Raw genomic sequence first — 41,476 nt, 5'->3', positions numbered from 1 at the left:
GTGGCCGCGGTGCGACCGACGAGCGGGGCCCGACAGGGCCCCCGAGGAGGGACGCGGCGGAGCGGCCCGGCCCCAGCCGGGGACGGCACGTGGCCGCGGTGCGGTCCGGAGGACCGCCGTGTCAGAGCCCCAGGACCTCGCGGGTCCGGACGACGTCGTCGTCCATGGCGGCGACGAGCTCCTCGACCCCGGAGAAGGCGAGCATCGGGCGCAGCCGTTCGACGAACTCGACCCCGACGTGCTCGCCGTAGAGGTCGCCGTCGAAGTCGAGCAGGTGCGCCTCGACGGTGCGCCGGCTGCCCTGGAAGGTCGGGTTGGTGCCCACCGAGACCGCCGCCGGCGTGGTGCTGACCGTCGCCCCGGTCCGCGGGTCGCGCAGCACCAGCGAGCCGGCGTAGACCCCGTCGGCCGGGACGGCGGTGTAGGGCGGCGACTCCACGTTCGCGGTCGGGTACCCCAGTTCCCGGCCGCGCCGGTCACCGCGCACCACCACGCCCTCCACCCGGTGCGGGCGGCCGAGCGCGCGGGCGGCCGAGGCCATGTCGCCGGCGGCCACGCAGGCCCGGATGTAGGTCGAGGAGATGGTGATCTCGCCGTCCTCGGAGGTCTCCCCGGCCAGTGCCACGCCCTCCACGGCGAAGCCGAACCGGCGGCCCTCGACGGCCAGCGACTCCACCGTGCCGGCCGCCCGGTGCCCGTAGGTGAAGTTCTGCCCGACGACGACCGCCGCGGCGTGCAGGTGCTCGACGAGGACGGTGTGGGTGAAGGTCTCGGGCGAGAGCCGCATGAACTCCGGGGTGAACGGGAGCACGCACATCGCGTCGACCCCGAGCTCGGCGACCAGCTCGGCCTTGCGGTCCAGCGAGGTCAGGATCGCCGGGTGCGAGCCGGGCCGGATGACCTCCGAGGGGTGCGGGTCGAAGGTGAGCAGCAGGCAGGGCCGCCCCATCCCCCGGGCCCGCCGGACGGCGGCGCCGATGAGCTCCTGGTGGCCGCGGTGCACCCCGTCGTACATGCCGACGGTGACCACCGTGCGGCCGAGGTCCCCCGGGGTGGCCTCGAGCCCCCGCCAGCGCAGCACCCTGCCGATCCCCGCCCGCCCTCAGCCGACCCGGTGCAACCAGCCGTGGGTGTCGGGCACCCGGCCGTGCTGGATGTCGAGCAGGTGCTCCCGCAGCCGCATGGTGAGCGGGCCCGGCTCGCCGGTGCCGACGGTGAAGTCGCCGGTCCGCGCCTTGACCTCGCCGACCGGGGTGATCACCGCGGCGGTGCCGCAGGCGAAGGTCTCGGTCACGGTGCCGTCGGCGGCGCCGGCGCGCCACTCGTCGACGGTGAACCGCCGCTCGGTCACCCGGTGCCCCATCTCGCGGGCCACCGTGATGAGCGATTCGCGGGTGATGCCCGGCAGCAGGGTGCCGGTGAGCTCGGGGGTGACCAGCTCGGCGTCGTCCCCGGAGCCGAGGACGAAGAACAGGTTCATCCCGCCCATCTCCTCGACGTAGCGCTTCTCCACCGCGTCGAGCCACACGACCTGGTCGCAGCCGGCGTCGATCGCCTGCTCCTGGGCCAGCAGGCTGGCCGCGTAGTTGCCGGCGCACTTGACGTCGCCGGTGCCGCCCGGTGCCGCACGGATGTAGTCCTCGGAGAGGTAGACCGACACCGGGTGGACGCCGCGCGGGAAGTACGCCCCGGCCGGGCTGGCGATGACCAGGAACAGGTACTCGTGGGCCGGCCGCACGCCCAGGAACGGCTCGGTGGCCAGCTGGTAGGGCCGGATGTAGAGCGTCTGGTCCGGGCCGGTGGGCACCCACTCGCGGTCGGCGTCGACCAGGGCGTCGACCGCGGAGAGGAAGGCCTCCTCCGGCACCGGCGGCATGGCCAGCCGCCGCGCGCTGCGGGCGAAGCGGGCGGCGTTGGACCCCGGCCGGAAGGTGGCCACGCTGCCGTCGGGTTGGGCGTAGGCCTTGAGCCCCTCGAAGATCGACTGCGCGTAGTGCAGGGCCGCGGTCGCGGGGTCCACCTGCAGCGGGGCGTAGGCGGTCAGCCGGGCGTCGTACCAGCCCTCCCCGGCCCGCCAGCGCGCGACGAACATGCTGTCGGTGAAGTACCGGCCGAAGCCCGGGTCCTCCAGCAGGGCCTGCCGCTCCGTCACCGGCCGCCGCCGCACGTCCTCCACGACCACCGGCACGCCGTCGGTGAAGAACCGGGAGGACGTGCGGCTGTCGGCGAGCGTGTCGGTCATGGCTCCCACCTCGAGGCGTGCGGGGATCGGCGCGGGCCGGTGGCCCGTCCGCCCACCCTAGCCCGGGCGTCCCGGGGGCCGGACGACGCCCGCGCCGCCCGGCGGCGTCCTCAGACCTGGCCCTCCTGGTTCACCCGCGGGCCGGCGTACTCGATGACCTCGTAGCTCCACAGGTGGCTGGAGTCGGCCGCCGCGGGGGCCAGGGTGTCACCGCCGCCTGCGTGCGCGCGGTCGAAGTCCTGGCTGGACTGCCACGCCTCGTAGGCCTCCTCGCTGCTCCAGCGGGTGTAGACGAGGTACTGGTCGGTGCCCTCCTGCGGGCGCAGCAGCTCGAACCACTCGAACCCCGGTGTGCTCTCGACGGCCCCGGCGCGGCCGCGGAAGCGCTCCTCGAAGCGCTCCTGCCGGTCCTTGGGCACGGTGATGGCGTTGATCTTCACGACGCTCATGGGCTCCCCCGTTCCCGGCCGGGCGCGCGGTCAATCCCGCCGCCCGTCCTGCGCCGGGGCCGCCGGCGGGCGACGATGACCCGATGACCCCGTCGGCGCGGCCCGGCGTCCTCTTCGACGTCGACGGCACCCTCCTGGACACCAACTACCTGCACGTCCTGGCCTGGTGGCAGGCGTTCCGGGACACCGGGCACACCGACGTGTCCATGGCCGACTGCCACCGCTCGATCGGCATCGCCAGCGCCGAGCTGGTGGGCCACCTCCTGGGGGACGACGCGCCCGGCACCGACGAGGTGGTCGAGGCGCACAGCCGGCGCTACGAGGCCCTGCGCGACCAGGTCGTGGCCTTCCCGCGGGTGGCCGAGCTGCTCACCGCGTGCGAGGAGCGGGGCCTGGCCGTGGTGCTTGCGACCAGCGGTGCGGAGTCCGACCTCGAGTGGATGCAGCCGGCCATCGGCGCCGGCGACGCGGTCGTCGGCGCGACCACGTCGGCCGACGTCGCCTCCGCCAAGCCGGCTCCGGACCTGCTGCAGACGGCCGCGGCCGACCACGGCCTGGACCCCGCCCGCACCGTGGCGGTCGGCGACACAGTCTGGGACGTCCGGGCCGCCCGGGACGCGGGCCTGCCCTGCATCGCGCTGACCTGCGGCGGCATCGCGCGCGCCGAGCTGGTGGAGGCCGGCGCGGACGAGGTCTACGCCGACCCGGCCGACCTCCTCGCCCACCTCGACGACTCCCTGCTCGGGCGGGTGGCCCGGGGCTGACGCGCACCGGGCGGTACGGCGGGCCGAGACTGGCGGCATGGACGCGCCCCGCACCGCCGACCTCGGGTTCGCCCGCCTCGACCTCGACCGCGGCGCCCGGACCGGCACCCCCGAGGTGGTGTACGCGGCCGGCAAGACCCCGGAGCAGACGGTGGCCTGCCTGGCCGCGCTGCTGGACGGCACCGGTTTCGCCTGGGCCACCCGCGTGGACGGGCCGACCGCGGCCGCCGTCCGCTCCCGGTGGCCCGGGGCGGTGGTCGACGAGGAGGCGCGCTGCGCGCTCGTCGGCACGCCCGCGGACCCGGTGGGCGAGGTCCTGGTGCTGACGGCCGGCACCTCGGACGGACCGGTCGCGGCCGAGGTCGCGGCCACCCTGCGGGCCTGCGGGGTCGGCGCGCGCCGGGTGGACGACGTGGGCGTCGCCGGGGTGCACCGGGTGCTGGCGGTGGCCCCCGACATCGCGGCGGCCGATGCCGTCGTCGTCGTGGCCGGGATGGACGGCGCGCTGCCCAGCGTGGTCGCGGGGCTGACCGACCGCCTGGTCGTCGCCGTCCCCACGTCGGTGGGCTACGGCGCCGCCTTCGAGGGGCTGGCCGCGCTGCTCACCATGCTCACCGCCTGCGCCCCGGGGGTGCTGGTGGTCAACATCGACAACGGCTTCGGGGCCGGGGTCGCCGCGGCCCGGATCGTGCGCACGGTCACCCCCGCGGGAGAGGGCGCCGTTCCCCCGTCACGGGTCCGCTGACGCGGGCACGGCTTCCCCTGCGGCGAGGTCGGGGTCAGGGGGCGGGGAAGCCCACGGTGACCCGGGCGGTCCGGCCGGCGTCCTCGACGAGGGCGACGAGGCGGCCGTCGGGGGCCAGCGCGGCGTGCAGGCCGGGCGCCCCCGTCGCGGCGACCCGCTGCCCGTGACCGAGGGCGACCGTCTCCTCGGCGGTGAGCGCCCGCGCGGGGAAGACCGTGCGGGCGGCGTCGGCCAGCGGCAGCACGCCGGCGCCCCCGCCGGCCGCCAGGGCGGCCGCGGCGTCCTCGACCGGGGCCGCCCGGTCGACGGGGAAGGGCCCGGAGGCGGTGCGGCGCAGCGCGGTGAGATGGCCGCCCACGCCGAGCGCGGCACCGGCGTCCCGGGCGATCGCGCGGACGTAGGTTCCGGCCGAGCAGGTCACGGTGAGATCGACGTCCACCAGGTCGGCGGCCGGCCGGGTGACCCGGTGCACCTCCAGCGCGTGCACGGTGACCGCCCGGGGCTCGAGGACCACCTCCTCGCCGGCGCGGACCCGGTCGTAGGAGCGCCGCCCGGCGACCTTGACCGCGCTCACCGACGAGGGGACCTGCAGCAGCGGACCGGTCTGGCCGGCCAGCGCGGCGCGCACCGCGGCCTCGTCCAGGCCGGCGGCCGAGGTGGTGGTCAGCACCTCGCCCTCGCGGTCGTCGGTGACCGTCGTCTGCCCGAACCGGACGGTGGCCGCGTAGGTCTTGTCGTGGCCGCCGACGTGGCCGAGCAGCCGCGTGGCGGCGCCGACACCGAGCACGAGCAGGCCGGTGGCCATCGGGTCGAGAGTGCCGGCGTGTCCGACCCGGCGGACCGACAGCACCCGGCGGGCACGCGCCACGACGTCGTGGGAGGTCATCCCGCCGGCCTTGTCGACCAGCAGGAGGGCGGGCGGGACGTCGGCGTCGGGTCTGCGGGGGCTCACGCAGTCACGGTGCCAGGCGCCTGCAGCCAGCGGTCGCCGGCCACCCGGACCAGCACGGCGACCAGGCGCAGCACGACGAACACGGTGAGGCCGGTCCACACGCCGGCCAGCCCCCAGTCGAGGGGGACGGCGAGCAGCGACAGCGGCAGGAAGCCACCGAGGGCCGCGCCGACCGTGACGGTCCGGAGCCACGCGACGTCCCCGGCGCCCATGAGCACGCCGTCGAGGGCGAACACGACCCCGGCGACCGGCTGGATCGCCGCGAGGAACCACCAGGCGACCTCGGCCTGGGCGACCACCGCCGGGTCGTCGGTGAACAGCGGCGGCAGGACGGGACGGAGCGCGAGCAGGGCCAGCGCCACGGCGACGCCGGTGGCCAGGCCCCACAACGTCACCCGCCGGGCGGTGGCGCGGGCGTCCCCCGGCCGGCCGGCTCCGAGGGCCTGCCCGACCAGCGTCTGCGCGGCGATGGCGTAGGCGTCGAGCACCAGGGCGAGGAAGAAGAACAGCTGGACGGCGATCTGGTGGGCGCCGAGCGCCGCGGCGCCGACCCGGGCGGCGACACCGGTGGCGACCAGGAAGGCCACCTGCAGGACGGCGGCGCGCAGCAGCAGGTCCCGGCCGATGACCATCTGGGCGCGCAGGGCACCCGCCCGGGGCCGCCAGAAAACCCGCTCGCGGGCCAGCGCGCGCACGAACAGCGCCGCGGTGACCGCCTGGCCGGCGACGTTGGCGACCGCCGACCCGACCAGCCCGAGGCCGGCGGGGTGCACCAGCAGCGGGCAGAGCACGAGGCTGACCGCGCTCCCGGCGAGCACGAAGCGCACCGGTCGGTCGAGCTCCTGCACCCCGCGCAGCCAGCCGTTGCCGGCCAGCGCGACCAGCAGCAGCGGCGCGCCGAGGGAGGCGATGCGCAGCCAGTCCTCCCCGGCCTCGGCGACCGGGCCCGGTCCCCCGGCCAGCAGCCGGGTGAGCGGGCCGGCGGCGAGCTGGAACAGCGCGAGCACCAGTGCCCCCAGGGCCAGCGCCAGCCAGGTGGCCTGCACGCCCTCGGCGACCGCACCGGCCCGGTCGCCGGCGCCGGCGCGGCGGGCGGCCCGCGCGGTGGTGCCGTAGGCGAGGAAGTTCAGCAGGGCCGCGGCCCAGGCCAGGAGGCCGCCCCCGACCGCCAGCCCGCCGAGGGCCACGGTGCCGAGGTTCCCGACGACGGCGGTGTCGACCAGCAGGTACAGCGGCTCGGCGGCCAGCACGACCAGCGCCGGGGCGGCCAGCGCGAGGACGCCGGGTGCCCGCCTCCCGCCCTCGACGATCACGGCGCCGAGGCCACCCGCGCCCCCCGCGGGTGGTCCCGGTGCCATGATCGCGGGCTCACCGCAGCAGGTCGCGGACGGCGCCGACGACCGCCTCCCGGGGACCCGGGGCGGAGAACCCCGCCGCGGCGCTGTGGCCGCCACCGCCCAGGGCCACGGCGACCCGGGCGACGTCCGTGGCGCCCCGCGAGCGCAGGGACACCGACCACGACCCGTCGTCCTGGCCCTTGAGCACGCAGGCGACGTCGGCCTCCTGGGTGGCGCGGATGACGTCGACGAGCGCCTCGAGCTGCTCGCCGGGCAGCCCGTGCTCGGCGGCCTCCGCGGTGCTCGACCAGGTCCACACCAGGCCGGCGCCGACGTCGGGCTCGAGGGCGGCCCGACCGGCGACCACCGACAGCAGGCCGAGCCAGCTGAACGGCGCGGTGTCGAACAGCCGCCGGCTGATCGCCGCGTGGTCGATCCCGGTGGCCAGCAGCCGGGCGGCCAGCTCGTGGGTGTCCGGCCGGGTGCTGCCGAACCGGAAGGAGCCGGTGTCGGCGGCCAGGCCCGCGTAGAGGCAGGTGGCCAGCCGCCGGTCGAGCGCCATCCCGAGGCCGTCGAGCAGGTCGGCCACCAGCGTCACCGTGGCGGGGGCGGCGGGGTCGACCACCTGCACGCACCCGAACCCGGGGTTGCTGGCGTGGTGGTCGACGACGACGGAGGTGCCGGCCCGCTGCAGGAGCGGGGCGAGCTCCCCCAGCCGGGCCGGGGAGGCCGCGTCGAGGCTGACGAAGACGTCCGGCGACGACGGCACCTCGGAGGAGGGCACCAGCGCGTCCGCCCCGGGGAGCCAGGCCAGGGACGCGGGCAGCGTGAACGGGTCCGGGAACGTGGGCAGCACGCGGGCCCCGCGGCGGCGCAGTCCCTCGGCCAGGGCCAGGGTGCTGCCCAGGGCGTCGGCGTCGGGCTGCACGTGCCCGGACAGGACGACGGTCGCCCGGTCCGCGGCGGCCGCGGCGAGGACCGCGGCCGCGTCCGCCGTGAGGTCGGTGCCCCGGGGCGGTGAGAGGGTCACTCGGCGGGCCCCGGGTCGGCCACCGGGGGCGCGTCCTCCTCCTCGGTCACCCGGCCGCCGCCGACCGGGTACTGCGACCCGTCGCCCGGGGAGTCGGCGGCGATGCCGGCGGTCTCCCCCACCTCGCCACGGCGGCCACCCCGGGTGGGGTCGCCGGCGTCCGGCTCCGGCCGGCCGCCGAGCACCGAGCGCTCCAGCCCCTCGTCGGGCAGGTGCGGATCCGGGTCGTTCTCGCTCACGAGTGGCTCCTGATCTCGGTGGCGCTGCGGTCCGTGCCGATCGGGTCGGTGCCGATCGTGGCGGTGCCGGTGTCGGCACCGTCATCGGCAGTCCCGGAGCGGTCGGGATCGTCGTCGTCCTCCACCGCGGGGTGCCGGTAGGGGTCGGCCTCGCCGGCGTAGCGGGCGCCCTGGCGCATGCGGGCGAGCTCGGCGTCGGCGTGCCGGACCCGCTCGAGCGCGGCGTCGAGCTCCCGCGCGGTGTCGGGCACGTGGTCGGCGACGAAGGTGAGGGTCGGGACGAACTTGATGCCCGTCTGCCGCCCCACCGTCGAGCGCAGCACCCCCGTGGCGGAGGCCAGCGCCTTGGCGGAGTCCTCGACCTGGGTGGCGTCGCCGTAGACGGTGTAGAAGACGGTCGCCTCGCGGAGGTCACCGGTCACGCGGGCGTCGGTGACGGTCACCATCCCCAGGCGGGGGTCCTTGATCTGCGTCTCGATCGCCGACGAGACGATCTGACGGATGCGCACGGCGAGCTTGCGCGCGCGAGCCGGGTCGGCCATCGGACCTCCTGGTGCCGGGCGCCCCGGGTGGGGGCACGGGATACGGGTGCGGCCGCCGCTCTGGACCGCGGGGCCCCCGGGCCTCAGTCGGACCCGGAGAACAGCTGCCGGTGCGTCGACAGCAGCGTCACCTCGGGCCGCTCGGCCAGCAACCGCTCGCAGGCGTCGAGCACGTCGGTGACGTGGGCGGCGTCGGCGGCCACCGTGGCGACCCCGACCTGCACGCGGCGGTGCAGGTCGAGGTCCCCGACCTCGGCGGCGGCCACCGCGAAGCGACGCCGCAGCTCGGCCACGAGGGGGTGGACGACGGCGCGCTTGCCCTTGAGCGACTGGACGTCACCCAGCAGCAGGTCCGCGGTCAGCGACCCGGTGAACATGGTGGCTCCCTCGGACCTGCTGCCGGTGACGACGTGGACCGCTTCGCCCCTCCCGCTCGCTTCCCGAGCCGGCCCCTTCACAGGGGCCCGCCGCGAGCCTGCGAGCGGTGGGGGGCGAAGGGGTCCTTCTAGTCGCGGGGCTTCTCGCGGACCTCGAAGGTCTCGATGACGTCCTCGACCTTGATGTCGTTGAACGAGCCCAGACCGATACCGCACTCGTAGCCCTCGCGGACCTCGGTGACGTCGTCCTTGAACCGGCGCAGCGACTCGACGGTGAGGTTGTCGGCGACCACGACACCGTCGCGCAGCAGGCGGGCCTTGGAGTTCCGGTTGATCGTCCCGCTGCGGACGATCGAGCCGGCGACGTTGCCGATGCGCGGCACGCGGAAGACCTCGCGGACCTCCGCCGTCCCGAGACCGACCTCCTCGAACTCCGGCTTGAGCATGCCCTTGAGGGCCGCCTCGATCTCCTCGATCGCCTGGTAGATGACCGAGTAGTACCGGACGTCGATGCCCTCGCGGTTGGCCAGCTCGGTGGCCTGCCCCTCGGCCCGGACGTTGAAGCCCAGGACGATGACGTCGTCGGCCAGCGCCAGGTCGATGTCGCTCTTGGTGATCGCGCCGACGCCGCGGTGGATGACCCGCAGCGAGACGTCGTCGCTCACCTCGATCTTCATCAGCGCCTCCTCGAGCGCCTCCACGGTGCCCGAGTTGTCGCCCTTGATGATCAGGTTGAGCTGGCGGTTCTCCCGGAGCGCGGCGTCGAGGTCCTCGAGGCTGATCCGCTTGCGCATCGAGGCGTTCTGCGCGTTGCGGATGCGGGCCTGGCGGCGGTCGGCGATCTGCCGGGCCACCCGGTCCTCCTCGACGACGAGGAAGGTGTCACCGGCACGCGGCACCGAGGTGAGACCCACGACCTGCACCGGGCGGGCCGGCAGGGCCTCCTTCAGCTTGTTGCCGTGCTCGTCGAGCAGCGAGCGGACGCGGCCGTAGGCGTCGCCGGCGACGATCGAGTCGCCCTGGCGCAGCGTGCCGCGCTGGACCAGGACGGTCGCGACCGGGCCGCGGCCCTTGTCGAGCTTGCCCTCGATCACCACGCCCTGCGGGTCCTGCTCGGTGTTGGCGCGCAGGTCCAGCGAGGCGTCGGTGGTCAGCAGGATCGCCGCGAGCAGGTCGTCGATGCCCTGGCGGGTGATCGCGGAGACGTCGACGAACATCGTCTCGCCGCCGTACTCCTCGGCCACCAGCCCGTACTCGGTGAGCTGCTGGCGGATCTTGGCGGGGTTGGCCCCCTCCTTGTCCACCTTGTTCACCGCGACCACGATCGGCACGTCGGCGGCCTGGGCGTGGTTGAGCGCCTCGACCGTCTGCGGCATGACGCCGTCGTCGGCGGCGACCACGAGCACGACGATGTCGGTCACCTTGGCGCCTCGGGCACGCATCGCGGTGAACGACTCGTGACCCGGGGTGTCGATGAAGGTGATCGGCCGCTCCTGGCCCTCCAGCTCGGAGGTGACCTGGTAGGCACCGATGTGCTGGGTGATGCCACCGGCCTCCCGCGCCACCACGTTGGCGTCGCGGATGGCGTCCAGCAGCTTGGTCTTCCCGTGGTCGACGTGACCCATCACGGTCACGACCGGCGGGCGGGCCTCCCAGTCCTCCTCGTCACCCTCGTCGCCGAAGGTGAGGTCGAAGCTCTCGAGCAGCTCGCGGTCCTCGTCCTCGGGGCTGACCACCTGGATGTCCCAGTCGATCTCGGCCCCGAGCAGCTGCAGCGTCTCGTCGTTGACCGACTGGGTCGCGGTGACCATCTCGCCCAGGTGGAACAGGGCGGTGACCAGCGCGGCCGGCTGGGCGCCGATCTTCTCGGCGAGGTCGGTCAGCGAGGCACCGCGCGGCAACCGGACGGTCTGCCCGTTGCCCCGCGGCAGGCTGACGCCGCCCATGCTGGGCGCCGCCATGGAGTCGAACTCCTGACGACGCTGCTTCTTGCTCTTGCGCCCGCGGACCGGACCGCGGCCACCGGGACGGCCGAAGGCACCCGCGGTGCCCGCACCGGAACCACCGCGGCCGCGACCGCGACCGCCGCCACCGCCGCCGCCGCGGAAACCACCGCCGGCCGGGGCTCCGCCGCCTCCGCCGCCGGGACGGAAGCCACCGCCACCACCGGGACCACCGGGGCGGCCACGGCCACCGGCCCCACCGGGACCACCGCCGGGCCGCCCGGCACCGGCCGGACGCGGCGGCATCATGCCGGGCGAGGGACGCGGCGGCATCATACCCGGGTTCGGGCGCGGACCGCCGGGACCGGCCGCCGGGCGCGGACCGCCTGCGCCGGGGCCCGGACGCGGGCCACCCGCACCGGCACCCGGCCGGGGCCCGGGCCGCGGACCACCGGCGCCGGGGCCCGGACGCGGGCCACCCGCACCCGGGGCGGGGCGGGGGCCGCCGCCACCGGGGCCGGGCCGCGGGCCGCCGGAGGGCGCGGGGCGCGGGGCGCTGCTGAAGGGGTTGTTGCCCGGCCGCGGGGCCGGACGCGGGCCCGGGCGCGGACCGGCACCGGGGGCACCCGGACGCGGGCCGGCGCCGGGCTGCCCGGGACGCGGACCGGCAGGACCCGGGCGGGGGCCGCCGGGGGCCGCCGGGGGCTGCTGGGCGGGGGCGCCGGCCGCCGGGGCCTGCGGAGCACCCGCCGCCGGGGCCTGCGGAGCACCCGCCGCCGGGGCCTGCGGAGCACCCGCCGCCGGGGCCTGGGGCGCGGGGGCCTGCGGAGCACCCGCCGCCGGGGCCTGCGGAGCACCCGCCGCCGGGGCCTGCGGAGCACCCGCCGCCGGGGCCTGCGGAGCACCCGCCGCCGGGGCCTGCGGAGCACCCGTCGCCGGGGCCTGCGGAGCCGGCCGCGGGCCGGGCGTCGGGGCACCGGGACGCGGCATGCCCGGGCGCGGCGCGCCGGGACGCGGCCCCTGCGTCTGCGCGGGCTGCGGGGCCGGGGCCACCGGGCCCGCCGGAGCAGGCGCCGACGCGGCCGGACCCTGCGGGGCCGGGCGGGCCTGGGGTCGGGGGGTGGCCTGCGGACCACCGTCGGCGGAGCCACCGGCCCCACCGAGCGCCTCCCGGAGCCGACGGGCCACGGGGGCCTCGACGGTCGAGGAAGCGGACTTCACGAACTCGCCCTGCTCCTTGAGCTTGGCGAGCACGGTCTTGCTGTCGACGCCGAACTCCTTGGCGAGTTCGTGTACGCGGGCTTTGCCTGGCACGGGTCTCCTCTGGTGAGGCCGGCGGCTGGCCCGCTCGACCTCGTCGTCAGTACTGCATGGTCATCGTGGGGACTTCACGGCTTGCTCATCCGACGACGTCCTGCTCTCGACTGCGGACCGGCCCGGTGCCGGTCCGTCTGCTCTGGTGCGGTTGTCGTTCGTCCGTCGCCCGCCTCGGTGCCGCGTCCGGGAGGCGCCGCGAACGGCGCACCGAGGACGTGGACCCGGAGCGGACCGGCCTCCACCGGGCCGCTGCAGCGCAGTGCCCGGACGAAGGCCCGGCGTCGCTCTGCCGCGCGCAGGCACTCCGGGGTGGGGTGCAGGGAGGCACCCCGGCCGGGGAGCCTCCGCCGCGGGTCGGGGACCAGGGCCCCGTCCCGCGCGACGACGCGCAGCAGGTCGGTGACCGGAGCGCGTTCCCGGCAGCCCACGCAGGTGCGCACCGGGATCGGCGATTCGGCCACCCCTGATGTTAGCGCGCCGCGGAGCCGGGGTGTTCCGCGCTCCTCGGACCGCCCACCCGCCCGGGTCGCCCGGGGCGCCCACCGGCGGCCGCGGGGCGCAGCGGCGGGCCCGAGCGCAGCGGTGGCCGGCCGACGCCCGGGGACGGCGCGGCGTCGTCGGGCTGGGCGTCGCTGCGGATGTCGATGCGGCACCCCGTCAGCCGCGCGGCCAGGCGGGCGTTCTGCCCCTCCTTGCCGATCGCCAGCGACAGCTGGTAGTCGGGGACGACCACCCGCACGGCCTTGGCCTGGGGGTCGACCAGCCTCGCGCTGCCCACCCGGGCGGGGCTCAGCGCCGAGGCGACGAAGGTGGCGGGGTCGTCGGACCAGTCGACGATGTCGATCTTCTCGCCGTGCAGCTCGCTCATGACGTTGCGGACCCGCTGCCCCATGGGCCCGATGCACGCGCCCTTGGCGTTGAGCCCGGGCACCGACGTCCGGACGGCGATCTTCGACCGGTGCCCCGCCTCGCGGGCGACCGCCACGATCTCCACGCTGCCGTCGGCGATCTCGGGCACCTCGAGGGCGAACAGCTTGCGCACCAGGTTCGGGTGGGTCCGGGAGACGGTGACCTGGGGGCCGCGGAACCCGCGGGACACCGACACCACGTAGGCCTTGACGCGGGACCCGTGCGGGTAGCTCTCGCCGGGCACCTGCTCGCCGGGGGGCAGCACCGCCTCGACCTTGCCGATGTCGACCAGGACCGTGCCGCTGGCGTTGCGCCGCTGGTCGGCCTGGACGACGCCGCTGACGATGTCGCCCTCCTTGCCGGCGTACTCGCCGAAGGTCTGCTCGTGCTCGGCGTCGCGCAGCCGCTGCACGATGACCTGCTTGGCCGTGCTCGCCGCGATCCGGCCGAAGTCCGAGGGGGTGTCGTCCCACTCCCGGACCACCTCGCCGTCGGGGCCCAGCTCCTGGGCCAGCACGGCGACCTCGCCGCTCTTGCGGTCGACGTGCACCCGCACGTGCTTGGCCGCCCCGTCGGCGTGCCGGTAGGCGGTCACCAGCGCGGTCTCGATGGCCTGGATGACCGTGTCGGCGGGGATGCCCTTCTCCCGCTCGACCGCCTTGAGGGCGGTCACGTCGATGTTCACTGCTCGTCTCCGTCGTCGTCGTCCGCGTCGTCCGCGGGGCCGGCCGGTCCGGCCCGCCCCGCCGTGGTGTCCCCGGAGGCCGGCCGGCCGAACTCCACCTGCACGCGACCGCTGCCGAGCTCCTGCCAGGACACGTGCCGCCGTGTCGGCGGCCGCCGCTTGGCCCCGGGCTTGCCCGGGGTCTCCACCGCGAGCGTCACCCCGTCGTCGCCGACCTCCTCGACCCGACCGGTCACCTGCTCGGTCCCGCGGTCGGTCCCGACGGCCACGCTGACCAGCCGGCCGGTGTTGCGCCGCCAGTGCCGGGGCTCGGTCAGCGGCCGGTCCACGCCGGGGCTGGTCACCTCGAGCACGTACGGCGCACGGCCCAGGTCGCCGTCGTTCTCGTCGAGCGCGGCCGAGACCACCCGGCTGACCTCCGCGACGTCGTCGAGGGTCACGCCCTGGTCGCGGTCGACGACCACCCGGACGACGCTGCGCCGGCCGGCCGGGGTGACCACGAGCTCCTCGAGGTCGTAGCCGGCGGCCGTCACGACGGGTTCGATCCAGCCGGCGAGCCGGGTCGCGACGGGGTCGGTGCGGGATGCGGCGGGCACGGGCTCCTCCCTCTCCTGGATCGGCGACCGGCACACCGGTGGGTTCCCGGGTCGCCCTGCGGGCAGGCGCGTGGTGGGCCCGGCCGGGGACCGGGCGAACAGCCAGGCTACCGCCCGCGGCCCGGCCCCGAGAGGTCGCGCCGGGAGGTCCCCCGGTGGCCGGTCGGCAGCGGCCCGGGGCCGGGACCCGCCGCGGCGGGGTGCCCGGCGGGCCCGCCGCGCCCTGAGAGGATGGGGCCGATGTCCGCACCGCCCGCACCCGCTCCCCCGGTGCTGTCCCGGCGAGCGTTCCTCGCGGGCACCGCCGGGCTCGCCCTGCTGGCCGCCGGGTGCACCGGTTCGAGCGGCGGGGGCGCCGACGAGGTCACCGGCGAGCAGGCCGGCCGGCTCGACGCGCAGGTCGCCGTCCAGGAGGAGCTGGTCGCCGCCTACGCGGCCGCCGCCGCGGCCGACCCCGCGCTCGCCGCGGACCTGACGGAGCTCACCGCCCAGGCCTCGACGCAGCTGGAGCGGCTGCGCGCGGCGGCCCCGTCGGCGACGCGGTCGGGCACGGCGGGTTCGACGGCGGGGTCGACGGCGGCCGCGCCGCCGGCCGGGAGCGACGTGCGGGTCTGGCTGCGCGAGCGGGTGGCGGCCGCGGCCGCGTCGCACGCCGAGGCCTGCGTGGACCAGTCGGGTGCGCGTGCGGCGCTGCTGGGGTCGGTCGCCGCGGGGTTGCACGGGCACGGGACGGTGCTGGCGTGACCGCCGGCGGCACCGCGGGCGCGGAGACCGCGGCGCTGCGGGAGGCGCTGGCCGCCGAGCACGCCGCCGTGTGGGGCTACGGGACGGTGGGAGCGGCCCTGCCGCCGGAGGCCCGGGCCGGCGCGGTCGCCGCCGAGCTGGCCCACCGCGGGCTGCGGGACGTCCTGGTGGCCCTGCTCGAGGACCGGGACGCCGAGCCGGTGCCGACCGAGGCCGGGTACCGGCTGCCGTTCCCGGTTCTCTCCCCCGTGGACGCCGCCGCCCTGGCGGTCGTCCTCGAGGAGGGCGTCGCCGAGGCCTGGGCCGTGGTGCTGGACCGGGCCGCGCAGGGCACGGTGCGCCGGCTGGCCGTCGACGCCCTCGGCGGCACCGAGACCCGCGCCGTGGCGTGGCGGGCCGCCGCCGGGCAGACCCCGCTCACCCGCGCCCTCCCCGGGCTCCCCTGAGGACCACCCCCGGCCAGGGGCCGGCGGCTCAGCCGAGGGCGCCGAGGAAGGCGTCGGTGACGGCCACCGCGGCGCTGCTCGAGCCGCCGCCCTCGACCAGCACCGCGAACGCGAGGTCCCCGGCACCGCCGTCGTCCGCCGGGCCGCCGAGCCGGTAGCCCGTGAACCAGCCGTGCGCGTCCGGGGGCGTGCTGCTGCCGTACTCCGCCGTCCCCGTCTTGCCGTGCACCTCCCCGCGGTCGGCCAGCGCGGTCGCCGTCCCCGAGAGCACGACCTCCCGCATCATCGACCGCAGGGCCTCGAGCACCGCGGCGTCGGGCGCGGCCGGCGCGGGGCCGGCGGGCTCGCCGCCGACGACCTCCACCGGTGCGGCCGGCCGCCCCGATGCGATGCCCGCCGCGACGAGGGCCATCTGGGCGGGGCTCATGAGCACCTCGCCCTGGCCGATCGCGTCGGCGGCGGCGCCGGTGCCGGTGCTGTCGGCCGGGACGCTGCCGCCGAAGACGTCGACGGGCAGCTGCCAGTCGGTGCCCACCCCGTAGGAGGCCGCGGCCGCAGCGAGGGCGTCGGCCGGCAGCTGCTGCGCCTGCTGCATGAAGGTGGTGTTGCAGGACCGCGCGAAGGCCTCGGTGAACGGCACCGTGCCCAGGTCGAAGCGGTCCTCGTTCTCGAACTCGCGGCCGTCGACGACGAGCGTGCCGGGACAGGCGACCGGGGTCTGCGGGGTCAGCACGCCGGCGGAGAGCAGGGCCGTCGCGGTGATCGCCTTCATGCTCGAGCCGGGCGGGAACTGCCCGGTCAGCGCGTTGACGGGCACGGCGGCCCCGTTCGAGGAGACGGCGAGGAGCTCACCCGTGCCCGGGCGGACGGCGACCAGGTGCGTGGGCTGCGCCGAGCCGGCGACCGCCGCGTCGGCGGCCTCCTGCACCGCGCGCACCAGGGGCGTCCGCAGCGGCTCCCCCGGTACCGGCGCCACGGCGTCGACCTGCCGCCCGGCGTCCCCGGTCGAGGCGTCGGTGCTGACGACGGTGACGGTGAACCCGGGCGTGCCGGTGAGCTGCTCCTGGTAGGCCCGCTGCAGGCCCGACAGGCCGAGCTGGTCGCCGGCGGCGTAGGCGGGGTCGCCGTCCTCGGTGGTCTCCTCGAGCACCTCGGCGGTGGCCGACCCGACCCGGCCGAGCAGGGCCTGCGCGAACCGGGCGCTCGGGGCCAGCAGGCGGGTCGAGGTCGGGAAGACCGCGCCCGGCAGGTCGTAGACCTGGGCCCGGATGGCCTCGAAGTCCGGCCGGCGCAGCGAGATGACGGGGACGAACTGGCCCGCGGGTGCGGCCTGGACGTCGGCGGTGATCTCCTCCGCGGGGATGCCGGTGGCCGCCGACAGCCCCGCGGCGAGGGCCGGCAGGTCGGTGACGCCGGCCGGGTCGACGCCGACCTCGACGACCTCGGTCAGGGTGAACAGCGGCTGCCCCGCGGCGTCGGTGACCGCCGCCCGCTCGGGCAGCTGCCGCTCGAGGACCAGGTGCTGCCCCTCCCCCAGCTCGGGGTGGACCACGGTCGGGTCGGTGACGACGTCCCAGCCCTCCTCGACCTCCTGCAGCCGCAGGGTCGCGTCGTAGCGCCAGTCGGGCGCCGCGGCGAGGTCCCAGGTGGCGGTCCAGTCGACGGTGGCGGTGCCGTCCTCGACGGTGACGCCGCCCACCTCGGGGGTGAGCGTGGCGCCGGGGAGGTCCGCGGCGGCCTGCTCGAGCAGGGCGGTCGTCGCGTCGGGGTCGGTGGTGGCGCCCGCGGCGGCCGCGGTGTCCCCGGCGGCCCAGTCGGACAGGAAGGCCTCGGCGGCGGCGCGGACGTCCTCGCGCGGGTCGGCCGAGCAGGCGGCCAGCGCCGGGAGGGCGAGCAGGGTCAGCGTGGTCCCGAGAACGGTCCCCCGACGTGTGCGCACGGTGGCACAGCGTCCCAGATCCTCAGAAGAGGACGCTGGCGAACCGCCCCACCTCGCGGAACCCGACCCGGGCGTAGGCGGCCCGGGCCGGGGCGTTGTAGTCGTTGACGTAGAGGCTGACCACCGGGGCGATGACGGCGCGGGCGTACTCGACGACCGCCGCCGTCCCCGCCGCACCGATGCCGCGACCGCGGTGGCGCGGCGCCACCCAGACGCCCTGGATCTGGCACGCCGAGCGGGACACCGCGCCGATCTCGGCCTTGAACAGGACCTCGTCCCCCTCGATCCAGGCCAGCGACTGCCCGGCCCGGACGAGCTCGGCGACCCGGGCGCGGTAGCCGGCACCGCCGTCGACGCGCAGCGGGCTGACGCCGACCTCCTCGGTGAACATCGCCACGGCCGCCGGGAGCAGGGTCTCCAGCTCCTCGGGGCGCACCGGGCGGACCCGGGGCTCGGGGACGGTGGCCGGCGGGCCGTCGATGGCCATGAGCGGCTGGCAGGGGCGGTGGTCGCGGGCCGGCCCCCACGACGGTGCCAGCAGGTCCCACAGCGGCCCCACCGCGGCCGCCGGGCCGACGATGGTCGAGCACCGGCGCCCGGCACGCCGGGCCCGTCCGGCGAAGGCGTCGGCCGCGGCCCGCTCGGCGCCCGGGACCGCGAACGGGATGAGGTTGGCCCCCGCGAGGCAGACCGCCTCCAGCCGGTCCGCGCTGCCGAACCCCCACAGCGGCGCGCCGAGCGACGCGGCGGCGGTGCCGACGGCCTCGACCCGGCCGGCGATGACGCAGGCGGCGACCGGGTCGGTGGCCAGCAGCCGCCGGACGGCGGGCTCGTCGTCCTCGCCGAGGACGCGCGCGGTCGGCGTGCGCAGCACCTGCGTCGTCAGCCGACCGTGACGGTGGGCGCCCCGGAGGGGACGCCGTCGCCGGCCTGCTCGCCGTCCGGGCGCATCTCCCCGGCGAGCCGCATCGCCTCCTCGATGAGCGTCTCGACGATCTGCGACTCGGGCACGGTCTTGATGACCTGCCCCTTGACGAAGATCTGGCCCTTGCCGTTGCCGGAGGCCACGCCGAGGTCGGCCTCGCGGGCCTCGCCGGGGCCGTTGACGACGCAGCCCATGACCGCGACCCGCAGGGGCACGTCCAGCCCGTCGAGGCCCGCGGTGACCTCGTCGGCCAGCGTGTAGACGTCCACCTGGGCCCGCCCGCAGGAGGGGCAGCTGACGATCTCCAGGCCCCGCTGGCGCAGGTTCAGCGACTCGAGGATCTGGGTGCCGACCTTGACCTCCTCGGCCGGCGGGGCCGAGAGGGAGACGCGGATGGTGTCGCCGATGCCCTGGCTGAGGAGGGCACCGAAGGCGACCGCGGACTTGATGGTCCCCTGGAAGGCCGGACCGGCCTCGGTGACGCCCAGGTGCAGCGGGTAGTCGCACTGCGCGGCCAGCAGCTCGTAGGCGCGGACCATGACGACCGGGTCGTTGTGCTTGACCGAGATCTTGATGTCGCGGAAGTCGTGCTCCTCGAACAGCGAGCACTCCCACAGCGCCGACTCGACCAGCGCCTCCGGGGTGGCCTTGCCGTGCTTGGCCAGCAGCCGCTTGTCCAGCGAGCCCGCGTTGACCCCGATGCGGATCGGGATCCCGGCGCCCTTGGCGGCCCGGGCGATCTCCCCGACCTTGTCGTCGAACCTCTTGATGTTGCCGGGGTTGACCCGGACGGCGGCGCAGCCGGCGTCGATCGCGGCGAACACGTACCGCGGCTGGAAGTGGATGTCGGCGATGACGGGGATCTGCGACTTCCTCGCGATGATCGGCAGCGCCTCGGCGTCGTCGGTGTCCGGGACGGCGACCCGCACGATCTGGCAGCCCGAGGCGGTGAGCTCGGCGATCTGCTGGAGCGTGGCGTTGATGTCGGCGGTCTTGGTCGTCGTCATCGACTGCACGCTCACGGGGTGGTCGCTGCCGACCCCGACGTCCCCCACCATCAGCTGGCGGGTCTTGCGCCGGGGGGCGAGGACGGGCGGGGGCGCAGCGGGCATGCCGAGGCTGACGGGGATCGCCATGCCACCCAGTATCGCCCGCTGCGGACCGCGGTGCCGGTGGCGGCGCTACTGCAGCGTGATGGGGTTGACCACGTCGGCGACCAGCAGCAACGCCGACAGCCCGATGAACAGGCCGGCGACGACGTAGGCCACGGGCATCAGCCGGGCGATGTCGAAGGGGCCGGGGTCGGGGCGGCCGCGCAGCCGGGCCACGACCGAGCGGGCCTTCTCGTACAGCGCCCCGGCCACGTGACCGCCGTCCAGCGGGTAGATCGGCAGCAGGTTGAACAGGAACAGCACCAGGTTGACGCTGGCCAGCAGGCTGAGGAAGAAGCTGACCTTCTCGGCGCCGGTGAACTCCTGGATGGCGAACACCTCGCCGGAGATCCGGCCCACGCCGACCACGCCGATCGGGCCGTTCTCGTCCCGCTCCTCGCCGAGGAACGCCGCCCGGAACAGCTGCGGGATCCGCTCGGGGATCTCCACCAGCCGCTCGACGGAGGTCACCACGACCGTGCCCAGGTAGCCGGGGACGTCGGAGAACGACTGGCGGGCGAAGCCGACCACCGGGCTCACGCCCAGGTAGCCGGCGGTCATCGTGCTCTCGCCGTCGTCGGTGAGCACCGTGTTCTCGATCGGGGTGACCGTCATGGCGCGGCGCTCCCCGTCGCGCTCGACGGTGAGGTCCAGGGGCCGGCCCGCCGAGCCCCGGATGGCCTCCTGCACCGCCGCCCAGCTGTCGTGCGCGGTGGCGGCCAGCGGACGGCCGTCGATCGCCACGATGGTGTCGCCGGGTCGCAGCCCGGCCTGCGCGGCCGGGCTCGGGGCGGGGAGGGCGCAGCCCGGCGTCCCCGCCTCGCAGACCTGCCCGGCGTCGGCGCCCTCGGTGACGATGGGGATGCCGCAGACGTCGGCGCCCTGCTCGTCGGCCACGGCGATGCTCTGGGCGCCGGCCGGGACGACGCAGGCCGGGACGGCGTCGACCTGGGTGGTGATCACGCCGGTGCCGACGGCGGTCAGCGTGACGGTGAAGAACACGACCGCCAGGACCAGGTTGTGCAACGGCCCGGCGGCCATGACGACCACCCGCTGCCACCAGGGCTTGGCGTAGAACACCCGCCCGGCGTCCTCGGGCCGGACGTCGTTGAGCGCCTGCCCGCGGACCTCGGCGATGAAGCTGCGCATGCGGGTGGCGCGCGCGCTCTCGTTCTCCTCGGCCGGCGGGATCATGCCCACGATGCGGATGTAGCCGCCGAGCGGGACGGCCTTGAGCCCGTACTCGGTCTCCCCGCGCCGGCGGGACCACACCGTGGGGCCGAACCCGACCATGAACTGCGGCACCCGCATGCCGAACCTGCGGGCCCAGAAGAAGTGCCCGGCCTCGTGGAAGGCGATCGAGAACAGCAGGCCGACGGCGAAGGCGACGATCCCGAGGACGGTCAGCAGGAACCCGCTCAGCTCTGGCCTCCGGCGATCAGACCCCGGGCGTGGTCCCGGGCCCACCCCTCCGCCGCCAGGACGTCCTCGACGCAGGTGGGGGCGCCGAGGTCCGGCGCGTCGTCGAGGGTACGCGCGACGGTGGCCACGATGCCGCGGAACGGCAGCCGGCCCGCGGTGAACGCCGCGACCGCCTCCTCGTTGGCGGCGTTGTAGAGGGCCGGCAGCACACCCCCGGCCTCACCGGCGGCGCGGGCCAGCCGCACCGCCGGGAACGCCTCGTCGTCCAGCGGGGCGAACTCCCAGGTGCTGGCGGCCGACCAGTCCAGGGCCGGCTGGACGTGCGGCAGCCGGTCGGGCCAGGCGAGCGCCAGGGCGATCGGCAACCGCATGTCCGGCGGGCTGGCCTGGGCGATGGTGGCGCCGTCGGCGAAGGTGACCATCGAGTGGACGATCGACTGCGGGTGCACGACCACGTCGATGTCGGCGTACGGGACGCCGAAGAGCAGGTGGGCCTCGATCAGCTCGAGCCCCTTGTTGACCAGCGTGGCCGAGTTGATGGTCACCACGGGCCCCATGTCCCACGTGGGGTGGGCCAGCGCATCGGCGACCGTGACACCCTCGAGCTCGGCGGCGGTGCGACCCCGGAACGGCCCGCCGCTGGCGGTGAGCACCAGCCGGGCCACCTCCCCGCGCGCCCCACCGCGCAGGCACTGGGCCAGGGCCGAGTGCTCGGAGTCGACCGGGACGAGCTGCCCCGGCTGCGCGACGGCGGTCACCAGGTCGCCGCCGGCCACCAGGGACTCCTTGTTGGCCAGCGCGATGGTCCGCCCGGCGGCCAGCGCCGCCAGGGTGGGCCCGAGACCGATGGAGCCGGTGATCCCGTTGAGGACGACGTCGGCCGGGCGCGCGGCCAGCTCCTCGGCCGCCCGCGGGCCGGCCAGGATCTCGGGCAGGGCGTACCGCCCCTGCGCCCAGCCGCGCTGCTGGGCCGCTGCGTAGAAGGCCAGCTGCAGGTCCTGCGCCGCGGTCGCGCGGGCCACGGCCACGGTGCGCACGCCCAGGGTGAGCGCCTGCTCGGCGAGCAGCCCGACGTCACCCCCGCCTGCGGCCAGCGCGGTCACCTGCAGCCGGTCGGGGTTCTGGCGGACCACCTCGATCGCCTGCCGGCCGATCGAGCCGGTGGAGCCCAGGACGGTCACCTCGCGCACGGTGCTCACGCAGCGCATCCTCCCCGACGCCCCGGCAGCCGCCGACGCGCCGCCCACCTCCGCGGGTGGGCCCGGTGCACGGCTGGCAGGATGGACGGCGTGAGCGACCAGACCCACCGCGAGCGGATCACCACGAACTCCCCCGCGACCGAGCGGGTCAACCAGCCCGGCCGCGAGGAGGCGCTGGTCCGCCACGACGCCGCGCCGATCGAGCACGAGCGGCCCGAGGACTGGGGCTGGCACGGCGAGACCGGCAAGTGGGGCCGCACCACCTCCTGGATCGCGATCCTGTTCATCGCGGCCTACCTGATCGGCAACCACGAGGGCCGGGTCGAGGACATCTGGCTGATCGCCGTCGTCGGCCTCATGATCCTGCTCAAGGTCTACGACTGGTTCCGGCGCAAGAACGCCTGGCGCAGCCAGTAGAAGGACCCCCTCCCTCCCCACGCCTCGCACGCTCGGCGCGGGCCCCTGGGAGGGGGCCGTTCCAGACGGTCACCGGGCTCGGCGCGGGCCCCTGGGAGGGGGCCGTTCCAGACGGTCACCGGGCTCGCCGCGGGCCCCCTGGGAGGGGGCCGTTCCAGACGGTCACCGGGATCGCCGCGGGCCCCGGCCGGGCGGTCAGGTGATGCTCACGCCGATCGCCGCGCCGATCAGGTAGGTCAGGCCCGCCGCCGCCGCGCCGAAGAGGAGCTGCCGGCCCGCCGCGAACCACCAGGGCCGGGGGGTGAACCGGCTGCTCAGCGCCCCCGCGGCGGCCAGCCCGAGACCCCCGCAGAGCAGGGCGACCCACAGCAGCGAGAAGCCGAACAGGAAGGGCAGCAGCGGGATCACCGCCCCGGCGGCGAAGGTGAGGAAGGACGACACCGCCGCCGTCCGCGGGCTGGGCTTGTCCTCGGGGCTGAGGCCGAGCTCGGCGACGACGTGCAGCCGGAGCGCGACGTCCGGGTCGCGGTGCAGCTGGACGGCGACCCGCTGGGCGAGGTCGGCGTCGACGCCCCGCGCGCGCAGCATGCCGACCAGCTCGGCCAGCTCGCCGCTCGGGTTGCGCTCCATCTCGCGGCGCTCCTTGGCCACCTCGAGGTCGAGCTGCTCGTTCTGCGTCTTGACCGAGGTGTACTCGCCGAGGGCCATCGAGATCGCCCCCGCGACCAGGCTCGCCACGCCGGCCAGCACGATCGCCCGGGGGGCGGCACCGCCACCCCCGACGCCGGCCACGAGGGCGGTGTTGGTGACCAGCCCGTCCATCGCCCCGAACGTGGCCGCGCGCAGCCAGCCGCCGGAGACGTCGGCGTGGCTGTGCTCGTGCGCCTCGGCCGCCGGCGCCCCGCCGGCGCTCACCCGTCCGACTCGGCGCCGAGCTCGACCGGCGGCTCGATCGACGAAGGACCCCCTTGTCCCCCACCGCTCGCCGGCTCGCGGCGGGCCCCTGCAAGGGGGCCGACCGCGACGCTCGGCACACCCTCGACGCGGTCGGCCGCGGCCAGCTGGCCGCAGGCGCCGTCGATGTCCTGGCCGCGGGTGTCGCGGACCGTCGTCGGCACCCCGGCCGCGCGCAGCCGGGCCACGAACTCCCGCTGCGCCGCCGGCGGGCTGGCGTCCCAGGGGCTGCCCGGGGTCGGGTTGAGGGGAATGAGGTTGACGTGCGCGCGGCGGCCGGCGAGCAAGCGGCCGAGGAGGTCGGCCCGGTGCGGCTGGTCGTTGACGTCGCGGATCAGCGCGTACTCCACCGAGTAGCGCCGGCCGGTGCGCTCGGCGTACGCGTCGGCGGCCGCGACCACCTCGCCGACCTTCCACCGGGTGTTGACCGGCACGAGGGTGTCGCGCAGCTCGTCGTCGGGGGCGTGCAGGCTCACCGCGAGGGTGACCGCGAGCCCCTCCTCGGTCAGCCGGCGGATCGCCGGCACCACGCCCACCGTCGACACCGTGACCGAACGCTGCGACAGCCCCAGCCCGTGCGGCGCCGGGGTGACGAGGGCGTCGAGGGTCCGGCGGACGCGGGCGTAGTTGGCCAGCGGCTCCCCCATGCCCATGAAGACGACGTTGGACAGCCGCCCCGCCCCACCCGGGAGCTCACCGGAGGCCATCGCGGCGGCGGCCGCCACGGCCTGGCCGATGATCTCCGCGGCCGACAGGTTGCGGGTCAGGCCCTGCTGGCCGGTCGCGCAGAACGGGCAGGCCATGCCGCAACCGGCCTGGCTGGAGATGCAGACGGTGGCGCGGTCCGGGTAGCGCATGAGCACGCTCTCCACCAGCGCGCCGTCGTGCAGCCGCCACAGGGTCTTGCGGGTGCGCCCGCCGTCGGCCGACTGGTGCCGGACGGGGGTGAGCAGCCCGGGGAGCAGCGCCTCGGTGAGGGTGCTGCGCACGGCGGCCGGCAGGTCGGTCATCTGCTCGGGGTCGGTCACCCCGCGGTAGAAGTGCCGGGCCAGCTGGTCGGCGCGGAAGGCCGGCTGGCCGAGGTCGGCGACCGCCTCCCGCGCCTGCACCCGGGTGAGGTCGGCGAGGTGCCGCGGGGGCCGGCCCCGTCGGGGGGCGTCGAACACGAGGGGGAGGGCAGTCATGGCGCCCACCATCGTCCCACCCGGAGCGCGGGCGGCGCGCGTGATCTGCGCGGCTCAGGGAACCGCGCCGGTCGCGCGATGGGTGTCCTCGTCCGGGTCGGCCGGGGTCGTGGGGGACGGCACGGTGGTGGCCGTGGGCGTCCCGGTCGGCTGCTCGGGGTCCTCGTCCGGGTCCGCGGTGGGCGTCGGGGACGGCGTGGCCGACGGGCTCGCGGGCGGCGGCGCCGGAGTGGTGACCGGCGGGGTGCGCGGTGCCGTCGTGGGGGTGGGCGTCGGCGTCCCGGGGGTGGCGGTGGGCACCCGGGTGGGCACCACGCCGGTCGGCGTCGTCGTGGGGGGCGTCGTGATGGGGGGCGTCGTCCTGGTCGGCGTCGTCGTGGGGGGCGTCGTCGTGGAGGGCGCTGCCGTCGACCGCACCGGTCCGGGGGCGGGTCCGGTGTCCCGGTCGGACCCCGTCCCCGTGGTGCCCGTGCCGGCCCCGGGGAGGACCCGGACCGGAGGCGCCGTCGTCCTCGGCACCGGTGCCGTGCGAGCCGGCGCCGCCGCGCGGACCACCGGACGCGGGAGCGGCGGCGGTGCGGGCACCACCGTCGACGTCGCCGTGGCCGGTGGTGTGGTGGCGAGGGGTGTGCTCGACCCGGGAGCGGGGGTCGCCTCGGGGGTCGCCGTGCTCCAGCGGTCGGGCGCGGTCCAGGTGCCGCCGACCGCACCGGACCGGTCGCTGGCCTGCGACCGGGTGGCGGGCGCATCCCGGCCGCCCAGCAGCCAGGCGCCCGCGACGCCGCCGGCGAGGAGCAGGGCGACCACGAGGCCGGCGACGGCCGCCCGCGTCCGGCGGGGCCCGGCCGGTGCGGCCACGACCCGCGGCACCGACCGCACCGGCTCGACGGCACGGTTCGACGGCGGGCCACCGGCGGCGGCGACCACCGGCGGCGGATCGACGGCGGGGGCGTCGTCCGGCGGCCCGGGCCCGCCCACCGGCTCGGCACCGACCGGCTCGGCGTCTTCGACCGACTCCTCGGCGTAGACCGGCTCGGCGTCTTCGACCGGTTCGGCGACGTCCACCGGCTCGGCGTCTTCGACCGGTTCGGCGACGTCCACCGGCTCGACGACGTCGGCCGACCCCTCGACGTCCACCGGCTCCGCGGCGTCCACCGGGGCCACCTCAGGGGCGGCGTCGGCGGGACCCCCGCCGTCCAGCCACCCGGGCAGCCAGGCCTCGTCCCAGTCGGGGGCCGTCGGTCCGCCGGCCCCGCCGCGCTCCTCCGTCGTCCCCATCCACCCTCCCGACCACGCACAGTGTCCTTGCGGCAACTCACCGCTGTCGCTGCGATGGTGCCGGACGCCGGCGGGCGGTCCCCGGAGGCACGGCCGAGGTGCTGCTCACCCGTTCCTGCTGCCAGGCTGGCCGCATGAGCCGGCTGGCCGAGGTCGACCTGTCCCTGCGACTGTCGAAGGGGGAGGGCAAGCGGCAGCTGGCCGCGGCGCAGGAGCGCCTGGTGCACCTGCGGCTGCTGCTGGGCGGCCAAATCGGCCCCGGCGAGATCGGCCCGCCGCTGCTGGTGCTCTTCGAGGGCTGGGACGCCTCCGGCAAGGGCGGCGCGATCAAGCGCCTGGTCGACCACCTCGACCCCCGGCACGTCCGCGTCGCCCAGTTCGCCGCGCCCACCCACGACGAGAAGCGCCACCACTTCCTGTGGCGGTTCTGGCCCGTGCTGCCCGGCTGGGGCGGCATGGCGGTGCTCGACCGCACCTGGTACGGCCGGGTCCTGGTCGAGCGCGTCGAGGGCTTCGCGCCCGAGGAGGCCTGGCGGCGGGCGTACGGGGAGATCGTCGACCTGGAGACGACGCTGGCCGCGGAGGGCACGGTCCTCGTGAAGTTCTGGGTGCACGTCTCCCCGGAGGAGCAGCTGCGCCGGTTCGAGTCCCGGCACCGCGATCCCTACCGGGCCTGGAAGCTCACCGACGAGGACTGGCGCAACCGCGAGAAGCGGGGGGCCTACGAGGCGGCCGTCGAGGAGATGCTCGAGCGCACCGACCACCCCGCCGGCCGGTGGCACCTGGTCGCCGGCGACGACAAGCGGTGGGCCCGGGTGGACGTCGTCCGCACCGTCTGCACGGCCGTCGAGGAGGCGCTGCGGGCACGGGGCATCGACCCCGACCCGCCGCTGTGCTGAGTCACCCGGCGGCGCCCGGGTCGGCGTGCTGGCGCACCCAGGCGTGCATGGCGATCCCGGCGGCCACCCCCGCGTTGATCGACCGGGTGGAGCCGAACTGGGCGATGGAGACGGTGACGGCGGCCGCCGCGCGCGCCTCCGGCGTCAGCCCCGGCCCCTCGGCGCCGAAGAGGAGCACGCAGCGTTCCGGCAGCACGGCGGTCTCCAGCGGCACCGCCCCGGGGCCGGTGTCGACGGCGACGACCGGCAGCCGGGCAGCCGCGGCGAAGCCGGCGAGGGACGCCACGTCGGGGTGGTGGCGCAGGTGCTGGTAGCGGTCGGTGACCATCGCCCCGCGGCGGTTCCAGCGGCGCCGGCCCACGACGTGCACCTCGGCGGCCAGGAAGGCGTTGGCCGTGCGCACGACCGTCCCGATGTTGAGGTCGTGGCCGAAGTTCTCGATGGCGACGTGGAAGGGGTGCCGGCGGGTGTCGAGGTCGGCGACGATCGCCTCGACGGTCCAGTACCGGTAGCGGTCGGCGACGTTGCGGCGGTCCCCGGCGGCCAGCAGCTCGGGGTCGTAGCGGGGGTCCTCGGGCCAGGGGCCGGTCCAGGGACCCACCCCGACGGCGCTCCCCCACTCGGTCGGCCCGGCCCCGGGCTCGGGCTCGGCGGTCACCGGGGCAGGATCGCAGAGTGCCCGACGACGTCCTGCTGCACCTGGTCGAGCCGGCCGCGTGGCGGGCGGCGCTCGACGCCGGCGCGCTACGCCCGCCGTCCCTGGCCGGATCCGGCTTCGTGCACCTGTCCACCCCCGCCCAGGTGCACCTGCCCGCCCGGCGGCTGTTCCCCGGCCGCCGGGACCTCGTGCTGCTCGTCGTCGACCCGTCCCGGCTGACCGACCCGTTGCGCTGGGAGCCCGGCGCACCCGGTGACCCGGCCGGGATGCGCTTCCCGCACCTCCACGGTGAGCTGCCCACCCGGGCGGTGACCGCCGTCGTGCCGTACCGGCCGCCGGTGCCGCCGCTGCTCCCGGGGCCGGACGACGCCCTCGGCCGGGCCACCGCGCTGTTGACCTCGCTGCAGGTCCGGCGCGCCCCCGAGGTCCGCGACGTGCCCGGCGGGGTCGCGGTGCTCGACCCCGCGTACCGCTTCTCCCGGGACGACAACGCCCTCGTGCTCACCGCGCCGGTCGACGCCGCGACCGTCGAGCGCACCGCGCGGGAGGTGGCCGCCGACGCCGGGTGGCCGGCCGAGTCGGTGGTGCTGCGCGGCCCCGGCGGCGGGGAGGTCGCCGCCGAGCTGGCCGGGCGCGGGTGGGAGGTGGGCGAGCTGCGGGTCATGGCCCGGCGCCTGGGCGGCACGGTCGACGTCCCGGTGGACGGCGGGCGGCGCGCCGAGGTCGTCGCGCAGGAGGAGCTGCACCACCTCTGGGCGCGGTCCTGGCGCCGCGACCTGCCGGCGCGGCCGGACCTCGACGAGGTCGTGGCGCAACTGGTCGGCCGGGAGCACCGCACCGGGGCGGTGGTGGCGGTGACCGACGTGGCGGTGCGCGAGGCCGGCCGGGTGGTGGCCACCGGCCAGCTGCGGGTGGACGGCGGCACGGCGGCCGTCGAGGGGGTGGCGACCGAGCCGGGGGTGCGGGGCCGCGGGTACGCCGACGCCGTCCTGACCCGGCTGCTCGGCCGGGCCGCCGCGGCCGGGTGCGACCTGGTGGTGCTCGAGGCCGCCGCCGACGACTGGCCGCGGCACTGGTACGCCCGACGGGGCTTCGTCGACGTCGGTGCCTGCTGGGACGCCACGCGCCCCGCGACGACCTAGACCGGGACCACCCAGGACAGCAGCAGGTAGGCCACCGCCGCCGAGGGCAGCAGCGAGTCGAGCCGGTCCATCAGCCCGCCGTGGCCGGGCAGCAGGCTGCCCATGTCCTTGATCCCGAGGTCGCGCTTGAGCAGCGACTCGGCCAGGTCGCCGACGGTCGCGCTGACCGCGAGGGCGACGCCGAGCAGCACCCCGCCCCACCAGGGCCCGTCCAGCCCCAGGACGACGATCGGCGTGGCGACGAGGACGCAGGCCAGCACCGACCCCCCCATGCCCTCCCACGACTTCTTCGGGCTCACCGAGGGCGCCATCGGGTGCCGGCCGAGGAGCACCCCGGCCGCGAAGCCGCCGACGTCGTTGCCGACCACGGTCGCGATGAACAGCAGCACGCGGACGGCCCCGTCGTCGGGCACCAGCAGCAGGACGGCGAAGCCGGCGAGGAAGGGGACGTACAGCGCGACGAACACCCCGGCGGAGGCGTCCCGCAGGTAGTCCTCGGGCCCCTCGGCCAGCCGCCAGAGCAGGACCCCGAGGACCGTGAGCAGGAAGGCCACGACCAGCCCCGAGGGGCCGCGCGTCCAGGCCAGGCCGATCATGGCCAGCGTCCCGACCAGGACGGGGGCCAGCGGCGGCCGGACGTCCCCGGCCTCCAGGGCGCGGGTCAGCTCGATGACCCCGATGAGGATCGCCACGGTCAGGACGCCGAGGAACGCCGGCCGCCAGACCAGCAGCGAGACCAGGACGAGCGCCCCGAGCGTGGCGCCGACGCCGATGGCGGCCAGCATGTTGCGCCCGGCGCGGCCGCGCCGCTTGGCCGGCGGGCCGACCAGCGTGGGGCCGATCGACTCCGTCGTGGGCTCGTCGCCGGGCGCCTGGGCGGGCACCGGCCCGGGGATCGCCAGCTCGACCGTCCGCGGCTCGGCCGTCCTGGGCTCGGCCGTCCCGGGCTCGGCCGTCCCGGGCTCGGCCGGCGGTCGGGTCGAGGGCGCCGGGGGGACCGGCCGGCCGGCCGCCGGCAGCGGCCCGGTGTCGGGATCGCGGGTCATCGCGGGAGGACGGGTGCTCAGACCTCGAGGAGCTCGGACTCCTTGTTCTTGACCGCCTCGTCGATGCTGCCGACGTGCTTGGCGGTCAGGTCGTCGAGCTCCTTCTCCGCGCGGCGCACGTCGTCCTCCCCCGCCTCGCCGTCCTTGGCGATGCGGTCGAGCTCCTCCTTGCTGCGGCGCCGGATGTTGCGGATCGCGACCTTGGCGTCCTCGCCCTTCGAGCGGGCCATCTTCACCAGGTCGCGGCGGCGCTCCTCGGTCAGCTGCGGGAAGACCACGCGGATGATCTGGCCGTCGTTGGTCGGGTTGACCCCGAGGTCGCTGTCGCGGATGGCCTTCTCGATCGCCGAGAGCTGGCTGACGTCGTAGGGCTTGATGACCGCCATGCGCGCCTCGGGCACGGTGATCGACGACATCTGCGGCACCGGTGTCGGGGCGCCGTAGTAGTCGACCAGCACCTTGTTGAACATCGACGGTGCGGCGCGACCGGTGCGCACCGAGCCGAGGTCCTCGCGCGCGACCGACAGGGCCTTGTCCATCCGCTCCTCGGCGTCGAGCAGGGTGTCGTCGATCACGGATCTCTCCTCCTGGGGCGGCGGGGGTGCCGCCGCTGTCACGGGATGCGGGCCGGTCGTCGGCGCCGCGGGTCAGGCCGGGTCGCTGATCAGCGTCCCGATCCTCTCACCTGCCACGGCGCGGGCTATGTTGCCGTCGCGCAGCAGGTTGAAGACCACGATCGGCATGCGGTTGTCCATGCACAGGCTGATCGCCGTCGCGTCGGCCACCTTGAGCTGCTTGCCCAGCACGGTGGCGTAGTCGAGGGCCTCGTACATGACCGCGGCCGGGTTGGCGCGCGGGTCGTCGTCGTAGACGCCGTCCACCCCGTTCTTCGCCATGAGAAGCACCTGGCAGCCGATCTCCAGGGCCCGCTGGGCGGCCACGGTGTCGGTGGAGAAGTACGGCATGCCGGCGCCGGCCCCGAAGATGACCAGACGGCCCTTCTCCAGGTGGCGGACGGCCTTGCGCGGGATGTAGGGCTCGGCGACCTGTCCCATGGTGATCGCCGTCTGCACGCGGGTCTCGAGCCCGACCTGCTCGCAGAACGCCTGCAGCGCCAGGCAGTTCATGACCGTCCCCAGCATGCCCATGTAGTCGGCGTGCCGACGGTCCATGCCGGCCTGCTCGAGCTCGGCCCCGCGGAAGAAGTTGCCCCCACCGACCACGACGGCGACCTGCGCGCCGCCGTGCACCACCGTGGCCAGCTGCTCGGCGATGCCCTGGACGATGGCCGAGTCCACGCCCACCCGGCCGCCACCGAAGGCCTCGCCGGAGAGCTTGAGCAGGACGCGGGTGTAGCCGGCGCCGTCGGCGGGCTGGAACGCGCTGGGCGCGGACAGCGGGACGGCGGTGGTCGGCGCGGCGGTGTCGGTCAACGGTTCTTCCCTCGCTCGGCGGCGTTCCCCTGATCCTGCCGCATGGCCCGGGGTCGTTCTCCCGGAGCGCCGACCACCGGCGCCGGGCCCGGGTAGGCCTCAGGCCCCGTCCCGGGGGACGGACGAAGGACCCCGCCGCCCCTCACGCCTCGCATGCGCAGGCGCGGGCCCCTGGGACGGGGCCGATCGGGGCGACGGGGTCCTTCCTCGGCTGGTGCTACGCCTGGCCGACCTCGAAGCGGGCGAAACGCTCCACGGTCAGGCCCGCCTCGTCGACGATCTGCTTGACCGTGCGCTTCGGCTCGGTGATCGACGGCTGCTCGAGCAGGACGAAGTCCTTGTAGTAGGCGTTGACCCGACCCTCGACGATCTTGGTGATCGCCTGCTCGGGCTTGCCCTCCTCCTTGGCCGTCTGCTCGGCGACCCGGCGCTCGGTCTCGACCGTCTCGGCCGGGACCTCGTCGCGGGAGAGGAAGCGCGGGCGGGCGGCGGCGATGTGCATCGCCAGGCTGCGCGCGGCGTCCTCGGACCCGCCGCTGTACTGCACGGCGACGCCGATGGCCGGCGGCAGGTCGGTGGCGCGCTTGTGCAGGTAGGTGGCGGTCTGCCCCTCGAAGGCGACGAACCGGGACAGCACGAGCTTCTCGCCGATGCGGGCCGACTCGGCCTCGACGAGCGAGGCGACGGTCTGGCCGTCCACCTCGGTCTCGAGCAGCCCGGCGGCGTCGGCCGGCTTGCTGTCCAGGCCGATCTGGAGCAGGCGCTCGGCCAGCGCGACGAAGTCGGCGTTCTTGGCGACGAAGTCGGTCTCGCAGTCGAGCTCGAGCAGGGCGCCGTCCTTGCTGACGACGACGCCGTTGGTCGTCGAGCGCTCCAGGCGCTTGCCGACGTCCTTGGCGCCCTTGATGCGCAGCAGCTCGACGGCCTTGTCGTAGTCGCCCTCGGCCTCGGTGAGCGCCTTCTTGCAGTCCATCATGCCGGCGCCGGTGGCGTCGCGGAGACGCTTGACGTCGGCCGCGGTGAAGTCAGCCATGTCCTTCTCCTCAGGAGTCTCGGTACGTGGGTGAGCCTGGAAGGCCCCCTCGCAGGGGCCCGTCGCGAGCGTGCGAGCGACGGGGGGGCGAGGGGGGCCTCACTCAGCCGTTCTGGGCGCCCTGGGTGCCGGTGGTCGTGTCGCCGGTCGCGGGCACGCCCTCGACCGGGGCGACCTCGTTCGCGGTCACCTCGGGCGCGGCGGCGGGGGTCTCCGGCAGCGGCTCGGCCTGGGCGGTCGCCTCCTGGGCGGCGACCTCCTGGGCGGTGTCCTGCTGACCGGTCAGCAGCTCGCGCTCCCAGTCGGCCAGCGGCTCGTCGCCGCCGATGGCCGGCGCCTCGCCGTCGGCGCGCCCGGCGTTGGCCTGCGCCGACGAGCGGGCCATCAGGCCCTCGGCGACGGCGTCGGCGACCACGCGGGTCAGCAGGGCGGCGCTGCGGATCGCGTCGTCGTTGCCCGGGATCTTGTAGTCGACCTCGTCCGGGTCGCAGTTGGTGTCGAGGATCGCGACGACCGGGATGCCCAGCTTGCGGGCCTCGCCGACGGCGATGTGCTCCTTCTTGGTGTCGACGACCCACACGGCGCTGGGGACCTTCTGCATGTCCCGGATACCGCCCAGGCTGCGCTCCAGCTTGGCCTTCTCGCGGGTCAGGCCGAGGGTCTCCTTCTTGGAGAGACTGGCCATGACGCCGGTCTGCTCCATGTCCTCGAGCTCCTTGAGCCGCTGCAGCCGCTTGTGCACGGTCTGGAAGTTGGTGAGCATGCCGCCCAGCCAGCGCTGGTTGACGTAGGGCATGCCGACCCGCTGCGCCTGCTCGGCGATGACCTCCTGCGCCTGGCGCTTGGTGCCGATGAACAGGATCGTGCCGCCGTGCGCGACCGTCTGCTTGACGAACTCGTAGGCGTTGTCGATGTACCCGAGCGTCTGCTGCAGGTCGATGATGTAGATGCCGTTGCGCTCGGTGAAGATGAACCGCTTCATCTTCGGGTTCCAGCGACGGGTCTGGTGCCCGAAGTGGACGCCGCTGTCGAGCAGCTGCTTCATGCTGACGACTGCCATGGTGCGCAGCCTCTCTGTACGCGCACGACCGCCGGGCGGTCGCGCTCCTCGGTTGACGCGGGCACCGGGGTGGTGGCCCGCCCTGGCGTCCTGCGGCGTCACGACCCCGCAGGGACCGAGGTGACGACCGCCCCGCCGACCGGCGGGCGAGGACGCGCGAAGTCGACCCGCCGGAGCGGGCCGCACCGGACAGCATACCCGCCCTGCGGGCACCTCCTCCCCGCGCCCCGGAGGCCGTCCACAGGCCCGGATCCCGGCCCCCGCCGGCCCGCTCCCCCGCCGACCGTGGGCCGGTGCGCTCCCGCCCGCTCGGTGTCGTCCCGCTCCTGCCGCTGCTCCGCCTGCTCCTGGTCGGCCTGCTCCTGGTCGGCCCGCTCCTCGCCGGCCCGCTCCTCGCCGGCCCGGTCCTCGCCGCCGGGGCGGCCGGTGCGGAGCCGGACCGGCCCTCCCCCGCCGCCGCGGCGGGGGCGTGGACGCGCCCGGTGGCGGGCGCGGTCACGCGCCCGTTCGACGACCTGCCGCACCCCTACGCGGCGGGGCACCGCGGCGTGGACCTCGCCGGCTCGCCGGGCGAGGTGGTGCGCGCGGCCGGCGACGGGACGGTGGCCTTCGCCGGCATGGTGGCCGGCCGCCCGGTGGTCAGCGTCGAGCACGCCGGCGGCCTGCGGACGACGTACGAGCCGGTGACCGCCGTCGTCGGCGCCGGCCAGGCGGTGCGCCGGGGGGAACCGCTGGGCACCCTGGCCGCCGGGCACGACGGGTGCCCGGCCGCGGCCTGCCTGCACTGGGGCCTGCGCCGCGGGGAGACCTACCTGGACCCGCTGGCGCTGCTCTCCCGCGAGGTCCGGCTGCTGCCGCTGCTCAGCGCGGCTGCTCCCGCGGGACCTCGGTGAAGTGCTCGACGACGGGGAACGGGTCGTAGTGGTGGTGCAGCAGTCGTCGCCACTCGGCGTAGGCGGCCGAGCCGCGGAAGCCCTCGGTGTGGTCCTCGAGGCGCTCCCAGCCCACGAGCAGCAGGTAGGTGCCGGGGCGCTCCAGGCAGCGGGTCAGCGACACCCACCGGCAGCCCGGCGCGGCCTCGATCAGCGGCCGGGCCCGGCGGAAGGCGGCCTCGAACTCCTCCTCCGTCCCCGGGCGGACGGGCAGCAGGGCGTGCTCGAGCACCTCGCCGCCGGACGACGCCGGCCCGGCCCCGGGCGCGGCCGTCACGCGATGTCGGCGAGCTTGCTCCGCAGGTGCAGCACCGCCTTGGTGTGCAGCTGGCAGATCCGGCTCTCGGTGACGCCCAGCACCCGGCCGATGTCGGCGAGCGTGAGGCCCTCGAAGTAGTAGAGGCTGACGACGACCTTCTCGCGCTCGGGCAGCTGCTCGACCGCCCGGGCCAGCAGCTGGCGGGCCTCGCCGTGCTCGGCCATCGCCTGCGGGTCGAGGGCGCTGGAGTCCTGCAGCGTGTCGACCAGGCGGGGGGCGCCGCCCTCGTCGTCGCCGAGCAGCTCGTCGAGCGCCACCACGTTGACCAGCGACAGCTGGCCGAGGAACTTGCGGACCTCCTCGACGTCCATGTCCATCTCGGCGGCCACCTCCTCGTCGCTGGGGCTGCGCTGCAGCCGGCTCTCCAGCGCCGCGACGGTGCGCTCGAACTGGCGGGCCCGCATGCGGACCGACCGCGGGATCCAGTCGGTGCTGCGCAGCTCGTCGATGATCGCGCCGCGGATGCGCGCCATCGCGTAGCTCTCGAACTTGACCTCGCGGGAGGGCTGGTAGCGGGTGATGGCGTCGATGAGGCCGAAGGTGCCGTAGGACACCAGGTCGGCCTGCTCGACGTGGGCGGGCAGGCCGCTGCCGACGCGGCCGGCGACGTACTTCACCAGCGGCGCGTAGTGCAGGATCAGCCGGTCGCGCAGTGCGGTGTCGCGGTCGACGACGTAGCGCGACCACATCTCGGCCAGGGTGTCGTCACTGGCCTCGTCGAGCCGGTCGATGGTGGCCTCGGGCACGGTTCGCGCTCCCCCGGCAGGTCGTGGGCCTCCGGGGAGGCCGTGGTCGGGCACTGGATGGGCGGCCGGCGCCGGTCGCACCCACGGTCACTCTCCCAGACCGACGCCGAAGTCCTCTCAGGCTCGCGGGTGCGCCTGGGCGTGGACCGCGCGAAGCCGGTCCACCGTGACGTGGGTGTAGATCTGCGTGGTCGCGAGGCTGGCGTGACCGAGCAGCTCCTGCACCGAGCGCAGGTCGGCGCCGCCCTCGAGGACGTGCGTGGCCGCCGAGTGCCGCAGCCCGTGCGGGCCGACGTCCGGCGCGCCGGGCGCGGCGGCGACCGCGGCGTGCACCGCCCGGCGGGCCTCCCGGGGGTCCAGCCGGCGCCCGCGCCGGCCGAGCAGCAGGGCCGGGCCCGAGCCGGGGGTGGCCAGCGCCGGCCGGCCGCGGGTCAGCCAGGCGTCGAGGGCGCGCTCGGCCGGGGCCCCGTAGGGCACGCTGCGCTCCTTGCGGCCCTTGCCCAGCACCCGCAGCAGCCGGCGGCCGCGGTCGACGTCGTCGACGTCCAGGCCGACGAGCTCGCTGACCCGGATGCCGCTGGCGTAGAGCAGCTCCAGGACGACGGCGTCGCGCAGCCCCACCGGGTCCTCCGCGCCGGCCCGCGACTCGACCGCGGCCCGCGCCTGGTCGGGGGCGAGCACGTCGGGCAGCGTGCGGTGGGCCCGGGGGCTGACCAGGCGCTGGCCCACGTCCTCGGGGGTGAGCCCGGCCCGGCGCAGCCAGGCGGTGAACGAGCGGGCGGCCGCGGCGCGGCGGGCGATCGTGGCGCGGCTCACCCCCCGCGCGCGGCCCTGCGCCAGCCAGCTGCGCAGGGTGGCCAGGTCCAGGTCGTCGACCCGCCCGCCCCCGCGCCGCGCGAGGTGGTCCAGCAGCCGGACGGCGTCCCCGACGTAGGCCCGCACGGTGTGCGCGGAGAGCTCCCGCTGGGCGCGCAGGTGGTCCTCGTAGTCGGCCAGCGCCCCGGCCAGCGGCGGCGCGAGAGCCGCACGCACCTCGTCGGTCCGGTCCCCCACGCCGGCACCGTCCGCCGGTGACGAGGCCCGGTCAAGCCGCCGCGCCGGGCACCTGCGCTCAGCCCCCATCGGCGCCCTCCTCCCCGCCACCCGCACGCCGGGGGCGCGGGGCGAGCCGCCAGCCGGTGCCGGTCCACTGCACCAGGTCGGCGAGCTCCAGCGCCGGGAGCACCCGCATCACCTCCACCACCTGGCAGCCCGCGGTCGCCGCCAGCCGCTCGGCGCTGACGCCCCGCCGCACCGGGCAGGCGTCGAGCACCCGCACCGCGACGTCGGAGAGCGCGTCACGGGCCTGCTGCGGCCGGGCCGGCGGGTCGGCGAGGTCGGCACCGATGCGGCCCACCACCTCGACCACGTGCGCGGCGTCGGCGACGAGCACCGCGCCCAGCGCCGCGTCGCGCAGCAGCTCGTGGCAGCCCACGGACATCGCCGACGTGACCGGCCCGGGCACCACCATGACCGGCCGGCCGAGGCGTTCGGCACGGCGCGCGGTCGCCTGCGCCCCGGAGCGGGCGGCGGCCTCGACCACCACCGTGCCGCGGGTGAGGGCGGCGATGAGCCGGTTGCGGACGAGGAAGCGGTGCCGGTGCGGTGCGGCACCCGGTGGCCACTCGCTGACCAGGAGCCCGTCGGTGGCGATCCGGTGGAAGAGGGCGCCGTGCCCCTCCGGGTAGGGGCGGTCCACCCCGCAGGCGAGCACGGCCGCCGTCGGCCCCCCGGCGGCGAGGGCCCCGCGGTGCGCGGCGCCGTCGATGCCGTAGGCCCCGCCGGAGACCACCGTCCAGCCCCGAGCGGCGAGGTCGTGGCCCAGCTCGCCGGCCACGTGCTCCCCGTAGGCGCTCGACGCCCGCGCCCCGACGACCGCGACCGACCGGTCGAACAGCTCGTCGAGCCGCACCGCCCCGCGGACCCAGAGCGCCACCGGCGGCACGGGCGCGACCGTGCGCGGGGACTGGTACCGCGGCTCCCCCGGCTCCTCGGCCACCGCCGAGGTCAGGGCGTGCAGCGCCAGGGCGGGCCACTCGTCGTCCTCCGGGACCACCAGCCGCGCACCGCACCGCTCGGCCCGCGCCAGGTCCGCGAGAGTGGCGTCCTGCTGCGCGCGGGGACCGACCAGCGCGCGGACGGCGTCGGGGGCGGAGCCGGCCCGCAGCCGGCGCACCGCCTCCACCGGCCCGTGCTCGTCGACGAAGCGCCAGAACGGCACGCTGCCGGGCTCGGCCGCCCGGCTCAGCCAGGCCCGTGCCCGACGCAGGCCGGCAGCGGCAGCCGGCCCGACCACCGAGACCCGACCGCCGCCCAGGGCCTCCTCCACGGCCTCCTCCAGGGCCTCGTCGAGCGAGGGTGCGGCGCTCACGCCGCCGCCCGCTGCAGCCGCATCCCCAGGGCCTCGGCGACGTCGTCGGGGCCGGGCACCGGGCGGCCGGACAGGTCGGCCAGCGTCCACGCGACCCGCAGCACCCGGTCCAGGCCGCGCACGGACAGGGCACCGCGCTCCAGCGCCCGCTCGGCCAGCACGAGCGCCCGCCGGGGCGGCGCCCACCGCTCCCGCAGCAACCGGCCGGGGACCTCGCTGTTCAGGTGCAGCCCCGTGCCGCGCAGCCGTTCCTCCGCGGCCGAGCGGGCCGCGGCCACGCGGCGGGCCACGTCGGCGGTCGGCTCGGGCGCCGCGACGCCGTCCAGCCAGGCCGCGCGGGTCACCGGTGGGAGGTCGACGCGCAGGTCGACGCGGTCGAGCAGCGGCCCGGAGAGCCGGGCTCGGTAGCGCCGGCGCTCCAGCGCGCTGCAGGTGCAGGCGGTGTCGCCGGCAGCGGAGGCGCACGGGCAGGGGTTGGCCGCGAGCACCAGCTGCGCGCGGCACGGGAAGGTGGCCGAGGACCGCGCCCGCGAGATGGTGACCTCCCCCCGCTCGAGGGGCTGGCGGAGCGTGTCGAGCACGGCGCGGGGGAACTCCGGGGCCTCGTCGAGGAAGAGGACGCCACGGTGCCCCAGCGTTCGGCTATGTACCTGCCCTAACGCTTCCTGCCGTGAGGCAGGCCACGCCGCCCCGATCCGCAGATTGACGACATGGTGACGCGTGATGGGGATCGTGAGGACGTCGGCGGCTCGGGTCCCTAGCAATGAGGCTCCGGAAGATCGCGGGTCCCGACAGGTAGCGCGACCAGCTAGTCCACAGACTTGACGCCGAGGAGTTCAAATGCCCTTCGACTCGTATGAGGAACAGCTACGCCAGATTCACCGGTATGCGGTGCGCGAGGGGTTCGTCCATGGATGGCCCAACTTTGAGCAGGGAATGTCCCCCGACCAAGGCCTGGTCTACGGCGCCTATTTTCTCCGCCCAGGGCAATCCTGGGAGATTCGCGACGTCTACCGTCACGAGATAGCAGGTTCCCCCTGGCTGAGCGACATAGAGGAAGTTTGGCGTGGCGTGAGTCGATGGGCTTATGAGCGGGGATACGTTACAGGAGTGCCGATCTTTGAAGCAGGGGACCATGGACAGGGAGTGTTCTACCCAGCGCTCCTCCTCAAGCCCGGTGCCTATATTGAGTATCACGAGCCCTACCAGGACGAGTTGGATGGTCAGCCTGACTTCCGAGACCCCGGCGCGGTTGTCAGAGCGGTTAATAGGTGGTTTGCTCGCCGCGGATTCGCAGGAGGGATCCCCAATTTTGAGGCGGGCGACAGGGGGGATGGCCGAGGCGTCTTCTATGGAGCCTTCGGGCTCCGTGCTGATCAGCACTTGGTCGCACACGACGTTCCGGACAGCATCCTGACGGGTATTCCTGCCACGGCGTTCGAGGTATGGATCAAGACCGCCGATATCCAAAACGCTGGCACGGACCGCACCGTCTCCTTAACGCTGTTCGGAGAGTTCGGCACAGCCGGACCGCGCGCGCTCAATGATCTAATAAGTCATGACGCGTTCGAGAGGGGGAGCCAAGAGTGGGTGACACTCGACCGTCAGCCTCGCCTCGGCCGAGTGTACAAGATCAAGTTAGAGACCGATAGGCATCTCGTGCACCTCGACGCAGACTGGCGACTTGAGGCGGTCGAGGTCACTCCACGATATCCGTCGGACCCGCCGTCGTACTTTCGCGTTGACGACTGGATCACACCTGGAACCCCGAGGGAGATTTTGGCCGAGAACTGGCCAACCTTCGAGGGTGGACAGCTCGGGCGGACTACAACTGAGGATTGGCTCGTTGCCAACCAACTCGATTCGGACTTCCCAAAGACAGAGACGGTGACCAAGACACACAATATCGCCTCCACGAACATGGTGAGTATGGAGATAACCGACAGCTCACAACTTTCGCTTTCACTTAGCGCAGGTTGGCAGAGCAGTGGAACTCGACTGTCCGGAGATCTCAGGGAGACGTGGACGCATGTCGTCACGCAAAGATCAAGCGTGACGCTTCAAGAGTCACTGACCGCCACAATCACGCATTCCTTCACATACCCCGCGAAGATGTTGACGCTTGTCCGCTTCCTTTGGACCGCGGATTGGGCACTGAGCCTCGCCAGGCTAGGTGTGACGACCTTTGGTGCACGTTGGCTTGATCGAGCTCCCCAGCCGAGCTGGGAACTTGGCACCTTCTCCGAGGGCGAACTTCTGCGGGAACCCTTCGCAACATACGTCCGCGACAACCTCCCACACCTAGCCCCGCGCTTCCAGTTCTAACGCCGCCGGTGCGGGATCCGATATGACGAATCAATAGCGCCCTGGACCAGCCTGGCACTTACGAAAAGAGGTGATCAGCTCGCATGTCGTGTCCACCCACGGACGACGAAGGCCGCGAGTTGTTGACATCGGGCACTTGGAACCAGAACACCACTGTGGGCATCTACGGTGGTCAAGGTATGCACTTTCGGGTTTCAAACGCCAACGTGCTCGGCACGCAGATCACCATCTCGCCAAACTTCGGATCAGCCCAAAGTGCAACCATACTGCCCCTCAGTTCTCACGACTTCCTCTTTCAGCAGTTCGGGGAGGTTCCGCTTGGGTGGACCTTTGATGTCGCGTCGGTGTCGGATGCCTTTATTGTCACTTGGTGTCTATGGTCAAGCTGGGTGCCGCGCGTTCCACAGGTTGCGGCACTTGTACCATCCGAGGGGAAGTCTGGAGATCGGGTGTCTATTTCCGGGGCGGGCTTCGCCGGCTTCGCGGATGTGCGCTTCGGGAGCGAGAGCGCCGCAATTTTCGCTCAATCCGACGCGCAACTTGATGTGGCAGTTCCGACAGGCGGAGGTACGGTGGATGTCACCGTAGCGACGCCTGCGGGGACATCAATGGCGACCGGAGCGTCGCGCTTCACGTACCTTCCGTTGCCAGAGGTCTCCGTAGTCGAACCGCGTCAAGGCTTCGCCGGGGATGTAGTCACGGTGAGGGGCAGGGGTTTTGGCAGGCTTATGGACCTCAGCTTCGGCTTTCAAAGCGTTGTGCCGATTGGCTCCAGCGAAAGCGAGGTCACCGTTGTCGCACCGGACGGTATGGGCACGGTTGACATTCTCGTAACCACTCCAGGCGGCACTTCGGGGGCTGGTGAAAACTCTCGATTCACCTATGTATCGGCCCCCGAAGTGACCGGTCTGCTGCCTCACCAAGGGCAGCAGGGCGATCAAGTCTCGATCTTCGGCAGGTTTTTTGTGGGTCCCATCACCGTTCAGTTCGGCTTCCAGATCCTGACGCCATCGGTTCTATCGGAGGAAGAACTAGTCGTCACCGTGCCGTTCGGAACAGGAACCATCGATGTGGCAGTGACTAATCGAGCGGGGACTTCTACCCCTACATTTGCGGGGACATTCACGTATTTGGAGCCTCCTGTTATCGCGGAACTGCGTCCGTCGCAGGGCGCCGTGGGGGACGAAGTCACCGTGGTCGGCAGCGGGCTCGCTGACCCCATCGACGTCAGCTTCGGGTTCCAACGTGTGAACCCGATATCAGTGAGTGACACGGAACTGACCGTGGTCGCGCCACTCGGATCGGGTTTGGTTGTGGTTGCCGTTACGACCAGGGTTGGCACCTCGCCCGTTACAGCGGGAGCTTTCTTCACCTACCTTGCTTGACAAGCCTTTCCACGCTGCCGGAGATGCTGAGGATGGCGGATATCTCCGCCCTGAGCTCCGGGGTATATCGCTCGTCAAGCGGCACGACGGCCGGCCCATCTGGTGACCCTTGACGACACCAAATCCCTCACGGTCATCCCCCCGTCGTCCTGCATGGTGATTCCGCACAGCTGATGGGACTGCCCCCAGTCCGGTTGACTCGTTCCGGTAGGGGGTCAGGCCGCTGCTGCGGCGTGGGTGAGTGTCTCGTATTCGACCGGGGTCAGTCGGCCGAGGCGGCGCTGCCGGCGACGGCGGTGGTA

The 41,476-nt window shown here is 75.1% G+C and carries 42 protein-coding genes and 1 pseudogene; 10 read left to right on the top strand and 33 right to left on the bottom strand.

Features of this window, described 5'->3' with window-relative positions:
* Positions 1–121: 121 nt before the first annotated feature.
* The 3 genes from ACI8AC_RS20280 to ACI8AC_RS20270 all read right to left on the bottom strand — a co-directional run bounded on the left by ACI8AC_RS20280 (position 122) and on the right by ACI8AC_RS20270 (position 2,691).
* Positions 122–1,081 carry a bifunctional riboflavin kinase/FAD synthetase gene (locus ACI8AC_RS20280; protein ID WP_456899637.1) on the bottom strand — a complete coding sequence of 320 codons (960 nt, stop codon included), beginning with the start codon at positions 1,079–1,081 and terminating at the stop codon, positions 122–124.
* A 21-nt stretch (positions 1,082–1,102) separates the two neighbouring features.
* Complete coding sequence (locus ACI8AC_RS20275) at positions 1,103–2,242, bottom strand: branched-chain amino acid aminotransferase (RefSeq protein WP_456899636.1); 1,140 nt, start codon at positions 2,240–2,242, stop codon at positions 1,103–1,105.
* 110 nt (positions 2,243–2,352) lie between these two features.
* Positions 2,353–2,691 (bottom strand): antibiotic biosynthesis monooxygenase family protein, encoded by a 339-nt coding sequence (locus tag ACI8AC_RS20270; protein ID WP_456899635.1) that lies wholly within the window; start codon positions 2,689–2,691, stop codon positions 2,353–2,355.
* Between the two features lie 83 nt (positions 2,692–2,774).
* Here ACI8AC_RS20270 and ACI8AC_RS20265 point away from each other — a divergent pair, with 83 nt between their 5' ends.
* Together ACI8AC_RS20265 and larB are read left to right on the top strand one after the other, a co-directional pair.
* Entirely contained in the window at positions 2,775–3,455 is a 681-nt protein-coding gene (locus ACI8AC_RS20265) for an HAD family hydrolase (RefSeq protein WP_456899634.1), read from the top strand.
* 37 nt (positions 3,456–3,492) lie between these two features.
* On the top strand, positions 3,493–4,200 hold the full coding sequence (larB, locus tag ACI8AC_RS20260) for a nickel pincer cofactor biosynthesis protein LarB (protein WP_456899633.1): 708 nt from the start codon (positions 3,493–3,495) through the stop codon (positions 4,198–4,200).
* Positions 4,201–4,234: 34 nt separating this feature from the next.
* Here larB and truB read toward each other — a convergent pair whose 3' ends face one another.
* The 11 genes and pseudogenes from truB to rimP form a co-directional block, all read right to left on the bottom strand.
* A complete protein-coding gene (gene truB, locus ACI8AC_RS20255; protein ID WP_456899632.1) occupies positions 4,235–5,152 on the bottom strand; it encodes a tRNA pseudouridine(55) synthase TruB in 918 nt (305 codons plus the stop codon).
* Positions 5,149–6,465, bottom strand: coding sequence for an MATE family efflux transporter (locus tag ACI8AC_RS20250; protein WP_456899631.1), 1,317 nt, complete (start codon positions 6,463–6,465; stop codon positions 5,149–5,151). Before ACI8AC_RS20250 ends, truB begins: the two co-directional genes overlap by 4 nt.
* A 55-nt stretch (positions 6,466–6,520) precedes the next feature.
* Positions 6,521–7,519, bottom strand: a complete 999-nt coding sequence (locus tag ACI8AC_RS20245; RefSeq protein WP_456899630.1) for a DHH family phosphoesterase — start codon at positions 7,517–7,519, stop codon at positions 6,521–6,523.
* Positions 7,516–7,758, bottom strand: a complete 243-nt coding sequence (locus ACI8AC_RS20240; protein WP_456899629.1) for a hypothetical protein — start codon at positions 7,756–7,758, stop codon at positions 7,516–7,518. The genes ACI8AC_RS20245 and ACI8AC_RS20240 overlap by 4 nt, the downstream gene beginning before the upstream one ends.
* Positions 7,755–8,300, bottom strand: a complete 546-nt coding sequence (gene rbfA / locus ACI8AC_RS20235; protein WP_456899628.1) for a 30S ribosome-binding factor RbfA — start codon at positions 8,298–8,300, stop codon at positions 7,755–7,757. The genes ACI8AC_RS20240 and rbfA overlap by 4 nt, the downstream gene beginning before the upstream one ends.
* A gap of 83 nt (positions 8,301–8,383) precedes the next feature.
* On the bottom strand, positions 8,384–8,677 hold the full coding sequence (locus ACI8AC_RS20230) for a DUF503 domain-containing protein (protein WP_456899627.1): 294 nt from the start codon (positions 8,675–8,677) through the stop codon (positions 8,384–8,386).
* Between the two features lie 128 nt (positions 8,678–8,805).
* Positions 8,806–10,638, bottom strand: a complete 1,833-nt coding sequence (gene infB, locus ACI8AC_RS20225) for a translation initiation factor IF-2 (protein WP_456899639.1) — start codon at positions 10,636–10,638, stop codon at positions 8,806–8,808.
* A gap of 1,152 nt (positions 10,639–11,790) precedes the next feature.
* Positions 11,791–11,934, bottom strand: a pseudogene (locus tag ACI8AC_RS20220) (translation initiation factor IF-2 N-terminal domain-containing protein); the annotation flags it as partial.
* A gap of 74 nt (positions 11,935–12,008) precedes the next feature.
* On the bottom strand, positions 12,009–12,365 hold the full coding sequence (locus ACI8AC_RS20215; RefSeq protein ID WP_456899638.1) for a YlxR family protein: 357 nt from the start codon (positions 12,363–12,365) through the stop codon (positions 12,009–12,011).
* Between the two features lie 41 nt (positions 12,366–12,406).
* Positions 12,407–13,531 carry a transcription termination factor NusA gene (gene nusA, locus ACI8AC_RS20210; protein ID WP_456899626.1) on the bottom strand — a complete coding sequence of 375 codons (1,125 nt, stop codon included), beginning with the start codon at positions 13,529–13,531 and terminating at the stop codon, positions 12,407–12,409.
* Positions 13,528–14,127 (bottom strand): ribosome maturation factor RimP, encoded by a 600-nt coding sequence (gene rimP / locus ACI8AC_RS20205; protein WP_456899625.1) that lies wholly within the window; start codon positions 14,125–14,127, stop codon positions 13,528–13,530. The genes nusA and rimP overlap by 4 nt, the downstream gene beginning before the upstream one ends.
* 240 nt (positions 14,128–14,367) lie before the next feature.
* Between rimP and ACI8AC_RS20200 the strand changes: the two genes are divergently transcribed.
* Together ACI8AC_RS20200 and ACI8AC_RS20195 are read left to right on the top strand one after the other, a co-directional pair.
* On the top strand, positions 14,368–14,871 hold the full coding sequence (locus ACI8AC_RS20200) for a hypothetical protein (RefSeq protein ID WP_456899624.1): 504 nt from the start codon (positions 14,368–14,370) through the stop codon (positions 14,869–14,871).
* Positions 14,868–15,317: a ferritin-like domain-containing protein gene (locus ACI8AC_RS20195; RefSeq protein WP_456899623.1), complete on the top strand. Its 450-nt coding sequence runs from the start codon at positions 14,868–14,870 to the stop codon at positions 15,315–15,317. Before ACI8AC_RS20200 ends, ACI8AC_RS20195 begins: the two co-directional genes overlap by 4 nt.
* A 28-nt stretch (positions 15,318–15,345) precedes the next feature.
* On the opposite strand, the gene ACI8AC_RS20190 is transcribed toward ACI8AC_RS20195, so the two are convergent.
* Genes ACI8AC_RS20190 through dxr form a run of 5 tightly spaced genes read right to left on the bottom strand, consistent with a single transcriptional unit; the run spans position 15,346 to position 21,953 of the window.
* Positions 15,346–17,256 carry a penicillin-binding transpeptidase domain-containing protein gene (locus tag ACI8AC_RS20190; protein WP_456899622.1) on the bottom strand — a complete coding sequence of 637 codons (1,911 nt, stop codon included), beginning with the start codon at positions 17,254–17,256 and terminating at the stop codon, positions 15,346–15,348.
* A gap of 22 nt (positions 17,257–17,278) precedes the next feature.
* Complete coding sequence (locus tag ACI8AC_RS20185) at positions 17,279–18,130, bottom strand: GNAT family N-acetyltransferase (protein ID WP_456899621.1); 852 nt, start codon at positions 18,128–18,130, stop codon at positions 17,279–17,281.
* A gap of 8 nt (positions 18,131–18,138) precedes the next feature.
* Positions 18,139–19,317: a flavodoxin-dependent (E)-4-hydroxy-3-methylbut-2-enyl-diphosphate synthase gene (gene ispG / locus ACI8AC_RS20180; protein ID WP_456899620.1), complete on the bottom strand. Its 1,179-nt coding sequence runs from the start codon at positions 19,315–19,317 to the stop codon at positions 18,139–18,141.
* 45 nt (positions 19,318–19,362) lie between these two features.
* On the bottom strand, positions 19,363–20,799 hold the full coding sequence (locus tag ACI8AC_RS20175) for a M50 family metallopeptidase (RefSeq protein WP_456899619.1): 1,437 nt from the start codon (positions 20,797–20,799) through the stop codon (positions 19,363–19,365).
* Positions 20,751–21,953, bottom strand: coding sequence for a 1-deoxy-D-xylulose-5-phosphate reductoisomerase (gene dxr, locus ACI8AC_RS20170; protein ID WP_456899617.1), 1,203 nt, complete (start codon positions 21,951–21,953; stop codon positions 20,751–20,753). The genes ACI8AC_RS20175 and dxr overlap by 49 nt, the downstream gene beginning before the upstream one ends.
* Positions 21,954–22,043: 90 nt before the next feature.
* Between dxr and ACI8AC_RS20165 the strand changes: the two genes are divergently transcribed.
* Complete coding sequence (locus tag ACI8AC_RS20165) at positions 22,044–22,370, top strand: DUF2631 domain-containing protein (protein ID WP_456899616.1); 327 nt, start codon at positions 22,044–22,046, stop codon at positions 22,368–22,370.
* Between the two features lie 195 nt (positions 22,371–22,565).
* Here ACI8AC_RS20165 and ACI8AC_RS20160 read toward each other — a convergent pair whose 3' ends face one another.
* Genes ACI8AC_RS20160 through ACI8AC_RS20150 form a run of 3 tightly spaced genes read right to left on the bottom strand, consistent with a single transcriptional unit; the run spans position 22,566 to position 25,786 of the window.
* Complete coding sequence (locus ACI8AC_RS20160) at positions 22,566–23,285, bottom strand: VIT1/CCC1 transporter family protein (protein ID WP_456899615.1); 720 nt, start codon at positions 23,283–23,285, stop codon at positions 22,566–22,568.
* Positions 23,282–24,508, bottom strand: coding sequence for a 23S rRNA (adenine(2503)-C(2))-methyltransferase RlmN (gene rlmN / locus ACI8AC_RS20155; protein ID WP_456899614.1), 1,227 nt, complete (start codon positions 24,506–24,508; stop codon positions 23,282–23,284). Before rlmN ends, ACI8AC_RS20160 begins: the two co-directional genes overlap by 4 nt.
* 54 nt (positions 24,509–24,562) lie before the next feature.
* Positions 24,563–25,786: a hypothetical protein gene (locus ACI8AC_RS20150; protein WP_456899613.1), complete on the bottom strand. Its 1,224-nt coding sequence runs from the start codon at positions 25,784–25,786 to the stop codon at positions 24,563–24,565.
* A gap of 134 nt (positions 25,787–25,920) precedes the next feature.
* Between ACI8AC_RS20150 and ACI8AC_RS20145 the strand changes: the two genes are divergently transcribed.
* On the top strand, positions 25,921–26,685 hold the full coding sequence (locus ACI8AC_RS20145) for a polyphosphate kinase 2 family protein (protein ID WP_456899612.1): 765 nt from the start codon (positions 25,921–25,923) through the stop codon (positions 26,683–26,685).
* Position 26,686: 1 nt separating this feature from the next.
* Here the strand turns inward: ACI8AC_RS20145 and ACI8AC_RS20140 are convergent, their stop codons facing one another.
* On the bottom strand, positions 26,687–27,343 hold the full coding sequence (locus ACI8AC_RS20140) for a TrmH family RNA methyltransferase (protein ID WP_456899611.1): 657 nt from the start codon (positions 27,341–27,343) through the stop codon (positions 26,687–26,689).
* Between the two features lie 17 nt (positions 27,344–27,360).
* Here ACI8AC_RS20140 and ACI8AC_RS20135 point away from each other — a divergent pair, with 17 nt between their 5' ends.
* Positions 27,361–28,485 carry a GNAT family N-acetyltransferase gene (locus ACI8AC_RS20135; RefSeq protein WP_456899610.1) on the top strand — a complete coding sequence of 375 codons (1,125 nt, stop codon included), beginning with the start codon at positions 27,361–27,363 and terminating at the stop codon, positions 28,483–28,485.
* On the opposite strand, the gene ACI8AC_RS20130 is transcribed toward ACI8AC_RS20135, so the two are convergent.
* The 5 genes from ACI8AC_RS20130 to rpsB all read right to left on the bottom strand — a co-directional run bounded on the left by ACI8AC_RS20130 (position 28,482) and on the right by rpsB (position 33,057).
* Positions 28,482–29,531, bottom strand: a complete 1,050-nt coding sequence (locus ACI8AC_RS20130) for a phosphatidate cytidylyltransferase (RefSeq protein WP_456899609.1) — start codon at positions 29,529–29,531, stop codon at positions 28,482–28,484. The genes ACI8AC_RS20135 and ACI8AC_RS20130 overlap by 4 nt on opposite strands.
* 17 nt (positions 29,532–29,548) lie before the next feature.
* Positions 29,549–30,106 carry a ribosome recycling factor gene (gene frr, locus ACI8AC_RS20125; protein WP_117379053.1) on the bottom strand — a complete coding sequence of 186 codons (558 nt, stop codon included), beginning with the start codon at positions 30,104–30,106 and terminating at the stop codon, positions 29,549–29,551.
* A gap of 72 nt (positions 30,107–30,178) precedes the next feature.
* A complete protein-coding gene (gene pyrH / locus ACI8AC_RS20120) occupies positions 30,179–30,964 on the bottom strand; it encodes a UMP kinase (protein ID WP_456899608.1) in 786 nt (261 codons plus the stop codon).
* Between the two features lie 217 nt (positions 30,965–31,181).
* Complete coding sequence (gene tsf, locus ACI8AC_RS20115; RefSeq protein WP_456899607.1) at positions 31,182–31,997, bottom strand: translation elongation factor Ts; 816 nt, start codon at positions 31,995–31,997, stop codon at positions 31,182–31,184.
* A 103-nt stretch (positions 31,998–32,100) separates the two neighbouring features.
* A complete protein-coding gene (rpsB, locus tag ACI8AC_RS20110; RefSeq protein ID WP_456899606.1) occupies positions 32,101–33,057 on the bottom strand; it encodes a 30S ribosomal protein S2 in 957 nt (318 codons plus the stop codon).
* A gap of 293 nt (positions 33,058–33,350) precedes the next feature.
* On the opposite strand from rpsB, the gene ACI8AC_RS20105 reads away from it, so the two are divergent.
* Positions 33,351–33,950, top strand: a complete 600-nt coding sequence (locus ACI8AC_RS20105) for a murein hydrolase activator EnvC family protein (RefSeq protein WP_456899605.1) — start codon at positions 33,351–33,353, stop codon at positions 33,948–33,950.
* On the opposite strand, the gene ACI8AC_RS20100 is transcribed toward ACI8AC_RS20105, so the two are convergent.
* The 5 genes from ACI8AC_RS20100 to ACI8AC_RS20080 form a co-directional block, all read right to left on the bottom strand.
* Complete coding sequence (locus ACI8AC_RS20100) at positions 33,919–34,266, bottom strand: antibiotic biosynthesis monooxygenase family protein (RefSeq protein WP_456899604.1); 348 nt, start codon at positions 34,264–34,266, stop codon at positions 33,919–33,921. The two genes, ACI8AC_RS20105 and ACI8AC_RS20100, sit on opposite strands and share 32 nt — an antisense overlap.
* Positions 34,263–35,054 carry an RNA polymerase sigma factor WhiG gene (gene whiG, locus ACI8AC_RS20095; RefSeq protein ID WP_456899603.1) on the bottom strand — a complete coding sequence of 264 codons (792 nt, stop codon included), beginning with the start codon at positions 35,052–35,054 and terminating at the stop codon, positions 34,263–34,265. Before whiG ends, ACI8AC_RS20100 begins: the two co-directional genes overlap by 4 nt.
* Before the next feature lie 117 nt (positions 35,055–35,171).
* Positions 35,172–36,107 (bottom strand): tyrosine-type recombinase/integrase, encoded by a 936-nt coding sequence (locus tag ACI8AC_RS20090; protein ID WP_456899602.1) that lies wholly within the window; start codon positions 36,105–36,107, stop codon positions 35,172–35,174.
* 58 nt (positions 36,108–36,165) lie between these two features.
* The gene (dprA, locus tag ACI8AC_RS20085) at positions 36,166–37,464 is read right to left on the bottom strand and encodes a DNA-processing protein DprA (protein WP_456899601.1); all 1,299 of its coding nucleotides are present in this window, start codon (positions 37,462–37,464) and stop codon (positions 36,166–36,168) included.
* Positions 37,461–38,228 (bottom strand): ATP-binding protein, encoded by a 768-nt coding sequence (locus tag ACI8AC_RS20080; RefSeq protein WP_456899600.1) that lies wholly within the window; start codon positions 38,226–38,228, stop codon positions 37,461–37,463. The genes dprA and ACI8AC_RS20080 overlap by 4 nt, the downstream gene beginning before the upstream one ends.
* A gap of 76 nt (positions 38,229–38,304) precedes the next feature.
* Between ACI8AC_RS20080 and ACI8AC_RS20075 the strand changes: the two genes are divergently transcribed.
* Together ACI8AC_RS20075 and ACI8AC_RS20070 are read left to right on the top strand one after the other, a co-directional pair.
* The gene (locus tag ACI8AC_RS20075) at positions 38,305–39,789 is read left to right on the top strand and encodes a PLAT/LH2 domain-containing protein (protein WP_456899599.1); all 1,485 of its coding nucleotides are present in this window, start codon (positions 38,305–38,307) and stop codon (positions 39,787–39,789) included.
* Between the two features lie 155 nt (positions 39,790–39,944).
* Complete coding sequence (locus ACI8AC_RS20070; protein ID WP_456899598.1) at positions 39,945–41,174, top strand: IPT/TIG domain-containing protein; 1,230 nt, start codon at positions 39,945–39,947, stop codon at positions 41,172–41,174.
* The last annotated feature ends 302 nt before the right edge of the window (positions 41,175–41,476 follow it).

This window comes from Geodermatophilus sp. SYSU D00758 (assembly GCF_054049955.1).
The sequence above is the reverse complement of the archived record's forward strand: the minus strand, read 5'-3'. Positions and strand labels throughout refer to the sequence as shown.

Excerpts from the sequence above, each read along its gene's own strand:
- ACI8AC_RS20275 (WP_456899636.1), bottom strand. The coding sequence starts at position 2,242 with ATGACCGACACGCTCGCCGACAGCCGCACGTCCTCCCGGTTCTTCACC.
- ACI8AC_RS20270 (WP_456899635.1), bottom strand. The coding sequence starts at position 2,691 with ATGAGCGTCGTGAAGATCAACGCCATCACCGTGCCCAAGGACCGGCAG.
- ACI8AC_RS20265 (WP_456899634.1), top strand. The coding sequence starts at position 2,775 with ATGACCCCGTCGGCGCGGCCCGGCGTCCTCTTCGACGTCGACGGCACC.
- larB (WP_456899633.1), top strand. The coding sequence starts at position 3,493 with ATGGACGCGCCCCGCACCGCCGACCTCGGGTTCGCCCGCCTCGACCTC.
- rbfA (WP_456899628.1), bottom strand. The coding sequence starts at position 8,300 with ATGGCCGACCCGGCTCGCGCGCGCAAGCTCGCCGTGCGCATCCGTCAG.
- ACI8AC_RS20230 (WP_456899627.1), bottom strand. The coding sequence starts at position 8,677 with ATGTTCACCGGGTCGCTGACCGCGGACCTGCTGCTGGGTGACGTCCAG.
- infB (WP_456899639.1), bottom strand. The coding sequence starts at position 10,638 with ATGGCGGCGCCCAGCATGGGCGGCGTCAGCCTGCCGCGGGGCAACGGG.
- ACI8AC_RS20200 (WP_456899624.1), top strand. The coding sequence starts at position 14,368 with ATGTCCGCACCGCCCGCACCCGCTCCCCCGGTGCTGTCCCGGCGAGCG.
- ispG (WP_456899620.1), bottom strand. The coding sequence starts at position 19,317 with ATGGCGATCCCCGTCAGCCTCGGCATGCCCGCTGCGCCCCCGCCCGTC.
- rlmN (WP_456899614.1), bottom strand. The coding sequence starts at position 24,508 with ATGACTGCCCTCCCCCTCGTGTTCGACGCCCCCCGACGGGGCCGGCCC.
- ACI8AC_RS20150 (WP_456899613.1), bottom strand. The coding sequence starts at position 25,786 with ATGGGGACGACGGAGGAGCGCGGCGGGGCCGGCGGACCGACGGCCCCC.
- ACI8AC_RS20145 (WP_456899612.1), top strand. The coding sequence starts at position 25,921 with ATGAGCCGGCTGGCCGAGGTCGACCTGTCCCTGCGACTGTCGAAGGGG.
- ACI8AC_RS20130 (WP_456899609.1), bottom strand. The coding sequence starts at position 29,531 with ATGACCCGCGATCCCGACACCGGGCCGCTGCCGGCGGCCGGCCGGCCG.
- tsf (WP_456899607.1), bottom strand. The coding sequence starts at position 31,997 with ATGGCTGACTTCACCGCGGCCGACGTCAAGCGTCTCCGCGACGCCACC.
- rpsB (WP_456899606.1), bottom strand. The coding sequence starts at position 33,057 with ATGGCAGTCGTCAGCATGAAGCAGCTGCTCGACAGCGGCGTCCACTTC.
- ACI8AC_RS20075 (WP_456899599.1), top strand. The coding sequence starts at position 38,305 with ATGCCCTTCGACTCGTATGAGGAACAGCTACGCCAGATTCACCGGTAT.